This window comes from Methylobacterium sp. CM6241, from assembly GCF_054817845.1.
In genome coordinates this window covers 7,501-64,224 of sequence record NZ_CM139246.1, presented here as the reverse complement: position 1 = coordinate 64,224, position 56,724 = coordinate 7,501, and the positions used below count along the sequence as shown (strand labels likewise).

Annotated in this window: 47 protein-coding genes (2 of these 47 cut by a window edge); 22 read left to right on the top strand and 25 right to left on the bottom strand. The window is 68.0% G+C overall.

The window, feature by feature from the left end:
- The 3 genes from prfA to ACYQR9_RS00250 form a co-directional block, all read right to left on the bottom strand.
- Positions 1 to 501, bottom strand: the 5' end (the start) of a protein-coding gene (gene prfA / locus ACYQR9_RS00260; RefSeq protein WP_018042072.1) for a peptide chain release factor 1. Its footprint begins 585 nt before the window's first position; the window shows 501 of its 1,086 coding nt (coding positions 1–501); the start codon lies at positions 499 to 501; its stop codon lies off the left edge, out of view.
- A gap of 88 nt (positions 502 to 589) precedes the next feature.
- Positions 590 to 2,854, bottom strand: coding sequence for a phosphoenolpyruvate--protein phosphotransferase (gene ptsP, locus ACYQR9_RS00255; RefSeq protein WP_461228332.1), 2,265 nt, complete (start codon positions 2,852 to 2,854; stop codon positions 590 to 592).
- A gap of 72 nt (positions 2,855 to 2,926) precedes the next feature.
- Positions 2,927 to 4,162, bottom strand: a complete 1,236-nt coding sequence (locus ACYQR9_RS00250) for an aspartate kinase (protein ID WP_207413138.1) — start codon at positions 4,160 to 4,162, stop codon at positions 2,927 to 2,929.
- Between the two features lie 186 nt (positions 4,163 to 4,348).
- Between ACYQR9_RS00250 and ubiG the strand changes: the two genes are divergently transcribed.
- Both ubiG and ACYQR9_RS00240 read left to right on the top strand, forming a co-directional pair.
- Complete coding sequence (ubiG, locus tag ACYQR9_RS00245) at positions 4,349 to 5,095, top strand: bifunctional 2-polyprenyl-6-hydroxyphenol methylase/3-demethylubiquinol 3-O-methyltransferase UbiG (RefSeq protein WP_311276652.1); 747 nt, start codon at positions 4,349 to 4,351, stop codon at positions 5,093 to 5,095.
- 104 nt (positions 5,096 to 5,199) lie between these two features.
- Positions 5,200 to 6,174: an NADPH:quinone oxidoreductase family protein gene (locus ACYQR9_RS00240; RefSeq protein WP_461228331.1), complete on the top strand. Its 975-nt coding sequence runs from the start codon at positions 5,200 to 5,202 to the stop codon at positions 6,172 to 6,174.
- Between the two features lie 232 nt (positions 6,175 to 6,406).
- Here ACYQR9_RS00240 and ACYQR9_RS00235 read toward each other — a convergent pair whose 3' ends face one another.
- From ACYQR9_RS00235 to ACYQR9_RS00225, 3 genes are all read right to left on the bottom strand, one after another.
- Positions 6,407 to 9,757: an error-prone DNA polymerase gene (locus ACYQR9_RS00235; protein WP_461229695.1), complete on the bottom strand. Its 3,351-nt coding sequence runs from the start codon at positions 9,755 to 9,757 to the stop codon at positions 6,407 to 6,409.
- 244 nt (positions 9,758 to 10,001) lie between these two features.
- A complete protein-coding gene (locus ACYQR9_RS00230; RefSeq protein WP_461228330.1) occupies positions 10,002 to 11,585 on the bottom strand; it encodes a Y-family DNA polymerase in 1,584 nt (527 codons plus the stop codon).
- Positions 11,512 to 12,222: an ImuA family protein gene (locus tag ACYQR9_RS00225; RefSeq protein ID WP_461228329.1), complete on the bottom strand. Its 711-nt coding sequence runs from the start codon at positions 12,220 to 12,222 to the stop codon at positions 11,512 to 11,514. Before ACYQR9_RS00225 ends, ACYQR9_RS00230 begins: the two co-directional genes overlap by 74 nt.
- A gap of 321 nt (positions 12,223 to 12,543) precedes the next feature.
- Here ACYQR9_RS00225 and ACYQR9_RS00220 point away from each other — a divergent pair, with 321 nt between their 5' ends.
- Positions 12,544 to 13,557: a collagen-like protein gene (locus ACYQR9_RS00220; RefSeq protein WP_461228328.1), complete on the top strand. Its 1,014-nt coding sequence runs from the start codon at positions 12,544 to 12,546 to the stop codon at positions 13,555 to 13,557.
- Here the strand turns inward: ACYQR9_RS00220 and ACYQR9_RS00215 are convergent.
- The 3 genes from ACYQR9_RS00215 to ACYQR9_RS00205 form a co-directional block, all read right to left on the bottom strand.
- Positions 13,552 to 14,787: a TIGR03862 family flavoprotein gene (locus ACYQR9_RS00215; protein WP_461228327.1), complete on the bottom strand. Its 1,236-nt coding sequence runs from the start codon at positions 14,785 to 14,787 to the stop codon at positions 13,552 to 13,554. The genes ACYQR9_RS00220 and ACYQR9_RS00215 overlap by 6 nt on opposite strands.
- A 58-nt stretch (positions 14,788 to 14,845) precedes the next feature.
- Positions 14,846 to 15,610 carry a ComF family protein gene (locus tag ACYQR9_RS00210; protein ID WP_461228326.1) on the bottom strand — a complete coding sequence of 255 codons (765 nt, stop codon included), beginning with the start codon at positions 15,608 to 15,610 and terminating at the stop codon, positions 14,846 to 14,848.
- An 84-nt stretch (positions 15,611 to 15,694) separates the two neighbouring features.
- Positions 15,695 to 15,922 carry a hypothetical protein gene (locus tag ACYQR9_RS00205; RefSeq protein WP_461228325.1) on the bottom strand — a complete coding sequence of 76 codons (228 nt, stop codon included), beginning with the start codon at positions 15,920 to 15,922 and terminating at the stop codon, positions 15,695 to 15,697.
- A gap of 100 nt (positions 15,923 to 16,022) precedes the next feature.
- Between ACYQR9_RS00205 and ACYQR9_RS00200 the strand changes: the two genes are divergently transcribed.
- Positions 16,023 to 16,919, top strand: coding sequence for a methyltransferase domain-containing protein (locus ACYQR9_RS00200; protein WP_461228324.1), 897 nt, complete (start codon positions 16,023 to 16,025; stop codon positions 16,917 to 16,919).
- Positions 16,920 to 16,929: 10 nt separating this feature from the next.
- Positions 16,930 to 17,289 carry a DUF427 domain-containing protein gene (locus ACYQR9_RS00195; protein ID WP_461229694.1) on the top strand — a complete coding sequence of 120 codons (360 nt, stop codon included), beginning with the start codon at positions 16,930 to 16,932 and terminating at the stop codon, positions 17,287 to 17,289.
- Between the two features lie 6 nt (positions 17,290 to 17,295).
- Here ACYQR9_RS00195 and ACYQR9_RS00190 read toward each other — a convergent pair whose 3' ends face one another.
- Genes ACYQR9_RS00190 through argJ form a run of 4 tightly spaced genes read right to left on the bottom strand, consistent with a single transcriptional unit; the run spans position 17,296 to position 21,323 of the window.
- Positions 17,296 to 18,840 (bottom strand): DUF6880 family protein, encoded by a 1,545-nt coding sequence (locus ACYQR9_RS00190; protein ID WP_461228323.1) that lies wholly within the window; start codon positions 18,838 to 18,840, stop codon positions 17,296 to 17,298.
- Positions 18,841 to 18,892: 52 nt separating this feature from the next.
- Complete coding sequence (gene mutT / locus ACYQR9_RS00185) at positions 18,893 to 19,330, bottom strand: 8-oxo-dGTP diphosphatase MutT (protein WP_244478083.1); 438 nt, start codon at positions 19,328 to 19,330, stop codon at positions 18,893 to 18,895.
- Positions 19,327 to 20,076, bottom strand: coding sequence for an SIMPL domain-containing protein (locus tag ACYQR9_RS00180; RefSeq protein ID WP_461228322.1), 750 nt, complete (start codon positions 20,074 to 20,076; stop codon positions 19,327 to 19,329). The genes mutT and ACYQR9_RS00180 overlap by 4 nt, the downstream gene beginning before the upstream one ends.
- A complete protein-coding gene (gene argJ / locus ACYQR9_RS00175) occupies positions 20,073 to 21,323 on the bottom strand; it encodes a bifunctional glutamate N-acetyltransferase/amino-acid acetyltransferase ArgJ (RefSeq protein ID WP_461228321.1) in 1,251 nt (416 codons plus the stop codon). Before argJ ends, ACYQR9_RS00180 begins: the two co-directional genes overlap by 4 nt.
- A gap of 274 nt (positions 21,324 to 21,597) precedes the next feature.
- On the opposite strand from argJ, the gene ACYQR9_RS00170 reads away from it, so the two are divergent.
- The gene (locus tag ACYQR9_RS00170; protein WP_056429052.1) at positions 21,598 to 22,002 is read left to right on the top strand and encodes a response regulator; all 405 of its coding nucleotides are present in this window, start codon (positions 21,598 to 21,600) and stop codon (positions 22,000 to 22,002) included.
- A gap of 118 nt (positions 22,003 to 22,120) precedes the next feature.
- Here the strand turns inward: ACYQR9_RS00170 and ACYQR9_RS00165 are convergent, their stop codons facing one another.
- Positions 22,121 to 22,651, bottom strand: a complete 531-nt coding sequence (locus ACYQR9_RS00165) for a PRC-barrel domain-containing protein (RefSeq protein WP_056429055.1) — start codon at positions 22,649 to 22,651, stop codon at positions 22,121 to 22,123.
- Between the two features lie 181 nt (positions 22,652 to 22,832).
- Here ACYQR9_RS00165 and ACYQR9_RS00160 point away from each other — a divergent pair, with 181 nt between their 5' ends.
- Positions 22,833 to 23,390 carry a glutathione peroxidase gene (locus ACYQR9_RS00160; RefSeq protein WP_461228320.1) on the top strand — a complete coding sequence of 186 codons (558 nt, stop codon included), beginning with the start codon at positions 22,833 to 22,835 and terminating at the stop codon, positions 23,388 to 23,390.
- Between the two features lie 16 nt (positions 23,391 to 23,406).
- Here the strand turns inward: ACYQR9_RS00160 and ACYQR9_RS00155 are convergent, their stop codons facing one another.
- On the bottom strand, positions 23,407 to 23,661 hold the full coding sequence (locus ACYQR9_RS00155; protein WP_056453908.1) for a hypothetical protein: 255 nt from the start codon (positions 23,659 to 23,661) through the stop codon (positions 23,407 to 23,409).
- A gap of 107 nt (positions 23,662 to 23,768) precedes the next feature.
- Here ACYQR9_RS00155 and ACYQR9_RS00150 point away from each other — a divergent pair, with 107 nt between their 5' ends.
- Together ACYQR9_RS00150 and ACYQR9_RS00145 are read left to right on the top strand one after the other, a co-directional pair.
- On the top strand, positions 23,769 to 23,996 hold the full coding sequence (locus ACYQR9_RS00150; protein ID WP_056429065.1) for a hypothetical protein: 228 nt from the start codon (positions 23,769 to 23,771) through the stop codon (positions 23,994 to 23,996).
- 113 nt (positions 23,997 to 24,109) lie between these two features.
- The gene (locus tag ACYQR9_RS00145) at positions 24,110 to 24,349 is read left to right on the top strand and encodes a hypothetical protein (protein ID WP_018042095.1); all 240 of its coding nucleotides are present in this window, start codon (positions 24,110 to 24,112) and stop codon (positions 24,347 to 24,349) included.
- 111 nt (positions 24,350 to 24,460) lie between these two features.
- Here ACYQR9_RS00145 and ACYQR9_RS00140 read toward each other — a convergent pair whose 3' ends face one another.
- Complete coding sequence (locus ACYQR9_RS00140; RefSeq protein WP_461228319.1) at positions 24,461 to 25,729, bottom strand: GGDEF domain-containing protein; 1,269 nt, start codon at positions 25,727 to 25,729, stop codon at positions 24,461 to 24,463.
- A 408-nt stretch (positions 25,730 to 26,137) separates the two neighbouring features.
- Here ACYQR9_RS00140 and ACYQR9_RS00135 point away from each other — a divergent pair, with 408 nt between their 5' ends.
- Entirely contained in the window at positions 26,138 to 26,728 is a 591-nt protein-coding gene (locus ACYQR9_RS00135) for a nitroreductase family protein (RefSeq protein ID WP_210348604.1), read from the top strand.
- Between the two features lie 10 nt (positions 26,729 to 26,738).
- A complete protein-coding gene (locus tag ACYQR9_RS00130) occupies positions 26,739 to 28,358 on the top strand; it encodes an AMP-binding protein (protein WP_461228318.1) in 1,620 nt (539 codons plus the stop codon).
- Positions 28,359 to 28,361: 3 nt separating this feature from the next.
- Here ACYQR9_RS00130 and ACYQR9_RS00125 read toward each other — a convergent pair whose 3' ends face one another.
- Positions 28,362 to 28,862 (bottom strand): Rrf2 family transcriptional regulator, encoded by a 501-nt coding sequence (locus tag ACYQR9_RS00125; RefSeq protein ID WP_207413154.1) that lies wholly within the window; start codon positions 28,860 to 28,862, stop codon positions 28,362 to 28,364.
- Positions 28,863 to 28,960: 98 nt separating this feature from the next.
- Between ACYQR9_RS00125 and hmpA the strand changes: the two genes are divergently transcribed.
- The gene (gene hmpA / locus ACYQR9_RS00120; protein WP_461228317.1) at positions 28,961 to 30,202 is read left to right on the top strand and encodes an NO-inducible flavohemoprotein; all 1,242 of its coding nucleotides are present in this window, start codon (positions 28,961 to 28,963) and stop codon (positions 30,200 to 30,202) included.
- 23 nt (positions 30,203 to 30,225) lie between these two features.
- Here the strand turns inward: hmpA and ACYQR9_RS00115 are convergent, their stop codons facing one another.
- On the bottom strand, positions 30,226 to 30,900 hold the full coding sequence (locus tag ACYQR9_RS00115) for a hypothetical protein (RefSeq protein ID WP_461228316.1): 675 nt from the start codon (positions 30,898 to 30,900) through the stop codon (positions 30,226 to 30,228).
- A 149-nt stretch (positions 30,901 to 31,049) separates the two neighbouring features.
- Here ACYQR9_RS00115 and ahcY point away from each other — a divergent pair, with 149 nt between their 5' ends.
- The 5 genes from ahcY (at position 31,050) to addB (ending at position 41,174) form a co-directional block, all read left to right on the top strand.
- Positions 31,050 to 32,450 carry an adenosylhomocysteinase gene (gene ahcY, locus ACYQR9_RS00110; RefSeq protein ID WP_207413157.1) on the top strand — a complete coding sequence of 467 codons (1,401 nt, stop codon included), beginning with the start codon at positions 31,050 to 31,052 and terminating at the stop codon, positions 32,448 to 32,450.
- 314 nt (positions 32,451 to 32,764) lie between these two features.
- Positions 32,765 to 35,344 (top strand): ATP-binding protein, encoded by a 2,580-nt coding sequence (locus tag ACYQR9_RS00105; protein ID WP_461228315.1) that lies wholly within the window; start codon positions 32,765 to 32,767, stop codon positions 35,342 to 35,344.
- 173 nt (positions 35,345 to 35,517) lie between these two features.
- Positions 35,518 to 37,122 (top strand): tRNA (adenosine(37)-N6)-threonylcarbamoyltransferase complex ATPase subunit type 1 TsaE, encoded by a 1,605-nt coding sequence (gene tsaE / locus ACYQR9_RS00100; RefSeq protein ID WP_461228314.1) that lies wholly within the window; start codon positions 35,518 to 35,520, stop codon positions 37,120 to 37,122.
- A gap of 165 nt (positions 37,123 to 37,287) precedes the next feature.
- Positions 37,288 to 38,031 (top strand): nucleotidyltransferase family protein, encoded by a 744-nt coding sequence (locus ACYQR9_RS00095; protein WP_461228313.1) that lies wholly within the window; start codon positions 37,288 to 37,290, stop codon positions 38,029 to 38,031.
- Positions 38,032 to 38,054: 23 nt separating this feature from the next.
- A complete protein-coding gene (gene addB, locus ACYQR9_RS00090; RefSeq protein ID WP_461228312.1) occupies positions 38,055 to 41,174 on the top strand; it encodes a double-strand break repair protein AddB in 3,120 nt (1,039 codons plus the stop codon).
- 93 nt (positions 41,175 to 41,267) lie between these two features.
- On the opposite strand, the gene dmeF is transcribed toward addB, so the two are convergent.
- Positions 41,268 to 42,245 carry a CDF family Co(II)/Ni(II) efflux transporter DmeF gene (dmeF, locus tag ACYQR9_RS00085; protein ID WP_461228311.1) on the bottom strand — a complete coding sequence of 326 codons (978 nt, stop codon included), beginning with the start codon at positions 42,243 to 42,245 and terminating at the stop codon, positions 41,268 to 41,270.
- Between the two features lie 103 nt (positions 42,246 to 42,348).
- Between dmeF and addA the strand changes: the two genes are divergently transcribed.
- Positions 42,349 to 45,819 (top strand): double-strand break repair helicase AddA, encoded by a 3,471-nt coding sequence (gene addA / locus ACYQR9_RS00080; protein ID WP_461228310.1) that lies wholly within the window; start codon positions 42,349 to 42,351, stop codon positions 45,817 to 45,819.
- Here the strand turns inward: addA and ACYQR9_RS00075 are convergent.
- Positions 45,809 to 47,083, bottom strand: a complete 1,275-nt coding sequence (locus ACYQR9_RS00075; RefSeq protein ID WP_461228309.1) for a PQQ-dependent sugar dehydrogenase — start codon at positions 47,081 to 47,083, stop codon at positions 45,809 to 45,811. The two genes, addA and ACYQR9_RS00075, sit on opposite strands and share 11 nt — an antisense overlap.
- A 370-nt stretch (positions 47,084 to 47,453) precedes the next feature.
- Between ACYQR9_RS00075 and trxA the strand changes: the two genes are divergently transcribed.
- Entirely contained in the window at positions 47,454 to 47,774 is a 321-nt protein-coding gene (gene trxA / locus ACYQR9_RS00070; protein ID WP_056429100.1) for a thioredoxin, read from the top strand.
- A gap of 171 nt (positions 47,775 to 47,945) precedes the next feature.
- On the opposite strand, the gene ACYQR9_RS00065 is transcribed toward trxA, so the two are convergent.
- The 4 genes from ACYQR9_RS00065 to trpA form a co-directional block, all read right to left on the bottom strand.
- Complete coding sequence (locus ACYQR9_RS00065) at positions 47,946 to 48,767, bottom strand: outer membrane protein (protein ID WP_311276678.1); 822 nt, start codon at positions 48,765 to 48,767, stop codon at positions 47,946 to 47,948.
- 333 nt (positions 48,768 to 49,100) lie between these two features.
- Positions 49,101 to 50,426, bottom strand: a complete 1,326-nt coding sequence (locus ACYQR9_RS00060; protein ID WP_056429106.1) for a bifunctional folylpolyglutamate synthase/dihydrofolate synthase — start codon at positions 50,424 to 50,426, stop codon at positions 49,101 to 49,103.
- A gap of 28 nt (positions 50,427 to 50,454) precedes the next feature.
- Positions 50,455 to 51,357, bottom strand: coding sequence for an acetyl-CoA carboxylase, carboxyltransferase subunit beta (accD, locus tag ACYQR9_RS00055; protein ID WP_056429110.1), 903 nt, complete (start codon positions 51,355 to 51,357; stop codon positions 50,455 to 50,457).
- A gap of 80 nt (positions 51,358 to 51,437) precedes the next feature.
- Positions 51,438 to 52,253 carry a tryptophan synthase subunit alpha gene (gene trpA, locus ACYQR9_RS00050; RefSeq protein ID WP_207413164.1) on the bottom strand — a complete coding sequence of 272 codons (816 nt, stop codon included), beginning with the start codon at positions 52,251 to 52,253 and terminating at the stop codon, positions 51,438 to 51,440.
- A 385-nt stretch (positions 52,254 to 52,638) separates the two neighbouring features.
- Between trpA and ACYQR9_RS00045 the strand changes: the two genes are divergently transcribed.
- Genes ACYQR9_RS00045 through gluQRS form a run of 3 tightly spaced genes read left to right on the top strand, consistent with a single transcriptional unit; the run spans position 52,639 to position 55,895 of the window.
- Positions 52,639 to 54,693, top strand: a complete 2,055-nt coding sequence (locus ACYQR9_RS00045) for an ATP-binding protein (RefSeq protein ID WP_461228308.1) — start codon at positions 52,639 to 52,641, stop codon at positions 54,691 to 54,693.
- A gap of 48 nt (positions 54,694 to 54,741) precedes the next feature.
- Positions 54,742 to 55,032 carry a hypothetical protein gene (locus ACYQR9_RS00040; RefSeq protein WP_207413166.1) on the top strand — a complete coding sequence of 97 codons (291 nt, stop codon included), beginning with the start codon at positions 54,742 to 54,744 and terminating at the stop codon, positions 55,030 to 55,032.
- Positions 55,029 to 55,895, top strand: a complete 867-nt coding sequence (gluQRS, locus tag ACYQR9_RS00035) for a tRNA glutamyl-Q(34) synthetase GluQRS (protein ID WP_461228307.1) — start codon at positions 55,029 to 55,031, stop codon at positions 55,893 to 55,895. Before ACYQR9_RS00040 ends, gluQRS begins: the two co-directional genes overlap by 4 nt.
- 131 nt (positions 55,896 to 56,026) lie before the next feature.
- Here gluQRS and ACYQR9_RS00030 read toward each other — a convergent pair whose 3' ends face one another.
- On the bottom strand, positions 56,027 to 56,724 hold the 3' end of the coding sequence (locus ACYQR9_RS00030) for a peptidoglycan DD-metalloendopeptidase family protein (protein WP_461228306.1). It continues 1,381 nt past the right edge of the window; 698 of the gene's 2,079 nt are visible here — the last part of the coding sequence; the start codon falls outside the window, past its right edge; it ends in the stop codon at positions 56,027 to 56,029.

Sequence of the window (56,724 nt, the reverse complement as noted above, 5' to 3'; positions counted from 1 at the left end):
CTCGGCGATGACTTCGCGATAGCCGCCGACCGTGCCTTCGCTCTCGGAGATGACATCGACCTTCCAGCCCTTCAGATCCGCATATTTCGCGTACATCCGGAACAGATCGCCGGCGAAGAGCGCGGCTTCGTCGCCACCGGTCCCGGCACGGATTTCGAGAATGGCGCTCTTCTCGTCGGCGGCGTCCTTGGGCAGCAGGATGACCTGGAGCGCCTTGTGGGCGGCCTCGAGCCCCGCTTCCGCATCGGGCTTCTCGGCGGCGGCGAGCGCGCGCATCTCGGCATCCCCGCCCGGCTCGTCGATGAGGGCCTCGATCTCGGCGAGGTTCGTTGCGGCCGCGCGGTAGGCATGGATGGCCGCCACCACGCCGTCGAGTTCGGCGAGTTCCCGGGACAGCTGGACGAAGCTGTCGGAATCGGCCGAACCTGCGCTGAGCGTGGCGGTGACGATGTCATGCCGCGTCAGAATGGCGTCGAGACGGTCTGAAGGAATTGGGGTCATCGCCCGGAGGATACTCTCAACTGTGGAAAGGGAATGTCGAACGGACGTGCGAAAAGCTCAGCTGCCGGCGTAAGCGCCGTCACGCTCGCTAGATAGGCACGCCGTGGGCCTTGGCGAAGGCCGTCAGGACCGGCCGCAGGGAAGCGCTGTCGCTGGAACGCTCCATCTCGGCATCGATCACCGCCGCCACGGCGGACGTATCGATTCCGAGAACCATGGCCTTCACCGGGCCGATGGCGGCGGGCGACATCGACAGGTTGCGGAAGCCGAGGCCGATCAGGGCCATCGCCTCCAAGGGCTTGCCGCCGATCTCGCCGCAGATGGTGACGGGGCAGCCGGCGGCAGCCGCCCGCTCGGCGATGAGGCGGAACGCACGCAGGGCCGGCACGCTGAGCGTGTCGAACCGGTTGGCCACGCGGCGGTTTTCGCGGTCCACCGCGAAGAGGAACTGCATCAGGTCGTTCGAGCCCACCGACAGGAAGTCGGCGACCTTGGCGATCTCGTCGATCTGGAAGAGGAGTGAGGGCACCTCGACCATCACGCCGAGGCGGCAATCGCTCGGAAGGATATGGCCGTGGCGGCGCAGATGCGCCTTCTCCCGGTCGACGATGGCCTTGGCGCGGACGAACTCGTCCACCGTCGCCACCATCGGAAACATGATCTTGAGAGGCCGGCCGGACGCCGCCCGCAGCAGCGCGCGCAACTGCACCCGCAACAGGGCGGGGCGGTCGAGGCCGATGCGGATGGCGCGCCAGCCGAGAGCCGGGTTTTCCTCCTCGAGGGCCGGCATGTAGGGCAGGATCTTGTCGCCGCCGATATCCAGGGTACGGATCGTCACGGGCAGGTCGCCGGTGGCGGCGAACACCGCCTCGTAGAGCGATTGCTGCTCGGCGGCCGAGGGCATCCGCTGCGCCACCATGAACTGCAATTCCGTGCGGAACAGGCCGATGCCCTCCGCGCCGGTCTCATGGAGATGGGTGAGGTCGACCAGCAGTCCGGCATTCAGCTGCAGGCCGATGGCGACCCCGTCCCTGGTGACGGCGGGGAGGTCGCGGAGCGCCCGGTACTGTTCCTGACGGCGCGCGCGCAGGCGGACCTGCTCGGCATAAGCCGCCTCGATCTCAGGCCCGGGACGGACCTGGATCTCGCCGGTGACACCATCGACGATGATGGCGTCGCCCGCATCGCAGAGGGCCGTGGCATTGGCGATCTCACCCACCGCCGGGATGCCGAGCGCCCGTGCGACGATGGCGATGTGGCTCGTCGGGCCACCTTCCTCCAGCACCACGCCGCGCAGGGAGGCGCGATCGTAGTCGAGGAGGGCGGCCGGCCCCATGGAGCGGGCGACGAGAATCGCGTTTTCGGGAAGCTCGCGATGCGTGCCGTTGCTCTCCGTTCCGATCAGCGTGCGCAGAAGACGGTTGGCGAGATCGTCGAGGTCGTGCAGGCGGTCGCGCAGATACGGATCGCTCTGACGCATCATCCGGGCGCGGTTGTCCGACTGCACGCGCTCCACGGCGGCTTCCGCGGTGAGGCCGGAATGGACCGCCTCGCGCATCCGGCGCAGCCAGCCCTTGTCGTGCGCGAACATGCGCACCGTCTCCAGCACCTCACGCGATTCGCCGGTGCCGATGCTGTCGCCGCGTTCCACGAGGTCGTCGATGGCCGAGCGGACCTCGCCGATGGCCTCCTCCAGGCGCTCGACCTCGCGCTCCAGGTTTTCGGCGATGAGCTGCTTCACGATGATGCGCGGCTCATGCAGCACCACGTGGCCGAGTCCGATGCCATCGGCGAGCGCGACACCGCGCTGGCTCACGGCGCGGCGCGCGGCCGAGCCCGCACCTGGGGCCAGGGATTGCAATTCACCCGAAGCGATCATCTCGGACAGCACCATCGCCGTCGTCTGGAGCGCCTCGATCTCTTCTTCCGAATAGACCCGGTAAGTGAGGTTCTGCACCACGAGGACGCCGAGCGTGTTCCCGGCCCGCAGCAGCGGCACGCCGAGGAAGGCGTGATAGGCCTCTTCCCCGGTCTCTGGGCGATACGAGAAAGCGGGGTGGGACTGGGCGTCCGAGAGCGAGAGCGGCTCGGCGGTCTTGGCGATGAGGCCGACGAGGCCTTCATCGGCCCGCATCCGGGTCAGGTGGACGGCCGAACGGTTCAGTCCCTCGGTGGCAAACAGTTCGAGGGTGTTGTCATCGCTCAGGACATAGACCGAGCAGACCTCGGCGATGACGTTCGCCGCGATGAGGGTGACGATGCGGTCGAGGCGAGCTTGTGGACTGACCGGCTCCGCCATCGCTTCGCGGAGGCGGCGCAGCAGCAGGCGCGGTCCTCCGGGCGCAGCAGGCATGGTCTCCTCGATCCGAATTCAGTCCCCGGTTCCGCACGCGCAAGTTTCATGCGCGGCGGAGAGGGCAGGCGCTCAAGCCTGATCGAGGCCGTATAGCGAGTGGAGCGTACGCACGGCAAGCTCCGTATAGGCCGCGTCGATCAGGACCGAGAACTTGATCTCCGATGTGGTGATCGCGCGGATGTTGATTCCCTTCTGCGCCAGGGCCCTGAATGCCTTGGCGGCGACACCCGCATGGCTGCGCATGCCAACGCCGATGGCCGAAACCTTGACGACATCGGTGGCGCCCTCGATCTGGGCGAACTCGATGATACCGCTCTGGGCATCGAGAATCGTGCGGGCGCGATCGTAATCGGCCGAGGGCACCGTGAAGGTCATGTCGGTGGTCGACTGGTCGCCGGACACGGTCTGGATGATCATGTCGACGTTGATGTTGGCATCCGCCAGCGGTCCGAAGATCGCGGCCGCGATCCCGGGGCTGTCCTTGACCCGGCGAAGGGTGATCTGCGCCTCGTCCTTCGAGAAGGCGATCCCGGTGATGATCTGCTGTTCCACGATGTCGTCCTCGTCGCAGATGAGGGTGCCTGTGCGGGCGTTGTCGGGCGGGTCGAAGCTGGAGCGCACCGTGGTCGGCACGCGATGGACCATGGCGAGTTCGACGGAGCGGACCTGGAGCACCTTGGCCCCGAGAGAGGCCATCTCCAGCATCTCTTCGAAGGTCACGCGCTCCATGCGCTTGGCCTTCTGCACCACGCGCGGGTCGGTGGTGTAGACGCCGTCGACGTCGGTATAGATGTCGCAGCGCTCCGCGCCGATGGCGGCGGCGATGGCGACCGCGCTGGTATCCGAGCCGCCCCGGCCGAGCGTCGTCACGCGGCCGGTCTCGGTATGGATGCCCTGGAAGCCGGCGATCACGGCGACTTCGCCGCGTTGGAAGCCAGCCTCGAGATTCTTGGGATCGATGGCGGTGATACGGGCCGAGCCGTGGGCGTCCGAGGTCTCGATCGGGATCTGCCAGCCTTGCCAGGACCGGGCCTTGATCCCGTTCTTCTGAAGCGCCGCGGCGAGGAGACCTGCGGTGACGAGCTCGCCCGATGCGACGATGGCGTCGTATTCCGCCTCGTCGTAGAGCGGGTTGGCGTCCTTGACCCAGGCCACGAGTTCGTTGGTCTTGCCGGACATGGCCGAGACCACGACGGCGACGTCGTAGCCGGCCTCGATCTCGCGCGCCACGTGGAGCGCCACGTTGCGGATACGGTCCACGGTCGCCACCGATGTGCCGCCGAACTTCATCACCAAACGGGGCATGTCGGGTCCGCGTCGATCCATTCCAGGCTGGCCGCCCGCTGCGGGCACGACGCCGGCGGCAATCGCCGCAGTCGTGTCCCGCCGCTATACCGGCCGGTGCCTGGGCGGGTACAAGGGCCCTTCGGACGTGTCAACAATCGGGCATGCGGGCGGGATGGCTCGCATCCGAGTCGGAAGGTCAGGCGAATGAATCCAGCGGCACCCTCTTCCATCGACGCCGAGGAAGTCGCGCGCTTCGAAGGGATCGCCGCGACCTGGTGGGCCGAGGATGGGCCGATGAAGGTGCTTCACCGTTTCAACCCGGTGCGTCTCGCCTATATCCGCGACGCGATCTGCAGGACCTTCGGCCGAGACCCGCGCGCGCCCTATCCGCTGAAGGGGCTGACCATCGTCGATGTCGGCTGCGGCGGCGGCGTCCTGTCCGAGCCCCTGGCGCGGCTCGGCGCCAGCGTCACCGGGCTCGATCCGGCCCCCACCAACATCGCCGTGGCGCGATCCCATGCGGAGGCCGAGGGCGTGGCGGTGGATTACCGCTCGCAGACCATCGAAGAAGTGGTGGCGGCGGGCGAGCTTTTCGACGTCGTCCTGATCATGGAGGTGGTGGAGCACGTGGTCGACATGCCGGCCTTCGTCGCGAGTGCCTGCCAGGCGGTGAAACCGGGCGGTCTCCTGTTCGCCGCCACCCTCAACCGCACAATGCGCTCCTTCGCGCTGGCCATCGTCGGAGCGGAATACGTTCTCGGCTGGCTGCCCCGCGGAACCCATGACTGGAACAAGTTCGTGAAGCCGGAGGAATTGTCCCGCGCCATCGCGCGCGGCGGCCTCGCCGTCACCGATACGACCGGTGTCGTGTTCAATCCCCTCGACGGGAGTTGGCGACCGGCCCGCGACACGGCGGTGAACTACATGGTCGCGGCCTCGCGTCCGGCCTGAACCGGGCTCTACGAGCGCCGCTGACGACGAACGCTTGCGCTGCTGCCGCCAATCGGTGCAAGCGCGCTCAAGCAAAAGGCGCTGCGGCTCAAGGGAGGATCGGCATGAAGGCTTTGCTCTGCACCAGGCTCGGCGGCCCCGAGGATCTCGCGGTCGCCGAAGTGGCCGATCCGGTCGCCGGTCCCGGCGAGGCCGTGGTGCGGGTGACGCTGGCGGCACTGAACTTCTTCGATACGCTCATCATCGCAGGGCGCTACCAAGTGAAGCCCGATCTGCCGTTTTCACCCGGCGGTGAGGCCGTGGGAATCATCGAGGCCCTGGGGCATGGCGTCGAGGGGTTCGGGGTCGGGGATCGGGTCATCGTCCACCGTACCTGCGGCACCTGCGCCGAGCGCATCGCGGTGGGCACCCGGCATCTCACTGCCGTCCCCGATGCGGTGAGCGACGAGCAGGCCGCCGGCCTCACCATCACCTACGGCACCTCGCTCCACGCCCTGCGGGATCGCGCGCGGCTCCAGCCCGGCGAGACCTTGGCGGTCCTCGGTGCCTCGGGCGGCGTCGGTCTCGCTGCGGTGGAGCTCGGCGTGATCATGGGGGCCAAGGTAATCGCCTGCGCCTCCTCGCCTGAGAAACTCGCGGTGGCGCAGGCGCACGGCGCCGAGATGAGCCTCGATTACAGCGCGGACAATCTGCGCGAGGGGTTGAAGAAGCTCACCGAGGGACGGGGCGTCGACGTGATCTACGATCCGATCGGCGGCGAATACGCCGAGCCTGCGCTACGCTCGCTCGGCTGGAAGGGACGCTACCTCGTCGTCGGATTCGCGGCCGGCGATATCCCACGCATCCCCCTGAACCTCGCCCTCCTGAAGGGCATCGATATCCAGGGCGTGCATTGGGGCGTGTTCGTGGAGCGCGAGCCCGAGGCTCACCGGGCGAACCAGGAGCAATTGTTGGCCTGGGTGGCGGAAGGACGGCTTAAGGCCAAGATCCACGGCACCTATCCGATGAGCGAGTACGAGAACGCGCTCGGCATCCTCAAGCGCCGCGAGGCCGTGGGCAAGGTCCTGCTGCGGCCCTGAGGGGGCAAGCCCTCCTCCCCAGCGGATCTCGTGCCTGCTCAAGATCCGTCGAGCTTGTGGGGAGGAGTTGGAGGTGGGGGTGGTGGGGTGACCCTCAGCTTACGGAGGCTGGCGGAGCCACCCCCACTCCTGACCTCTTCCCACAGGGGGGAGAGGGACGCGCTCTGCCTGCAAAAGCAGATGGGTGAATCCGGTAGCCTCGTGGGCGGGGAGAGGGGATGCGCACCGCCCCTCAATGGAAATCCCGGCTGCGGTAGACGCGCCGGTCGGGCGGCGCCCCGAAATCCGTGGTTTCCGGTGGGAGGGGGAGGCCGCCCTCCCGCAGGGTCCGCAATTCCTCTGTCAGGTCGCGAAACTGCTCGGCCAGGAGATGAACCACCAGCCCTGAGCGCTGGATGCGGCCGCGCACGGCAAGGAAGCGCGCGCTCATGGCGATGCGCCGGTTGGCGTCGAACACCTTCTTCCAGACGATGACGTTGCAGATGCCGGTCTCGTCCTCCAGCGTCAGGAACACCACGCCCTTGGCGGTGCCGGGGCGCTGCCGGGTGAGGACGAGGCCCGCCACCGTGACGCGGGCATTCTGCGCCCATGAAGGGTCGTGGTGGGCCGCCGCAGGGATCGCGCCGATGCGGGCGAGGCGCGCCCGGAAAAACGCTACCGGATGGCCTTTGAGCGAGAGGCCGGTGGAGACGTAATCCTCCGCCACATGCTCGGAGAGCGCCATGGCGGGCAGCTCCACCGCGGGCTCGGCCCGGAACAGGCCATCATCGGCATGGAAGGCGAAAAGCGGCATCGGCGCATCGAGGAGATGGGTGCGCCGGTCGGTGGGGACGCCCCGCCCGGCGCTGGCCCGCATCGACGTTCCTTCCAGCGCCCGCACCGCCCAGAGCGCGGCGCGGCGGTCGAGGTCGAGGGAGCGGAAGGCATCCGCTTCCGCCAGGCGCTCGAGGGCGTTGCGGGGCAGCGTCAGGGCGGCCTGGAGGCCCTCGACGCTGGCATAGCCGTTGCCGCGCAGGGCCACGAGCCGGGCCATGGCGGCTTTCGGCAGGCCGCTCACCTGCCGCAGGCCGATGCGGACGGCGAAGCGGCGCTCCGGCCCACGCTGCTCCGAGGCCGGTTCCAGGGTGCAGTCCCATTCGCTGGCGTTGACGTCGGGCCCGCGCACCTCGACCCCATGGGCGCGGGCATCCCGCACCAGCTGGGCCGGCTGGTAGAATCCCATGGGCTGCGAGTTCAGGATCGCGGCCAGGAAAACGTCCGGGTGCCGGCATTTCATCCAGGCCGAGGCGTAGACCAGCAGGGCGAAGCTCGCCGCGTGGCTCTCGGGAAAGCCATAAGTTGAGAATCCCTCGATCTGCTTGAAGCAGCGCTCGGCGAAATCGCGCGGATAGCCGCGCCCGACCATGCCCTCGATGAACTTGGTCCTGAAATTCACGATCAGCCCGTTATGCCGGAAGGTCGCCATGGCCCGGCGCAAGCCGTCGGATTCAGACGGCGTGAATCCGGCCGCCGTGATCGCGATCTGCATGGCGTGTTCCTGGAACAGCGGCACGCCGAAGGTCCGCTTCAATACCTCTTCGAGTTCGTTCTTCGGCCCATGGTCGGGGGAGGGGGATGGGAAGACGACAGGTTCCTCGCCCGAGCGGCGCTTCAGGTAGGGATGGACCATGTCCCCCTGGATCGGGCCGGGGCGCACGATGGCGACCTGCACCACCAGATCGTAGAATTCCTTCGGCTTCAGGCGCGGCAGCATCGACATCTGCGCCCGGCTCTCGACCTGGAACACGCCGACGGAATCGGCCTTCGAGAGCATCGCGTAGACGTCCGGCTGCTCCGGCGGGATGTCGGCCAGGGTCTCGTAGGCGACGCCGAAATCCTCGCGCAGGAAGTCGAGGCCGCGCTTGAGACAGGTCAGCATGCCGAGCGCCAGCACGTCGACCTTGAGAAGGCCGATCGTGTCGATGTCGTCCTTGTCCCATTCGATGAAGGTGCGGTCCGGCATCGCCGCATTGCCGATCGGCACGGTCTCGTCGAGACGCCCCCGCGTCAGCACGAAGCCGCCCACATGCTGGGACAGGTGGCGCGGGAAGCCGATGAGCTGGATCGCGAGGTCCACCGCCTGCCGGATCGCCGGGTTGGCGGGGTCGAGCCCGGCTTGCGCGATATGCTGGTCGGGCAGACCGTCGCCCCATGAGCCCCACACCGTGTCGGCCATCATGCCGGTGATGTCGGGGGTGAGGCCCAGTACCTTGCCGACCTCGCGGATCGCGCTGCGGGGCCGGTAGTGGATCACCGTGGCGCAAATGGCCGCGCGCTCCCGCCCGTAGCGATCGTAGAGGTGCTGGATCACCTCCTCACGGCGCTCGTGCTCGAAATCGACGTCGATATCAGGCGGTTCGTCGCGGCTTTCGGAAATGAAGCGGGCGAAGAGCAGCCGGATCTTGGTCGGGTCCACCGAGGTGATGCCGAGGCAGTAGCAGACCACGGAATTGGCCGCCGAGCCGCGGCCCTGGCACAGGATTCCCCGGTTCCGGGCGAATTCGACGATGTCGTGGATGGTGAGGAAGTAGCGGGCGTAATCGAGCTGGCGGATCAGGTCGAATTCGTGGGCGAGGGCCGTCTCCACCATCTCGGGAATGCCATCCGGATAGCGCAGCCGGGCCCGTTGCCGCGTCATGTATTCGAGATGCCCCTGTGCCGTCCTGCCGGGGGGGACGGTCTCGTCGGGATACTCGTATTTCAGCTCCTCCAGCGAGAACTCGCAGGCTTGCGCGATCTCGACACTGCGCGCGATCGCCTCCGGGTGGTCCGCGAAGAGCCGGGCCATCTCCTCCGGCGGCTTCAGATGGCGCTCGGCATTGGCTTCCAGCCGGTAGCCGGCCTCGACCAGGGTGCAACCCTCGCGGATGCAGGTGGCGACATCCTGCAGGGGGCGCCGGTCGGGATGGTGGTAGAGCGCATCCGACACCGCCACCATCGGCGCGCCGAGGCGTTTCCCGAACCCGGCCAGCCGGCCGAGGCGGCGGCGCTCGTCGCCTCGGTAGCGGTGGCTGACACCGAGGAAGACGCGGCCCGGCGCCGCCTCCGCCAGATCGGCGAGGTGACGGGCGAAGGCCTCGTCCGCCATGTCCGGCGGCGAGCCGTCTTCCGAAGGCAGAAAATCCTCGGGAGGCAGAAAATCCTCCGGAGAAATGGCGATGAAGATCTGGCCCCTTGCCGCCGCGAGCACCTCCGCGATGCCGAAGCGGCATTCGCCCTTCTCCGAACGGCGGTTGCCATCCGTGAGCAACCGGCAGAGCCGGCCATAGGCATCCCGGTCCATCGGGTAGGCGACCGCCTCAAAACCTTCCTCGGTGACGAGACGAACGCCCGGCAGATACCGGACCGTCGCTTCACCCGCCTTCTTCCGGCGCTTGGCCTCGGCATGGCCGCGCACCACGCCCGACAGCGTGTTGCGGTCGGCGATGCCGATGGCGTGAAACCCGAATTCGGCACCCTGCGCCACCATTTCCTGCGGATGCGAGGCTCCGCGCAGGAACGAGAAATTCGTGGTCACCGCCAATTCGGCATAGGGCGGGGTCATGCGCAGAAAGATGGGCCGTTCGCGCAATCCCCTCTCCCCGCGAGCGGGGAGAGGGCCGCGACGACCCCGTTGTCGGCGCGGCGAGGCGGCAGCCGAGGGTGAGGGGGCGCGTCCGAAGGAGCCTCATCCGAAGAGACCCCCTCACCCTCGCTCCGGCTTCGCCTCCGCTCATCGCAGTCACGGCAAGGTGCCTGCGATCCTCTCCCCGCCCGGCGGGGAGAGGGGAGGGCGCTCATCTCGGCACTCACGCGAACAATCCCTGCACGAACCAGCGTGCGGCCTGCTGCGCCGTGTGGAAGCCTTCCCGGTAGACCCAGAGCCTCCGGCCGGATTCGTCCTCGACCACGTAATAGTCCCGGGCCGGTGCGGGGGCGTGCCACCAGGCGTCGGCAATGCGCTCCGGTCCTTCGGCATGGGCGATTCGGTGCAGACGTCGGCGCCAGCGGAAACGCTGGGGCGGCCCGTCGGGGGCCAGCGAGAACACCTCGTCGGCCATTTCGCTGCGAGGGAAGAGGACGAGGGGGCGGGACGGCACGGGGCCGCCCGGGCGCGCATTTCCCCGCCCGGCCCAGTCGAGGGCCACATGGTTCACCCGCCACGGTTCCAGGGCGTCGGCGCGTTCGGGGATATGGCTCGCTCGTGGGCTCACCCTTATCACCCTGGCCCTGATGCGCTGGCGCAGGGCATCGGCGAGGCGGGCGGTTCCGTTGCCTTCCGCGCGTCGATCGAGGCCCGTATCAGCGAGGGAGTCCTGGCGCGCTTCCAGCCGGCCGATGCCGGTCACGTCGAGCCGCACGGTCTCGAAGCCGAAGCCGGCATCGAGGGCCGGGCCGAGCCGGTCGAGGCGCAGGTCCAGCAGCCGACCGATCTGGATGGGGCACAGGGTCGGTTCCGACAGGCCGAGATCGAGGGTCTTCTCGATGCCGTCGACCCGATGCAGGCTCAAGCGCAGGGATTGCGCGCCCATGCCCGATGCGGCGAGACGGGGAGCGATCTCCCGCATCAGCCGGATGGCGGTGGCGACGATGCCGGCCTGATGTCCGATCGGGTCGAGGAAGCCCTGGCTCGCGCCGAAGGCGGCAGGCTCGGCCAAGGAGACCAGCGGTTCGGGCCTCCTCCCCAATGCCTGATCGAGGCGCAGGAGCAGGGTCTCGCCGAAGCGTCGGGCGAGGGGAGGGCGGGGCGCGTCGGCCAACGCTCCGATCCGGCGTAGGCCAAGGCGACGCAGCGAGTCCGAGATGGACGGCTCGATCCGCAATGCGGCGACGGAAAGCTCGCGCAGGGACGGTGCATTGTCTCCGGGCGGCACGATGACGGGCCTCGCCGAACCGCCGTGGCGGGCATGGGCGAAAGCGCAGGCGGGCGTGTCGGCCAGGGCCAGCCGGGCGGGAATCGCATTGGCCGACAGGCGACCGGAAAGGTCGGCCATCAGGCCTTCCTCTCCGCCGAACAGATGGCTCGCCCCCTCCACGTCGAGGAAGAAGCCGGCAGCCCCCTCTGCCGGTCCGAACGGCGCCACCACGGGCGTGTAGCGACGGGCCCAGAGGCAGAGCCGCGCGAGGGCGGCGGCATCGGCCTCCGGGTCGGCGGGGTGGACCGCGATGCCGGGGCCGATCCTCGCTCGGGCTCGCGCCAGGGGCTCTCCCGGGCGCAGGCCCAGGGCCCAAGCCTGTGCATCCACCGCCGTGATGCGCAGGCCCCCCGGGCCGATGGCGGCCACAACGGAGGGCGCGGCCGCTTCTGGCGCCGCGTGTTCAAGCCGTGTTCGAGCGCGCCTGAGGCGCGTCAGCGGCCACTGCTCCAGCCAGACCGAAACGATGCGCGGCATGATCCCACTCCAGAAGCCAATCCCCGGTCCGTCCGTTGCGGCAGCGGTCGAGCCGTGCCCGCCAGCAGGGCCGCTCGATGCAGCCGAAGCGGTCCCGCAGGGCCGCCCCCGACCCGATCCGCCAGCGGGTCGCGGCCATGTTCGGGTTTTCCGCCTGCGGTGGCCGCAGGACGAGGAGGAGGCGGGAGGCCGCCTCGCCCGCCAGATGCAGCCGCCGGCTCTGTTTCAGCGGCAGGCCGGCATCCACCAGCCCCGCCACTGCCCTCAGGCCCTGAGACCGCAGGGCTTCCTCCACGGCGCGGTAGGCATCCGCGTCGTTCTCCACCTCCAGGATCAGCAGGCGGCCCGGATCGAGGCCGAGCCCGGCGAGCCCATGGCCGTAGGGCGTCGGATGGCTCTTGCCGATGACGAGGAGCGCCTCTCCCTCCACCCGCGCGAGGTGACGCGCCACGAGGGCGAGGGTGAAGCCCAGGGCCGCCGCCTCGTCGCCTTCGGCTTCCGGCGCGATCTCGTGCGGTCGCCCGAGCGTGAGGCCGTTGCCGGGAAGCCCCGAATCGATATGGGCGATTCCCAGGGGCAACGACTCGACGCGGAGGGGGGCGGAATGTCCTCCCTCGTGATCGCGCAGGGCGGCCATCGCAACCCTCCGGCGCCGCGCGAACTCGTCCGTGTTCGTCTCGCCCTCATCGCGCATTGTCCGTTGAGCCAAAGCCATCCTGTCCGCACCGTCGCCAGACGATAAGAACAAAACAAGAACACACTCAACAGGTTTCAGGGGTCTGAAAAATTTCCCAACGCAAACAGTCGTTTCCCCTGTGGACGGCTGTGGATGAGTGTGGACGGGCGAGAATCGGAAGGGCGTTCGAGCCCTTCGTTGTGGACTTGACCCCATGGCCGGACCCGGCATTGTCCCTCCGCCGTGCCGGACCCCCGGCGCATCAGCCGGGAGAGAATGCCCATGCGCCTCGACCAAGCCGCCCAGTGCCAGGACCTTCATCGCCCGACCGGAAACAGCCAGAAGGCCGGTTCCCTGTTCGGTAAATCGCTGATCGGCCTGATGTTGCTCGTGGGCTCCTTCTCCGGGGCCGCCTTCGCGCAGGCGCCAGGCCAGGTCAGTCCCGGCCAGCCGGGCCGTGGGATGAGCGCCGCCCCGGCGACCGATGCCGCAGCGGCTCCGGGGCCCAGGGCCAGGACCAGGCGGGTCGTGACGCCGTCGCAGCCGATCCAGGTTTACGATGCGCGGATCGAGGGGGGAGACCTGCGGATCTCAGGCAGCGTGCGCAAGGCCGGCAGCGTCGTCATTCTCGACGAAGACATCTCGGTGATGGCCGATTCGCGCGGGCGTTTCCTGTTCCGCCTTCCCTACCGGCCGCCTACCTGCGTCGCGGCGCTGAAGGCCGGTGAGGACGAGAGGGAGGCGGTGGTGGCCAATTGCGCGCCCACGGGCGAGCCCGGCCCCAAGGGCGATGCGGGCCCCGCAGGTGAAACCGGGCCGCAGGGCATGGCAGGGCTTGTCGGACCGCAGGGGATTGCGGGCCCCGCGGGCGAGGCTGGGCCGAAAGGGGAGACGGGACCGAAGGGCGAGGCCGGGCTCAAGGGGGAGACTGGCCCCCAGGGACCGATCGGTCCCAAGGGCGATATGGGTCCCAAGGGCGATGTCGGTCCCAAGGGTGAGGTTGGGCCAAAAGGCGATGTCGGCCCCAAGGGGGAAACGGGTCCCAGGGGGCCTGCCGGTCCTCAGGGCGAGCCGGGAGCGGCCGGCATCACGGCCAGCGCCGCCAACTCTAGCTTGCGTCCCGTCCGCAACGAGACGTGCTCGACAAGCGGCTGCGAGTTGAGCTGTGCCAGTGGCGAGGCCTTCGTCTCGGCCTATTGCCTGCCCTCGGGTAGCCCGTCCTTCGCCAATGGCGGCGCCAGCGCGTCCTGCCCGTCCGATGCCAAGGGCATGGTCGGGTTCTGCACGCGTCTATAGTTCCGGATCGGCCTCATCGAGCCAGTCCATCATTCCGGCGGCCGCCGCACGGCCGCTGGAAAAGGCTCCCTGCAGCAGGTAGCCGCCGGTGGGGGCTTCCCAATCCAGCATCTCGCCGGCGACGAAGACCCCCGGCCGCGCTTTCAGCATGAAGCGGTGATCTACGGCCTCGAAGGCGACGCCCCCCGCCGTGGAGATCGCCCGGTCGATCGGACGGGGAGCGAGCAGGCGCAAGGGAGCCGCCTTGATCAAGGCGGCGAGATCGCCCGCCGAGGATGGAAGCGCGCGGCCGGCCGCCTCGCGCAAAATTCCTGCCGCCACGGAGTCGAGCCCCGCATCCTTGCGCAGACGCGTGGCGAGGGAGGCGCCCTGTTTGTGCGTCGCGAGGCGTCGCATCAGCGCATCCTCGCTGAGGTCCGGCCGCAGATCGAGCACGAGACGAGCTTCGCCGCGTTCCTCGATCGCGTCGCGGATGAGGCGTGAGAGGGCATAGACCGCCCCGCCCTCGATCCCGTCCGCAGTGATCATGGCCTCGCCGCGCACGGTCTCGCCGCCGAGCCTGAGCACGACGCGCTTCAGAGGGGTCCCGGCGAAGCGTTCGCGGAACACGTCCGACCACGGCACGCCGAAGCCGACATTGGCGGGTTTGAGCGGCGAGACGGCGATGCCTGCCCCGGTGAGAAGCGGGACCCAGGTCCCATCCGAGCCGAGCCGTGGCCAGCTCGCTCCGCCAAGCGCCATCAGGGTCGCCTGGGGGGCCACCGTGACGCGTCCGTCCGGGGTCTCGAAAGCCAGGCTTCCATCCGCCTCCCAACCCAGGAAGAAATGCCGTGTGAGGATGCGGACGCGGGACGCATCGAGCCGCCCCAGCCATGCCCGCAGGAGCGGGGAGGCCTTGAAGCTTTTCGGGAATACACGGCCGCTCGACCCGACGAAGGTCGGCTGGCCGAGCCCCTCGCACCAGTCCCGCAAGGCTTGCGGAGGAAACGCGTCGACCGCCTTCGCGAAAGACGGATTCGCTGGGTGGTAGCGGCGGTGGAACGCCTCCAGCGGCTCGCTATGCGTGAGGTTGAGGCCGCCCCGCCCGGCGATGAGGAACTTGCGCCCCACCGAGGGCATCCGCTCGTAGATCGTGACGCGGTGACCGGCCTCGGCCAGAATCTCGGCGGCAGCGAGCCCGGCCGGGCCTCCGCCGATCACCGCGATGTCTCGTGACGTCAATCCTGTCATGGACGTTGGGAGGCCGTGGCGGAGCCCGACTGTCAAGGGCGGAGGTCGGTTTGTTGGCTCAGCCTGCCTCGGCTGCGACCAGGGCGAAGGTGAGGACATCCACTGAAGCCGCTCCTCCCCGCAAGAGCACCCGCGATGCGGCATTGGCGGTGGAGCCGGTGGTCGTGACATCGTCGATGAGTAGGATTCTTCGCCCCTGGAGCCTGGGCTTCGCCGATGCGGGGACCCGGAACGCGCCCTGGAGATTCGTCGCCCGCGCCGCGCGGCTGAGCCCGACCTGCGAGCGCGTCGCCTTCACCCGGGCGAGAAGCGAGGTCTCGCAGGGCAGGGACGCAATGCGGCCGATACCGCGGCCGAGGAGGGCGGCCTGGTTGAAACGACGGCGCCACAGCCGGGTCCAGTGCAGCGGCACGGGAATGAGGCAATCGGCCTCCCGCAGCAATTCGGCGCCCGCCGATGCCATCATCCGCGCCATGGGGGCGGCGAGATCGAGCCGGTCCTCGTATTTCAGGCGGTGAACGAGATCGCGCGCCACATCGTCGTAAAGCGCGACGGCCCTGGCCCGCCCGAAGACGGGGGGATCGGCGATGGCGCGCGGGGACAAGAGAGGGCCGAGCCCCAGATCGACGGGAAACGGCGTGCCCAGGCGCGGGCAATAGGGCTGTTCGATGAGGCGCAGGCTCGACCAGCAGCGGGGGCACAAAGCATGCGGATCGGCGGTGGCGGCGCCGCAGCCGGCGCAGGTCGGCGGGTAGATCAGGCCGAGGGCGCCCGCCGAGATCGAACGGACACCTCGCCGAAGAAATTGGGCGGCGGACACCATAATGCGTGCTTAGGTCCAGTTCGTCGCTTCGCGAAGACCTTACGCAACATTGTCCCGGCGAAGCGACGTCCGGAAAGCGGCGCCTTACTGTGCCGCGGGCTGCTGGCCCTGATTCTGCTGCTTGTCCTTCTTGCTGGCCCTGTGGTGGCCGATGGCGCAGCCGGCTGCCGCCCCCATCTTGCCGTGTCCGGCCATATGGCCGGCGACGCCGCCCACGAGCGCGCCCTTGATGCAGCCCTTGGCTTCGGCGGCCCCACTCAGCGAGAGGGCCGTGAGGGTGGACAAGGCGATTCCCGTCAGAAGTCGAATCATGAATCCGGTCTCCGGTTTCCGTTATGATGCGCCAACCTCCCGCCGCTCTGCCCCGTTCCGGCTGGCAGGATCACGTTTTCGCGCCAGCTATAGGAGCGAGATGACCAGCCCACCGCCCCTCTTCGATACGGCCCTTGCCCGTCTCCGCCTCCTGCGCGCCACCCGTGCGGGCTATGCCGATTTCCTGCTGGCGCGACTCGCCGAGGATCTCGACGATCGTCTCGCCGCGGTGCTGCGCCCCTTTCCCGAGGCGCTCGACCTCGGGACGCCGAGTTCCGCCCCCGCCCGCCATCTTCTGCGCTCCGGCCGCGTCGGCGCCGTCACCCGTGTGGCGCCACTGGCCGAGGCCGGCGATGGTCTCGGCCTCGCCGTCGGCGATCCGGAAGCGCTGCCGCTGGCGGCTTCCCGTTTCGATCTCGCCCTGTCGCTACTGGCCCTGCAGCACGTCAACGATCTGCCGGGTGCGCTGGCCCAGCTGCGGCGGGTGTTGAAGCCCGACGGGCTGTTCGTCGGCTGTCTCCTCGGCGGGCGCACCCTCACCGAACTGCGCCAGTCCTTCGGACAGGCCGAGGCCGAGATCGAAGGCGGAATCAGTCCGCGCGTGGCGCCCTTCGCCGAGGTGCGCGAGATGGGCAGCCTGCTCCAGCGCGCCGGCTTCGCCCTGCCGGTGACGGATGTCGACGCGATAACCGTGCGCTACGCCGATCCCTTCGCCCTGATGCGCGACCTGCGCGCCATGGGCCTCACCAACGTGCTGACCGAGCGCCGCCGCACGCCTCTGCGCCGAGACACCCTGATGCGGATGGCCGCGATCTATGCCGAGCGGTTCGCCGATTCCGACGGGCGCCTGAGGGCGACGTTCGAGATCCTGTGGCTTTCCGGCTGGGCGCCGCATGAGAGCCAGCAGAAGCCGCTCAAGCCCGGCAGCGCCAAGTCCCGTCTCGCCGACGCCCTGGGCGTTCCCGAGATCACGCCCGGCACAACCAGCGATTCCTGAGGAGACGATGATGAAACAGCCCGGCCCGGACCATCCCATCACCATCGAGACGAGCCCTCTGCGCGTCCGCGTCATCCTAGACGGAACGGTGATCGCGGAATCGGGAGCTGCCCTCGTCCTCCACGAGGCGAGCTACGGGCCGGTCTATTACCTGCCCCGCGCCGATGCGCGCTGGGAGCATTTCACCCGCTCGGCGCGCAGGAGCCACTGCCCCTACAAGGGCGAGGCCAGCTACTACACGCTGACGGTCGGCGACACGGTTCGGGCCGACGCGGTCTGGAGCTACGAGACTCCGTTTCCCGCCGTCGCCGAAATCAAGGATCATCTCGCCTTCTATCCGGACAGGGTCGACGCCATCGAGGTGGGCTGAGTTCCGTCATACGCGGGATTGTCCGGCCTTCTCCCAGAAGGCCGATTTCCGCCCGTGCGCCTTGCGTAACGCGTCGCGATAGGCGGCGTGGTCCGGCGTGAGGTCGCCCGGTTCGAGGCGCTGCGCCAGGGTATCGAGGGTCAGGAGGTGGCGTGCGCCGTAACCGTAGGCGCTGGAGCGGCCCTTGCTCAGCATGTCGTCGATCATGCAGCGGTAGAGCAGGCTCGCCGCCTTCGGGCTCGCCTCTTCCAGAGCCTCGGCCGCGGGAGCGAGGATCTCATAGCGGTTGCCGTCCCATGTCGCGGCCTTGTCGATGACGAGGCGCGCGGCGCGATCGAGCTTGGGCCAATGCACGAGGAAATGCAGGGCGCGGTAGGGGTCGTCGTGAGACGCCGCATGGTCGAAGGCGCGCTCCAGCGCCTCTTCGTCCTCGAAATCGGGAAGCTTGGCGACGTAGTCGCGCAGCATCTCGCGGTCGAGACGGGCTTCGAAACAGGCCCAGCGCTTCGCCTGTGCCTCGTCCCTGCGGCCGAGAGCGTCGAGGATGCGGATTTCGAGGGAGGCCCGCTCACGCTGGGGCGCGTCCGGGTCGAAGCTTCCCGTCAGCATCTGCTCGCGGGTGACGACGACGATTCCGCGTTTCTGCGGCCGTCCGATCCAGTCGAGCGCCTCGGCGGCGCGGTTCGCCGAGAGCAGACGCTCCGCTACGGCCATCGTGTTGGGATGGTCGGGGGACATCGCCTGTTCCAGGGCGATGAAAGCCTCGACGTCGCCGCGCCGGTCGGCGAGGGCCTGGCGCATCCGCAGCAGGCGCATGCGCTCCATCTTCCGGTCCCAGCCCTGCGTGCTGAAGGCGGCCGAGCGGGTTGCCGGCTTGCCCGATCCCTTCGGTTCCGGCGGTGTCGCCGATGCGAGGGCCGCGTCGACCGGCTCCAAAGCGGTATCGGGCAGGCCCTCCACCACCGTGAGCAGCAGGGCATCGAGGATGCCGAACCCGTCCGTCTCGAGGAGCGGCACCAGTTTCACGGCCAATCGGGCGGTCTCGGCCGGAGGGAGCCGAAGCGCCAGATCGGCGGCGGCATGCGCCGCCCGTTCGTAGACGCCCACCACCTGACCGCTGGAATCGTCGACGCGCTCCAGCACGCCCTGCGCCCCGCCCAGGAAACGGATCAACCGATTCAGGGCGGAATCCACGTCGAGAGGAGCCAGTTCCGAGACGATGGTGGAGATCGTGGCGTCGAGATCGGCGGCGAAGCTGCGCCGTTTCTGCCAGTCGATGTAACCGTGGGCCCGTTCGAGGGCGGTCAACCGTCTGTCGATCAGGGCGGCGACGGCATCGGGTCCCTGCAATCCGGCGATCGCGGCGGTGACGAGCTTCTTGAAGGCGGGATTGCGCGCGGTCTCGTCGAGGACGAGGCCGATCAATCGGTCGAGCCCCAGCGGCGCCAAGGTCTCGGGCGACGGCGTGGTCTTGCGCGTGACGCGCTTCGGCTTCTCCGCCGCGACCGCGCTCGGCTTGGGGGCCGTCTTTACCGCTGCCTTGCGCGCCATGCTTTCCGTCTCCCGCCTCCGACGGACAACCTGTGGCGGCAGGGTGCAGCCATCAAGGTCCGAGGAGATCGACCAGGAACGGGATCAGCGGCGCATCGGCGGGCGGCATCGGCTGGTCCTTGAGTTCGCGCGGGCGCACCCATTTCAGCGCCTGCCCCTCCATGGAACGGGCCATGCCCTCCCAGCGGCGGCAGACATAGAGCGGCATCAGCAGGTGAAAGTCGGGATAGGCGTGGCTCGCGAAGGTCAGCGGAGCAAGACAGGCCTCCTTCACCTCGATCCCGATCTCCTCGCGCAATTCGCGGATCAGGGTCTCCTCCGGCCGCTCTCCCGGCTCGACCTTGCCGCCCGGGAACTCCCAGAGACCGGCGAGCTGCTTGCCCTCCGGGCGCTGGGCCAGGAGAACGCGGCCATCCGTATCCACCAGGGCGACCGCCACCACGAGGAGGATGCGGAACGGAGGCGGCGTCACGGCGGAGTCTTGTGTCACGGCAGGATCGCGAAGCTGGCCGAGACCTCGGCACTCGTCTCGATCGTGCCCGCCGCCAGCGGCACCGGCACGCCGGAGCGCTTGGACCGCATCGGGGCCGCCGCCATCGCCATCGGCATGCCGCCGCCCTGGGGCGTCGTCTGGATCGACAGGGGCGCTCCGAGCTTCACGCCGGCGGCCTCGGCGAGGCGTCCGGCCTGCGCCATCGCATCCTTCATGGCCGCCACCTGTACGGAGGCCTCCGCCGCATTCGGATCCTTCAGGCCGAACGCCACGCCCTCGATCCGGTTGGCGCCGGCATCAAGGGCTTTGCGCATCAGCTCGCCGAGCTTGCCCATATCCGAGAGGCGCACCCGCACGCTGTTGGCGGCGCGGTAGCCGTCCGGCTTCTCGGTAGTGCTGCCGTCGGGCTGGCGTACCTCCCGCGTCGCCTGGGTGAGGATGACCGCCGTCGTGCCGATATCGCTCTCGCCGACGCCAAACCCGGCCGACAGCGTGATGAGCGCGCGGGCGACGTTGCTCGCTCCGTCGAGGGCGGCAGCAGGCGTCGCGCCCTTGGCTTCGATCCCGATCTCAACCGAGGCGAAATCCGGTGGTGTCTCGGCGCGGGCGCGGCCGGTGACGACGATGCGGCTCTCACGCTTGTCGTGCTCGTCCGCCCATGCGGGAAGCGCCAGGGCGGCGAGCAGAACGGATGCGACGGCGATCCGGAATCGGCGCGGAGCGCGCTCGGACGAGCGGCTCATGAACGGTAATCCCCGTTGATCTCGATATAGCCCTTGGTCAGGTCACAGGTCCAAACCCGCGCCGTGCCATGGCCCAGGCCGAGATCGACCGTCACGGCGACGTCCGATTCGCGCATGACGGCGCTCGCTGCCGCCTCGCTGTAATCCGGGTCGCGGGCGCCCTCGCGGGCGACGCGGACGTCGCCGAACCAGATCGCGAGGCGATCGCGGTCGGCGGGCTCCCCGGCCTTGCCCACCGCCATGACGACGCGGCCCCAATTGGCATCCTCCCCGGCAATGGCCGTCTTCACCAGGGGCGAATTGGCGATGGACATGGCGATGCGGTGGGCCGAGGCATCGTTCGTCGCGCCCTTCACGTTGACGGTGACGAACTTGCGCGCGCCCTCGCCATCCTTGGCGACGAGCTGCGCCAGCTCGATGAGCAGATCGTCCAGCGCCGCGCGGAAGCCCGACAGGCGGGCGTCGCCCGGATCGGTCACGGGTGCGTTGCCGGCGGCTCCGGTGGCGAACAGCATCAGCGTGTCGGAGGTGGAGGTGTCGCCATCCACCGTCACGCAGTTGAAACTCGTCTGCGTGCCGGCGCTCAGAAGGGTCTGGAGCACGACCTGCGGCAGGGCCGCGTCGGTGAAGACGAAGCTCAGCATCGTCGCCATGTCGGGGGCGATCATGCCCGCGCCCTTGGCGATGCCGTTGATCGTCACCGTTGTCCCGTCGATCGTCGCTGTGCGCGTGCCGAGTTTGGGGAAAGTGTCGGTGGTCATGATCGCCTGCGCCGCCGCCGCCCAGGCCGCTGGGCCGGTCTCGGTCCGGGCCGCGCAATCGCTCAGCACACCTTCGAACTTGGTCGCGTCGAGGGGCTCGCCGATGACGCCGGTGGAGGCGATGAAGACCTCGTCGGGCCGGCATCCCGCCGCCTCGGCACCGATCTTCGCGGTGAGTTCCACGGCGTCCCGTCCACGCGCTCCGGTGAAGGCATTGGCATTGCCGGAATTGACGATGAGGGCGCGGGCGCCTTCCTTCGCCAGGGCTTCGCGGCACCAATCCACCGGTGCGGAGGGGCATTTCGAGCGGGTGAACACGCCCGCCGCCTGTGTCCCCGGCTGCAACGCCAGATAGAGCACGTCGGTGCGCCCGGAATAGCGGATGCCCGCCTGCGCGGTGGCGATGCCGACGCCGGCGATGGGCGGCAGGTCCGGCACGGATTTCGGTGCGAGGGGCGAGACGGGGGGAGTTTTGGCGGATGACATCAGTCGGTCGGGCTCCGGCAATCCGCCGCTATCGATTCTCTGGCGGCGCGGCGGTGTTGCATCGCCCACCGCCGCCACGTCAACACCGGCGGGCGCTTTCGAGGGAACAGTCAAGCTCCTCGGGGATTTCCTGTATCCGACGCGACGGACATCTGCGGACGCCTTGTCCTGCAGTGCAAACGTGTCCTACGATGACGCGTCGCACAGAAGATACGTGCTGGAACCGGCTTGAGCCGATCCAGGCGCGCCCAGGCGGAAACGAGGAGTTTCGACCATGGAACCGACGGCTTCCACCGGTGGAGCCTACGGCGTTCAGGTTCTGATCGCTGGACGACAGAAGCACTGGCGCGACGAGGTGGCATCGCAGATCCGGCGTGCCGGATACGCCGCCACGACCGTCGATTCCGGCGTCGATGCGATGACGGTTCTGGCCCTTGGCCTCCCGGTCGACGTGCTCGTCACCGATATCAGCCTCAAGGGCGAGTTGTGTTCGACCAAGCTTGTCCTCGAAGCGCGCGCCCTTCGGCCCGACCTGCGGATCGTCTTCGCCAACGAAGCGCCGCGCGACCCTCTGCCCGAGGTGATCGAGGACGGCCATGACGACGTCTACGTGACGAACGAGGTCAGAAACGACGCGGTCGCCAGCACCGTGCGCGAGGCTCTCGGAAACCGAGATTGATCTTCAAGGTTCTTCCGATCGGGTAACGAGAAGGGCGGCCGGGACATCACTGTCTCGGCCGCCCTTCTCGTTACATCGCCACGGCTCCAAGGCACGCTATGCCGGCGTGCCTTCGGCGTCAGGGAGCCGTCTTGGTTTCCGCCGGCTTGGCGTCGGGCGCCCTCGTCTCCGTCGACTTGGTGTCGCCGGAATTGGGCTTGGCCTGACCGAGATAGACATATTCCGGCGCGGCGCGGAGCTGATCCTTGTTGGTGTCGATCGTCGCCTTCATCGCCTTGTCGTCGACTCGGGCGAGCTTCAGGGCGCTCGGATCCACGGCCACGTATTTCGTGCCGATGCCGAGGAATCCGCCGACGCCGACGACCCAGGCTTTGATCGTGCTGCTCTCATCGAGAACGATGTCGGCGATCTCGCCGATCGTCTCGTTGGCGCCGTTCTGGATGGTCAGGCCGATCAGCTTGGAGGTGACCCGGTCGGACGGCGCCTGTGCGACGAAGGTCGGACGCAGGTCGTTGTTGAGAGTGGCGGGGGCCGCCGGAGCCGGAGCCGAGCCCGCATTCTGCGGATCCGCCGTCTGAGCACCGGCAATCGACGCTCCAGCGAAGACGAGGGGCGTTGCGAGGGTCGCTGCAAGCAACAGGATGCGCATAGGGGCGTGTCTTTCCGCTCTGGGTTCGGTGGTCGAACTCGGTCCTCGCTCAAGCTGAGCCCTTGCGAAAGGTTCCACCCGCGATGCACCCGATAGTGGACAGTCCGGATCGCCGGACTAGTTTTCGTCAGGGCGGAAGCGGGCCGATTCCAGCCTCTGTCCGCCCAGGGAGCGACCCCCGATGACCCTACTTCGCCGACAGGCCCTGTTTCTTCTCGGCAGCGTCATCGCAACCGGTGCGCGCGCCGCGACCAGCGAGGGCAATGCGAGGGCCTTCGCCTTCGAGAAACCGGAAGGCGGGCTGATCGCTCTCAAGGATTTCGCGGACAAGCCGATCCTCATCGTCAACACCGCCACCGCCTGCGGCTTTGCCGGGCAATTCTCGGGGCTTCAGGCTTTGTGGACGCGCTTCGGCGGGCGCGGCCTCACGGTGATCGCCGTGCCGTCGCCGGATTTCGGCAACCAGGAGCCTCTCGATGGAATCGCCGTCGCCGAGGCCGCCCGCCGGAATCACGGCGTCACGTTTCCGGTCGCCGCCAAGACCCATGTGCGCGGGCCGCAGGCCCACCCGTTCTATCGCTGGGCCGCCGCCGAGAAGCCCGGTTCGACACCGAACTGGAACTTCCACAAATACCTGATCGGCCGTGATGGCGGCCTCGTCGGCGCCTATCCCTCGTCGGTGGAACCCAACGATCCTCGCATCGTCACTGCCATCGCCGGTGAGCTGAGTCAGAGCTGATGCCCGAGGCCCGAGATCATTGCGGGATGTCGCGGGGCGGGCGAAGCGGCTCGACCCGCCGCGGGCGTGCGGCTTGTCGTCTCGTGCCTCCGCGCGACGAGCGTTCGTAGACCCCATCGGAACGTGAAGGAGCCGCGGACGGATAGTTCGACGCGAAGGGGTTGGCCGGTACGCGCTCGGGGCTTCCGAACAGGCTTCCGCCGGATTGCGCCCAGGCCGATGGGCCGGCCAAGATCGTCAGGAGGAAGGCTGCAGTCAGGTTCAGGCGCATCGCCGATTTCCTTTTCAGTCGGTCTTTGACGCCATAGCCCGGCTTCCCACATCCGGCGAGGCATCGTCCGATGCGCCGTCCTCCTGCGGCTCGAAAGGAAGAAACAGATGGACCCTCATGAATTCGAGCATGACGGCGCGCGTTTCGAGGTGCGCTTCGAGCGTGTCGCCGAGGGCTGGCTCGGCCATATCCATCGTGAGGGGGACGACGTCACGCATATCATGGCCTTCCCGGATGGTGCCGGCTACGATTCCGGCGATGTGCGCGGTTCGTTGATCGCCGGTTGCGAGGCGGCCGTTTCTCGCATGACGCAGGCTCCAGCCACCCGTCACTGAGCCGCGACGGAAGCTGGGGACGGAACTTGGGGACGGAACCTGGGACAGCCCCGCTCCGTTCGCCATGCCAAGCACTTGGCGCCAAAATGTCGGCGCCTCGAGGAGGAACCAGCATGTCCGAGATCACCTATCGCATCGTCGAGCACGATGGCGGCTTCGCCTACAAGGTCGGCGACGTTTTCTCCGAGACCTTCCCGAGCCACGACGAAGCGCTGCAGGCCGCCCAGGCCGCCGCTGCCGAACAGCAAGTGCCGGGCTCCACCGAGGGTATCCGCTACCAGGACGGCAAGGGCGACTGGCACGACGAAACAGCCCAGGGCAACGACCGTCCCACGGCGAAGGTCGTCGATTAACTCACGCTCAGTTCCCGCCGGTCTCGTCCTGTCGTGGGACGGGACCGGTACGGATTTCCGGTCGGCTCGCTCTGAGACCGCTGCCTCAGCCCCGACAGAGATGCTTGCCGCTCAGCCGGTTTTGGCGACCGGCTGTCTTTCGGTGGCGCTCCACTGCGCGGCCGCCACGTATCTCGTCGGGCCTCCTTCGCCGTTGCCGTTCTTACCGCTGTGGCAGGTTCGATTCCGGCCGGTGCCTTTTGCCTCGTAGAGAGCCATGTCGGCCGCTTCGACCAGCGCTACGGCCGTGGCGGCGTGGCCGCAGCTCGTCGCCACGCCGATGCTGACGCTGACGAAGCCGAGGTGATCGTTCCGGTTTCCGTGAATCAGGCCCTTCTCCGCGATGCTGCGGCGGAACCGTTCCGCGACCCCATAGGCCTCGTCGGGATCGCTGGTGTGCATCAGGACTGCGAATTCCTCGCCACCATAGCGGCTGACGAACGCACCCGACCCCGCAGCCGTCTTCGCCAGCAGGGCGGACACTTCACGCAGGCACGTATCGCCGGCGCCGTGGCCGTAATGGTCGTTGAACAGCTTGAAATAATCGACGTCGATCAGCATCACGGCGAAATGCCGGCCTCCGAGGCTCGCTTCCCAGAACTCGGAGAGCTCGCGCGCAAAAGCGCGCCGATTGGCGATGCCGGTGAGCGGATCGGTGGTGGAAAGATGAGCGAGGGTCGTGTTGTCCTCGGCCAGGCGCTTGGCGCGCAAGCTCTCGCGCAGGTTGACCAGGTAGTCACGCCGGTTCGCGGCTTCGATCTTGTAGGTGGCGACGAGGCTGAAGAGGATGCCCGTCATCATGTCGAGGCCGAGGACGCCGCCCACCGGCGCTGCGATGTCCGGCTTCAGATACAGTCCCGCCGCCACCGCGATGGCCGTGATACCCGACAGGAAGCAGGCCCAGAAGAACCGCAGCGGCAGGGTGATGTTGGCGAAGAGCACACTGAGCCAGATCGTCGCCGTGGTCAGCGAGACCAGCGGACCCGTTCCCATCCAGAAAATCAGGATGGGGATACCGGTGGCCGCGAGCATGCCGATTCCGCCAATGGCTTCGCGGACCGGACCACTGACCCACCCTACCGCCCAGATGATCAGCAGAGCCAGCGGCGTCATCGCCAGGACCCGCAACCCGACATTGAGGAGGGCGAGGTCCGGCGTCGTCACGAAACCCGCGACGTTGTAGACGTGGAAGACCACCATGCCGAGGACGATCGTGTAACGGATGTCCCGGACGCGCTTCTCGCGCGTGTCGTACTCGAAACGTGCTTCGAGCTCGGATTCGAAGGCGAGTTTGAGGGTCCTGGCACGCAACTGCCGATCGATGGCGCTAAGCAGGCGCATGTCTTTACCGGCACCGGGAAAATCGGGTGCCAGAGTTCCGTCTGCACTAAGCCGGCGTACCGGTCTTTCACTCACGCGATCCGCCCACGGCTCAAAGTCGTTCGCCCCGAATTCATTGTCGTCCAAGCCTCAGACAGCACCGTCTTCAACCTCGACATTGCCGTTCGGTCGCATCGTCACGTCGATAATAACGCCAATACGCATTATGATCCCTAACAGTGCTGAACCCCCTTGAAAAAGATCGTTCAAATTCGAACGATCTTGCATGCAATCCCGGGGAAATTTCCACATTGCCGGAAGCCGGATGCGCAAGGGGCATTTGCGCTTTGCACCCGACCTCGTGCATCTCGCTAGGAGTCCCCTGCCGGCCGATGGCGCCAGGTGGGGTCGTCACGTTCGGAGATAGCCTTGCCGCCTCGTCAGACCGACCATGAGATCGATCCGCTCTTCGTCGAGCGTCGCTCGCCCCGCGCCTTCACCGGCGAGGCCGTGCCGGAAGCGGAATTGCTGCGGATGTTCGAGGCCGCCCGATGGGCGCCGTCCGCGTATAACTCGCAGCCCTGGCGCTTCCTCTACGCCCTGCGCGACACGCCCGATTGGCAGGTTTTCTTCGACCTGATCGTGCCCGGCAACCAGAAATGGGTGAAGGATACCGGCGCCATCGTGATCCTGGTGTCGAATACGCAAATGAAGGTCGGCGACGAGCTCAAGCCGTCCTGGAGCCATTCCCTCGATGCCGGCGCGGCCTCGGCGAATTTCCAGCTCCAGGCGATCCGCCAGGGCTGGCACGCGCACGGAATGACCGGGTTCGACCGGGAGCGCACGATCACGGCCCTCAATGTGCCGGAGACCTATCGGGTCGAGGCCGCCTACGGCGTCGGCCGTATGATCGAAGCGGGCAATCTCACGGAGGAGCAGACGGCGAAGGAGAGCCCGACCGGCCGTCGTCCGATCACGGATTTCGTGTTCGCCGGCGGATTCAAACCCACTGCGGCGTGAGGTCTTCGCCGTGCTGAAACCGGCTTCCGATTACGATGCCCTGGTGTCGGGCTTCGCCTGGGACATCCCCGAGCGGTTCAATATCGGCGTCGATGTCTGCGACCGCTGGGCCGGGATCGAGCCGGGACGCGCGGCGATCCACGACGTCTCGTCGTCGGGGGCGGTGACGACGACGACATTCGGAGGCTTGCGCGAGGCGTCGAACCGCCTCGCGCAAGCCCTCGTTGGGCTCGGCCTGCGCCCCGGCGACCGCATCGGTGTGCTTCTGCCACAATCGGCCGCCGTCGTGGTCGCCCATGCCGCCGCCTACAAGCTCGGCGCCATCGCCCTGCCGCTGGCGGGCCTGTTCGGCCCGGAGGCGCTGGAATACCGCCTGTCGGATTCCGGCGCCGCCGCGCTCATCACCGATGCGGCCGGACTGGCGAAGATCGAGGGCATCCGCCATGCCCTCCCGGCTCTGGCCCATCTCATCTGCCTCGACGGTGCCGTCGGCGGAGCCCTCGCCTATGCCGATCTGATCGCCTCCGCTCAGGACCGCTTCACGGCCATCGACAGCCGGGCCGACGATCCGGCCCTGATGATCTACACCTCCGGCACCACCGGTCTCGCTAAGGGGGCCCTGCACGCCCATCGCGTGCTTCTCGGCCATCTGCCGGGCTTTGCCATGATGCACGACTTCCCCCCCAAACCCGGCGACCTGATGTGGACGCCGTCCGATTGGGCCTGGGCGGGTGGTCTCCTCAACGCGGTCCTGCCGAGCCTGCATTACGGCGTGCCGGTGGTGGCGCGGGCCACCGCGCGGTTCGCGCCGGAGACGGCCCTGGCGCTCATCGCCGAACTCGGCATCACCACGACCTTCCTGCCGCCTACCGCCCTGCGGATGCTGCGCGGCGTGCCCGACCCGCGCGGACGCTTCGATCTGTCCCGGCTCCGCAACATCGCCTCGGCCGGCGAGGCTCTCGGCCCCGAGACCTTCGAATGGGTCCGTGGCGAACTCGGCCTCACCATCGGCGAGGCCTATGGCCAGACCGAGTGCAACCTCGTCCTCGCCTCCTGCAAGACGGCCGGCATCGCGCGCGCCGGCTCCACCGGCAGGCCGGTGCCCGGCCACCGGGTGATGATCCAGCGCGCCGACGGCAGCGAGACGGCCATCGACGAGCCCGGCGAGATCTGCGTCGCCCGGCCCGACCCGGTGATGTTCCTCGGCTACTGGAACCAGCCGGAGGCGACCGCCGCGAAGTTTCGCGGGGAATGGATGCTCACCGGGGACACCGCCCGGCGGGATGCGGACGGCTACGTCCATTTCATCGGCCGCGAGGACGACCTCATCACCTCGGCGGCCTACCGCATCGGCCCGGTGGAGATCGAGGATTGCCTCCTGCGCCATCCGGCCGTCGCTTCCGCGGCGGCGGTGGGCAAGCCAGACCCGCTCCGCACCGAAATCGTCAAGGCCTTCGTGGTCCTGCGTGAAGGGATCGCCGCGAGCGACGCCCTGGCCGACGAGATCAGGGCCTTCGTCCGCTCGCGTCTCTCGGCCCACGAATATCCGCGCGAGATCGCGTTCCGCGACTCCCTGCCGATGACGACCTCGGGCAAGATCATCCGGCGGCAGTTGCGCGACGAGGGCTGAGGTTCATCGACCGCGCGCAGGAGGGACCGGCGCGGTCGCTTCGACCGTCGGCGGCGCGATCACGCCCGGCGCGGGCAGGCCGAGGAGGAAGGCGAGATCGGGCGCGGCGTCCTCCGCGAGAAGATCGGCCAGCGTGTACCGGTCCAGCACCTCGAGGAAGGCGGCGAGGGCCTCGCCCAGCGCCTTCCGGAGTCGACAGGACGGGGTGATCGCGCAGGCTCCGTTCGCGAAGCATTCGACGAGGGCCAGATCCTCTTCCGTCTGCCGCACCACGGCGCCGACCACGATCTCGGCTGCGGGACGGGCGAGCCGCAGGCCGCCGCCGCGACCGCGCGTGGTCTGGACGAGGCTGATCCGGCCGAGCTGATGCACCACCTTCGTCAGATGGCTTTCCGAGATCCCGTAGGCGCGTGCGATCTCGGCGATCGAACTCACCCGGCTCTCGTTCAGCCCGAGATAGATCAAGGTGCGCAGGGCGTAGTCGGTGTAGCGGGTGAGGCGCATTCCACCCTCCTACAGGGTTTTAAAGATACATTCCGCTTGCATCTTCTAAAACACATCGGCGATAAGGTTTATATGAAATGAACCTTTGGAGCCTGTCCTTGTCCCAGCCCCTGACGCCCGCCACCATCGCCCTCATCAAGGCCACCGTTCCGGCCCTCGAAGCCCATGGGCTCACCATCACGAAGCGGATGTACGAGCGCCTGTTCAGGGACGAGGCGATGCGCGACCTGTTCAACCAGTCGCATCACGGCGAGACCGGTTCGCAGCCGAAGGCGCTGGCCCTGGCGGTGCTCGCCTATGCGCGCCACATCGACGATCTCGGCGCGCTGAGTGGCGCGGTCGAGCGGATCGCCCAGAAGCATGTCGCCCTGAACATCCTGCCGGAACATTATCCCTTCGTCGCGGACGCGCTCCTCGGTGCGATCCAGGACGTGCTCGGTGATGCCGCCACGGCGGAGATCTGCGCCGCATGGGGGGAGGCCTACTGGTTCCTGGCGAATATCCTGATCGGCCGCGAGGCGGAGATCGCGCGCGACCTCGCACACAAGCCCGGCGGCTGGAACGGATGGCGCGACTTCGTCGTCGAATCGGTGACTGAGGAAAGCGAGACGATCCGGTCCTTCGTGCTGGTGCCGCGCGATGGCGGGCCGGTCCTGCGTCACGAGCCCGGCCAGTATCTCGGCATGCTCATCGACCTACCCGGGCAGGGCGTGCTCAAGCGCAACTACTCGATCTCCTGTGCGCCGAACGAGCGGGCCTACCGCATCACGGTCAAGCGTGAAGAGCGGCCGGGCGAACCGGCGGGGATCGTCTCCAACTGGCTGCATGCAGAGGCAAAGCCGGGCACTGCCCTGCGCCTGGCGCCCCCCGCCGGCGATTTCTTCCTCGACCGTTCAACGACCGCCCCCGTCGTCCTCGTCAGCGGCGGTGTCGGCCTCACGCCGATGCTGAGCATGCTGGAAACGCTGGTCGAGACAGGGGCAGACCGGCCGGTCTGGTACGTCCACGGCTCCATCAGCGGGCGTTTTCATGCGATGCGCGAGCATGTCCGTGGCTTGGCGGCCCGAGCGCCGAACATCGGGGTCCGGACGTTCTACGCCGTGCCGGAGGACGGAGACCGCCAGGGCATCGATTACGATGCCGACGGCCTGATCACGGCGGATTGGCTGGCACGGGAGACTCCGCTCACCGAGGCGACCTACTATCTCTGCGGCCCCAAGCCGTTCCTCGCCTCCCTCGTCCACGGTCTCGCCCGGAATGGCGTTCCGGCCGAGCGGGTGCGGTTCGAGTTCTTCGGCCCCGCCGACGAACTCGTGGAAGAGCCCCGTCAGGCGGCCTGAGATTAGGCAGGCCTCAGGGCGAATCAGGGGCTGGGCGGGGCGGACCCGTCCCTGGCTTCCTGCAATCGGCGAACCCATTGCGAGAACGGGTCGTCGCTCGCCTTGGCGAAACTGTCCTGCGGTGTCGGCACGATCTCCGAGACCGTTCTGGGTATCGTCACGCCGTAGGTCGTCGTCAGCCAATCCCGGAAGGGAGGATTGTCGGCCTCCATCTCGTAATCCGGTTCGTCCTCCGGCTCCGCCTCGGGATGCGCGAGCCCGGTCCCCAACTCGTTGTGCCCGATGGCCAGAAGCCGCAGGAAATCGAGCGGGGTCCGTCCGAGCACGCAGAGCCCATCTCCCTCGGAACCGAGATGGACGATGCGCTGATATCCGTCGTCATCGAGCCAGAAAGCCGCGTAGGAACCGTCCGCGCCGGTCCGTGCGAAGGGGATCAGGCGCGCGGCAGTGTCCGGGTTTCCGAACCAGCCCTCGGCATAGGAGCGGGCCTCGTCCTCACGCTCGACCCGGAACAGAACGACCGCGCCGCGGTAAGGCGCCTCCAGCGGCTGAAGCGTCCCGAACACATCTCCGGGCACACGCTGGCTTTCGTGCAGAAGGCCCCGCTCCTCGATCCAGTCGAACAGCGAGGCGATCTCCGGCTGCAGCGTGAAGCCGGCCGGCAGGCGCGCGCGCATCTCGTCGGTGAAGCGTCCCATCTGCTTTCTCCTTCCCGTCCCGCTATCCTGATTCCAAACCGACGCAGCCTGGAACACGTATAAAGACATCTTTATGTCTTGATTGCTTCGCGCCGGTTCGCCTGCTATAGGCCTCGCCATAACGAAGCGAGAGACGGAGAAGCGACCCCATGGCCCAGGATTACATCGTCAAGGACATCGGTCTGGCCGATTACGGCCGCAAGGAAATTTCCATCGCCGAGACCGAGATGCCGGGCCTGATGGCGACGCGCGAGGAATACGGTCCGTCGCAGCCGCTGAAGGGCGCCAAGATCGCCGGCTCGCTGCACATGACCATCCAGACGGCCGTGCTGATCGAGACCCTGAAGGCGCTCGGCGCCGACATCCGCTGGGTCTCGTGCAACATCTACTCGACGCAGGACCATGCCGCCGCCGCCATCGCGGCCGCCGGCATCCCGGTCTTCGCCATCAAGGGCGAGACGCTCACCGAGTACTGGGATTACACCTCCAAGCTGTTCGACTGGCATGACGGCTCGATGCCGAACATGATCCTCGACGATGGCGGCGACGCCACCATGTTCGTCCATCTGGGTCTCCGCGCCGAGAACGGCGACACCGCCTTCCTCGACAAGCCCGAGTCGGAAGAGGAAGAGATCTTCTTCGCGCTCCTGAAGAAGAAGCTCGCCGAAAAGCCCAAGGGCTGGTTCGCCGGCCTCGCCGATTCGATCAAGGGCGTCTCGGAAGAGACCACCACGGGCGTGCACCGCCTCTACAATCTCGCCAAGGAGGGCAAGCTGCTCTTCCCGGCGATCAACGTGAACGACGCCGTCACCAAGTCGAAGTTCGACAACCTCTATGGCTGCCGTGAATCGCTGGTCGACGGCATCCGCCGCGGCACCGACGTGATGATGGCCGGCAAGGTCGCCATGGTCGCGGGCTTCGGCGATGTCGGCAAGGGCTCGGCCTCTTCGCTGCGCCATGCCGGCTGCCGCGTGCTGGTCTCGGAAGTCGATCCGATCTGCGCCCTTCAGGCCGCCATGGAAGGCTACGAGGTCGTGACGATGGAAGATGCCGCGCCCCGCGCCGACATCTTCGTGACGGCGACCGGCAACAAGGACATCATCACCCTCGACCACATGCGGGCGATGAAGGACCGGGCCATCGTCTGCAACATCGGCCATTTCGACAACGAGATTCAGGTCGCCGGCCTGAAGAACATGCAATGGTCGAACATCAAGCCGCAGGTGGACGAGATCACCTTCCCCGATGGCCACCGCATCATCCTCCTGTCGGAGGGACGCCTGGTGAATCTCGGTAACGCCACGGGCCATCCGTCCTTCGTGATGTCCGCCTCGTTCACGAACCAGACGCTGGCCCAGATCGAGCTCTGGACCAACCCCGGCAAGTACGAGAAACAGGTCTACACCCTGCCGAAGGCCCTCGACGAGAAGGTCGCCATGCTCCACCTCGAGAAGATCGGCGTGAAGCTCTCGAAGCTCCGCCCCGACCAGGCCGCCTATATCGGCGTCTCCGAGAACGGCCCGTTCAAGCCCGACCATTACCGCTACTGACACCGCTTCCGGGAGCCGGCGCTGCGGGGCCCTTGTGAGCGACATCGAAGAAAGCCCGGCCTCGCGCCGGGCTTTTTTTTCGCTGCGGTGGCCATGGCGCACCCGTGGCACAAGTGTGTCCTTTCTGCGCCGATGGCCGGGCAACCGATCGGCGACATGGTGAAGATAAGCTTAACCCTCTTCCGGCAGGATTCCGGCTCGCGCTAGTGTGGGGTGATTCCTCATCTGGAGGTAACCCCGCAGCCGCCTTTCGGGCGTCTGGCGGGATGGGCGCAACTGCGCCTCAGCGACGGTTCGTAGGGGCGGTACGTGTCATGAGGGTCGATGAAACGGCACGCCTGAACGGGCGTGTCGGCGCTGCCGTCGTCTCTGTCGCTGCCGGTGTGGCGGCGGGCGTCATGGTGGCCGGTCACGCCATGGCGGCGTCCGGCGAGGGCACGGCCATGCCGACGCCTACCGCCGCGACGCTCGGAGCCGGCTATGTCGGCGACCAATCCTCGTGGGTGATCGGCCTACCCTTGCACATGCACAATGCCACCGGCCTCGCGATCCTCATCGGCCTGATCATCTTCGCGACCATCCTGTCCCTGCTGCACCTGCGCGAGCGCGGACGCTGGACCCGGCGTGAGCGCGAACTCATCGCCGATCTCGACACCCTGCGCAGCTCCGAAGACCGGGCCGAGATGCTGCTCGGTGCCGAGCGGCAGGTCATCGTGACCTGGTCGGGGCGTGGCGAGCCCGTCATCGAGGGCGACCTCACCCTCGCCTTCGACGGCAACCGCGTGAAACCGGGTCCCGCCGGGCTGATCCTGGCTTTCGGGACATGGCTTCTGCCGGCGGATGCGGGTGCCATCGAAGCGTCTCTCGACGCTCTGCGCGAACGCGGCGCCGGGTTCCGCATGACCGTCCGCGCCCAATCCGGGCGGATCGTCGACGCGCACGGGCAGGCCCTGGCCGGTCGCGCTCTGCTGCGCCTGCGCGAGACCACCGAGGAGCATCGCGAACTCGCCGAATTGCGCGAAACGCTCGACGAGACCAAGCGCGGTCTCTCCGCCCTCGCGAACCTGCTCGACGCGATTCCCCAGCCGGTCTGGCGGCGCAACCGAGACGGCGGCCTTGCCTGGGTCAACACCGCTTATGTCGCCGCCGTCGAAGCCGGCAGCCGCGAGGCGGCGGTCGCCGAGGGGATCGAACTGCTCGACCGTCAGGCGCGGGATCTCATCGCCCGCGGTGAGGGCGACCGCACCGCGTCCGGGGGCAGGGCGGCAAAGCGACTCTCGGCGGTGGTGGCCGGCGGGCGCCGCATCCTCGACGTCACCGAGGCGGCCATCGATTCAGGCCGCGTCGGAATCGCCGTGGATGTCTCAGAACTCGAGAGCGTCCGCGCCGACCTGCAGCGCCAGATGGATGCCAATGTCCGCACCCTCGACCAGCTCCCCACCGCCGTGGCGATGTTCGATGCGCGCCAGCGGCTGATCTTCCACAACGCCGCCTATCGCCAGCTCTGGAGCCTCGATCAGGCGTTCCTCGATTCCGGCCCCCTCGACGGCGAGATCCTCGACCATCTGCGCGCGGCCCGGAAACTGCCCGAACAGGCGGATTTCCGAGCCTGGAAGGCCGACGTGCTCGCCGCCTACCGCGCCGTCGAAGCCAGTGAGACCTGGTGGCATCCGCCGGACGGACGTTCGCTGCGCGTCGTCGCCGACCCGAACCCTCAGGGTGGCCTGACCTACCTGTTCGACGACGTCTCCGAGAACGTGAAGCTCGAATCCCGCTACAACGCCCTGATGCGGGTCCAGGCCGAGACGCTGGACACGCTCAAGGAACCGGTGGCGGTGTTCGGCGCCGACGGACGCCTGACTTTCGCCAATCGCGCCTTCTCGACATTGTGGCGCCTGGATCAGGAGACCCTGGGCGAGCGTCCGCGCGTGGATGCGGTGATCGAGGTCTGCCGGAGGCTCTCGCCGGACGAGGAGCCCTGGCTCGACATCCGTGGCGCCATCACTGGCCTCGAGAGCCGGGCGGGCCTCACCTGTCGTCTGGAGATCGTGGATGGCACGGTACTGGATTGCGCCGCACAGCCTCTGCCGGAGGGAGCGACGCTGCTCACGCTCATCGACGTCACGGCCAGCGTGAACGTGGAACGGGCACTGACCGACAAGAACGATGCCCTGGAACGGGCCTCGCAGCTCCGCGACACCTTCGTCCACCACGTCTCCTACGAGCTGCGTTCGCCGCTCACCAACATCATCGGCTTTACCCAGCTTCTCGGCGACGAGACCGTGGGCGCGCTCAACGAGCGCCAGCGCGAGTATTCCGACCACATCATGCGCTCGTCGGGTGCGTTGCTCGTGATGATCAACGACATTCTCGATCTCGCCTCCATCGATGCCGGCTCGCTCGAACTCGCCCGCGAAGTCATCGACGTCCGGGCGACCGTAGAGGCGGCCACTCGCGGCCTGGAGGATCGCCTCGCCGAATCCGCCATCAGCCTCGATCTCGACATGCCCGACGACATCGGCAGTTTCGTCGCCGACGGAAAGCGCGTGCGGCAGATTCTGTTCAACCTGCTCTCGAACGCCGTTGGTTTCTCCTCCCCCGGCCAACTGGTTCGGGTGACGGCCCGCCGGACTGAGTCGGAACTCACGCTCACCGTGCGCGACGAGGGCCGCGGGATGCCGGAAGACGTCGCCGCGCGGGTGTTCGACCGGTTCGAGAGCCGCACGCTGGGAACCCGTCATCGCGGAGTCGGCCTCGGCCTCTCCATCGTGCGCTCCTTCGTTGAGCTCCACGGCGGCCGGGTAGAGCTCGCCTCCAAGCCCGGTGGCGGCACCCGCGTGACCTGCACGTTTCCCGTGGACAATCCGGAGCCCAAGCGCGCGGCGGCGGAGTAGCCGCATCCGCGTCATCCCTCGTAAAAACGCGGCCGCGCGGATTGCGCCGCTGGCCCGGACGCGCGGCACCCCTTAGGGTGCGTGACGATTTTGTTTAAGGATGCCCGCGTTAGATGAGCAGCCTGCCTTGCGTCCCGGCCATTCCATGGTCCGGCGTCGAGGCGGTCTAGCGAATGGTGCGGACGGAGGATGTGGCGGTGAGTGAGGACGGTTCGGGCGAGCCCCGGCGCGAGACCAAACCCGCCTGGGCCTTTGTCCTCCCCGACGAGGGCGCGACGGAGGATCTCGGCCGCTTCCTCGCCGAATTCCTGCAGCCGGGCGACATCGTCGCGCTGTCCGGAGGGCTCGGTGGCGGCAAGACCACCCTGGCGCGGGCGTTGATCCGCGAACTCACGGGCGATCCGGAACTCGAAGTGCCGAGCCCGACCTTCACCCTGATCCAGCCTTACGAAGCGAAGAATGGCCGGCAGATCGTCCATGCGGACCTCTATCGCTTGCGCGGTCCGGACGAGTTGGTGGAGCTCGGCTTCGACGAGATGACCGATACGGCGATCACCCTGGTGGAATGGCCCGAGCGCCTCGGTCAGCGCGATGGCCCGATCCTGACCGTGGACCTGTCGCTGCGGCCGGAATTCGGCGAGGGCTCGCGTTTGGCCCGCATCGACGGCCAGGGCGAGATGCGCGCCCGCATGAAGCGCGCCCGCGCCCTGCGCGCTTTGCTCGACCGCAGCGGCTGGGACGAGGCGGAACGCATTCTCATGCAGGGTGATGCGTCCTCTCGGCTCTATGAGCGTCTGGTGAAGCCGGATGGGACCAAGGCCGTGCTGATGATTTCCCCGGCCCGGCCCGATGGCCCGCCGGTGCGCAACGGCAAGCCCTACAGCGCCATTGTCAAGCTCGCCGAGAGCGTCCACGCCTTCGTCGGCGTCGACCGTGGCCTTCGCGCCCTCGGCTTCTCGGCGCCCCGCATCTACGGCGAGGATCTCGACGAAGGCCTGCTCATCATCGAGGATCTCGGCTCGGAACCGGTGGTGGATGCCAACGGTCCGCGCCCCGAGCGTTACGCCGAGGCGGTGCGCCTCCTGGCCAAGCTCCATGCCACCGAGCTTCCCGGGGTTCTCCCCGTCGCCGACGGCATCGACCACGTCCTGCCTCCCTACGATCTCGAAGCCCTGCTGTTCGAGACCGAACTCCTGCCGGACTGGTACTGCCCGTCGGTGCGGGGTGCCTCGCTGCCCACGCCCGCCCGCTCCGAATTCGTGGCGCTCTGGGCCGAGGTCCTGCGCGGGGTCGAGCCGGAGCGTCCGACCTGGACCCTGCGCGACTATCATTCGCCGAACCTGATCTGGCTGCCCGACCGCGAGGGGCTGGAGCGCATCGGCGTCATCGACTTCCAGGATGCCGTCCTCGGCCACCCGGCCTACGATCTCGCCTCTCTGCTGCAGGATGCCCGCGTCGATGCCACGGCGGATTTCGAGCTGCGCCTGCTCGGCCTCTATGTGCGCGAGCGGCGCAACCGCGAGCCCGATTTCGACATGCAGGGCTTCGCGCGAGCCTATGCGGTGATGGCGGCGCAGCGCGCCACCAAGATCCTCGGCATCTTCGCCCGCCTCGACAAGCGGGACGGCAAGCCGGCCTATCTGGCGCATCTGCCGCGGATCGAGGGCTATCTCGCCCGTAATCTCGCCCATCCGGCGCTCACCCGCCTGCGCCTCTGGCACCAGGAGCACCTGCCGCATCTCGTGAGCGAGGCGGCTCCGGACGAAGGCGAGGCCTGACGTAGCTCCCGCCCGATAGCCGGGGGGGCGGGGCCGCGCTTTCGGGCTTGACCCGGGGAGCGAGTTCTCCACGATGCCGCCGCACCCGCTGGTGCTTCGCGATCATCGCCCCGGATGTCCCATCCGGGACGATGCCACAGCCCTCGCGCCCGAGACGCCGACGGAATGTCCGACAGCCCCGTGCCCGCCATCAATCAGGCCTTCGTCCTCGCCGCCGGCCTCGGCAAACGCATGCGTCCGATCACGGCGACGGTGCCCAAACCGCTGGTCGAAGTGGCCGGCCGCGCCCTGCTCGACCACGCGTTGGACAGGGCGGCGGAAGCCGGCATCATGGATGCGGTGGTCAACGTCCACTACCTCGCCGACCTGCTCGAAGGGCATCTGGCCCGCCGCCGCACCGCTCCGGCGATCCGGATCTCCGACGAGCGCGAGGCGCTGCTCGAGACCGGAGGCGGCGTGAAGAAGGCGCTGCCGCTACTCGGCGCCGCTCCCTTCGTCGTGCTCAATTCGGATTCGTTCTGGCTCGAAGGGCCCAAGCCCAATCTCGGCCGTCTCCTCGAAACCTGGGAGCCGGAACGGATGGACATCCTGCTCCTCGTCGCGCCGACGGCGACGAGCCTCGGCTACGAGGGCAAGGGTGATTTCGTGATGAATGCCGGTGGCGCGCTCCAGCGTCGCGGCGAGCGCGAGGTAGCGCCCTTCATCTATGCCGGTGTCGCCATCCTCAAGCCGGAGCTCTTCGCCGACACGCCGGAAGGTTCGTTCTCCCTCAACCTGCTGTTCGACCGCGCCATCGAGAGGGAGCGGCTGTTCGGCCTGCGCCTCGATGGCCAATGGCTCCATGTCGGAACCCCGGAGGCGATCGAGGCCGCCGAGGCGCGGGTGAAGGCGAGCGCGCAGGTACAGTGACGCGAACCGATCGGACTGACGGAATGACAGAGTCCCACGTCTTCACGATCCCGCCCAGCGCCCCTTTCCTGCCGACCCTCGCCGAGGCGCTGATCTCCGGTCAGCTCGTGGGGAATGTCTCCGGCGATCCGTTCGCGCTGGCCAGCGTCACCCTTTATCTCCCCACGCGACGCGCCACGCGGGCGCTCTCCGCGATCCTGGCGGAGCGGGTCGGCAGTGCGCTGCTGCCACGCCTGATCCCGTTGGGCGAGGCGGACGAGGCCGAACTCGACGTCGCCGCGAACCCCTTGCTGGAAGACGGCGCCGACCAGCTCGCCCCGGCGATGCCGCCCCTGGAGCGCCGGCTGATTCTCGCCCGCCTCGTCCAGGCCTGGGCCGAGACCATCGATCGCAAGCTTCTCCCCATGGGCGACGATGTCCCCTTCGTCGTCCCCTCCTCGCCGGCGGATGCGGTCTATCTCGCCTCCGATCTCGAGAAGCTCATGGACGCCCTCACCGTGGAGGGTGTGCCCTGGACCGAGATCGCCGGGGCGGTGGAGGCCGAGTATTCGCAGTATTTCGGCCTGACCCTGGATTTCGTGCGGATCGCCGCCGAGAACTGGCCGAAGATCCTGCATGACCGGGCCCTGAGCGATCCGGTGGCCCGCTCGCGCACCCTTATCCTCGCGGAGGCGACGCGGCTGCGGCGCGACAAGCCTGCGGATCCGGTCATCATCGCGGGCTCCACAGGGTCGGTGCCGGCGACCGCCAAGCTGATCGCCGCCGTCGCCGCCCTGCCGAGGGGGGCGGTGGTGCTGCCCGGGCTCGATCTCGATCTCGACGAGTCCGGCTGGGACGCCATCGAAACGGGGGAGGGGGCGGAGCGTGAGATCGCCCATGGCCATCCCCAGGCCATCCTGCATCGCCTCCTCGGCCCCGGCTGCCTCGATCTCGACCGGGGCGCGATCGCCTCTCTCGGACAAGCGACGCCACAAGGCCGAGCACGGACGGCCCTGCTGTCCCAGGCCCTGCGCCCGGCCGAGACCACCGACGCCTGGTCGGACCTGACCGCCGATGAGCGGCGCGAGACCGCCGAGACCGGTATGGCGGGTATCTCGGTGATCGAGGCGGCCGACGAGCGCGAAGAAGCCCTGGCCGCCGCCATCGCGCTGCGCGAGACGTTGGAGACGCCCGGCGCCACCGCCGCCCTCGTCACCCCCGACCGCAACCTCGCCATACGGGTGGCGGCCGAACTCGCGCGCTGGGGGATCGTCGCCGAGGATTCGGCCGGCGAGGCGCTCTCCGTCAGCCCGGCCGGGCGCCTGGCGCGCATGGCGGCCGAGATGGCGGCGGATTTGAAGCCGCATCGGGTGATCTCACTCCTGGCCCATCCGCTGGTCCACCTGTCCATGACGCGGGAGGAGGTCCGGCGCGGCGCGGCCGCCCTCGAGATCGGAGCCCTGCGAGGGCCGGCACCGGCTCCGGGATTCGACGGCTTGCGTCGTGTGCTCGCCGACCGGCGAAAGGCGACGGGACGCATCCCCCGCGCCCAGCGCCGCCTCACCGACATCGATTGGGACCTGGCGGCCCGGATCGTCGATGGCCTCGAACAGGCGTTCGACGGATTCCTTCGCTCCGAGGAGGAGGGGATCGCCGATCTGGTGGCCCTGGGGCGCAGCCATGCGGCGGTGTTCGAACGCTTGATCGCCCGGCCCGAGGGCGAGGACCCTGTGGAGGACAACTCGCTCTGTGTCCTCGATACCCTGTTCGACGACCTGTCCACCTCGGAGCCCGGCCTTCTGCCGGGAATGCCCCTCGACTATCCGGCTTTCTTCACGGCGCTGGCGCGCGAGCGGGTGGTGGCCTGTGGCGGAGAGCGCCCCCATCCGCGCCTGCGCATCCTCGGCCTCCTCGAAGCCCGGCTGCTCGATGCCGACCGCATCGTTCTCGGCGGGCTCGACGAAGGCGTCTGGCCGATGAAGACCGTCACCGATGCGTTCCTCAACCGGCCCATGCGCGAGCGCATCGGCCTCAATCCGCCCGAGCGGCGGATCGGGCAGACCGCCCATGATTTCGTGCAGGCGCTCGGCTGCCACGATGCCGTCATCACCCGCTCGGCCAAGCGGGAAGGAGCGCCGACGGTGCCGTCGCGCTTCATCCAACGGCTTCAGGCCTTCGCCGGCGAGGCCTGCTGGGACCGTGCCCGCGAGAACGGCCGGCGCTTCCTCGGCTATGCCGGAGCGCTCGACCGTGGGGAGGGGCCGGTCCCCCCGCGCCTGACCCAGCCGAAGCCGAAGCCCGACCCGGCCCTGTTCCCCCGGAGCCTCAGCGTCACCGAGGTCGAGACGCTGGTGCGCGACCCCTACATCATCTTCGCCCGGCACGTGCTCGGGCTCGATCCGCTGGAACCCGTTGCCGGCCGCCCCGGCGCCAGCGAGCGCGGAACGCTGATCCACGCGGTGCTCGGCGATTTCGCGCAGACCTATCCCGACATCCTGCCGGAGGACGCGGCCGAGCGTCTGCACGCCCTCGCCGATGACGAATTCGCCGAGATTCGGCAGGACTTCCCGGAACTCTACGCCGAATGGTGGCCGCGCTACGAGCGCCTCGCCGCCGAGTTTCTGGACTGGGAAACCGAGCGCCGTCCGGCCCTGGACCGGGTGCGGGCCGAAATGTTCGGCCGTTGGGCGCTCCCCATGGGCAAAGACACGTTCACGCTTCGCGGGCGGGCAGACCGGATCGAGCAGCGTCGCGACGGAACCGCCTGCATCGTCGATTTCAAGACCGGACAGCCGCCGAGCAACAAAGAGGTCTTCGCCGGTTTCTCACCCCAGCTTACCCTGGAAGCGGCGATGCTGAAGGCCGGCGCGTTCGACGGCGTGACGCGGACCCGGGAGACGCCGGACCTGCTCTACGTCCATGCCACCGGCGGCCGGAAGCCGTTCGAGCCGCTCGCCGTCAAGCCGCCGCGCGGCGACCCGCGCACCCTGGACGCCATCGTCGAGGAGCATGAGCGGCGGTTTCGCGGTCTGGTCGCCCGCTTCATGGCGGGGGAGGCGGCTTATGTCTCACGGCCCTACCCGAAATACGCCAGATCCTACGGCGATTACGACCACCTCGCCCGCGTGCTGGAATGGTCGCTGGCCGGGGAAGGCGAGGGGTGAGGACGTCCTTCCTTCCCGAGAATGCGGACCCGAGACGATGGAGGGTGCTTTGATGTCCCGCTCGAGGAAATCCGCGAATCGCGGGGAGTGCGCCTAAGCGGGAATCTGTTCCACCCCATGGTTCGGGCAGAGATTCGCCTCCACGGTGATGTGCGAGAGGCCTTCCAGATCGGCGAGCTTCGCCTTGTACGCCGCCGGTTCCTGCGGGTGGTCGGACACCAGCGAGACGATCAGGCCGGTATGGCCGGGGCCGAGGCGCCAGAGGTGGAGGTCGGTGATCGTGTCGCCATTCGTCTCCAGCCGTGTCCGCACGGAGTGGGCGAGATTCCGGTCCGGCACCGCATCGAGCAATGTCGCGCCGGTGGAGCGGATCAAGCTCCAGGACCATGCCACGATCACCGCCGCGCCGACCAAGCCCATGGCCGGATCGAGCCAGGCGATGCCGAGATAGCGGCCCGCCAGCAGGGCGGCAATGGCCAGCACCGATGTCAGCGCATCGGCCAGGACATGGACATAGGCCGCGCGTAAGTTTGTGTCCCCGTGATCGGCATGGCCGCGCCCTTCGTGATGGGCGTGGCCATGATCGTGATCGTGGTGATGTCCGTGGTCGTGCCCGTCGCCGTGAAGCAGCGAGGCGCTGGCGAGGTTCACGAGGAGGCCGAGGATCGCGATCGGCAGGGCTTCGCCGAAGGCGATGGCCTGGGGGCTGTTGAGGCGCAGCACGCTCTCATAGCCGATGGCGAGCGCGATCATGGCGAGGATGATGGCACTGGCGAAGGCGGACAAATCCCCGAGCTTGGCGGTGCCGAAGGCGAAGCGCGGGTCGTCGGCATGAAGACGGGCGAAGCGATAGGCCAGGGCTGCGATACCGAGCGCCGCCGCGTGGGTGGACATGTGCCAGCCGTCGGCGGTGAGGGCCATCGAGCCGAAGATCGTCCCGCCCAGGATCTCTGCCACCATCATCGCCAGGGTGAGGCCGACCACGAGGACGGTCCGGCGCTCGTTGCGCGCATGCGATGTCCCGAGGAAATCGTGGCGGTGCCGCCAGGTCTCGATGCTGTGGCTGTGCATGAACGGGGTGCCCTGAAAGAATCGTCCCGCCGAACATAGGGTGCTTTGGCGGGGCGATCATCCTTCTCTATGGAGAGAGGGAGCCAAGCCCGGAGCAGACAGGTTGCCCTTCGTCGTCGACGATCTCACCAAGGCGAGCCAGCGCCGCGCCGCCGATCCCCTGGCCTCGGCCTGGGTCTCCGCCAATGCGGGGGCGGGCAAGACCAAGGTTCTCACCGACCGCGTCGTGAGACTCCTGCTGAACGGCGCGCCGCCGGCACGCATCCTGTGTCTCACCTTCACCAAGGCCGCCGCCGCGAACATGTCGATCCGGGTGTTCCGCACCCTCGGGCGCTGGGTCACCCTCGACGATGCCGCGCTGACGGCCGAACTCACCGAACTGACCGGCAAACCGCCCGCCCGCCGCCTGCTGAAAGTGGCGCGGCGCCTGTTCGCCCGTGCCGTCGAAACGCCGGGCGGCCTCAAGATCGAGACCCTGCACGCCCTGTGCGAGCGTCTGCTGCACATGTTCCCGTTCGAGGCCAACGTCCCCGCCCGTTTCCAGGTGCTGGACGAGAACCAGGCCTCCGACATGTTCGCCGCCGAGACCGACAGGGTGCTCGCCCTGGCGATGACGGCGAGGAACCCCGAACTCCGTGCGGCCTGGGACCGCGTCGGGCCGGAGGCCACGGGCGACACCCTCCGCTCGGTCCTGCGCGCGGCGATGCGGGCGCGGTCCCTGTTCGACGGATCCGACGGGCTCGCCGCGCCGGTCGCGGCCTTGTCCGAGGCCCTGGGCCTCCGCGCCGCCGACACCGCGGAAGCGATCCTGGAACGGATGCTCACCGGGGGGCTCGACCAGTGGAGCGAGCTGGCGCAGCGCCTGCGCACGGGAAAATCCACCGATGAGGGGCTGGCCGACAAGCTCGTGGCCGCCGAGGCGGCGAAGGACCCCACTGAGAAGCTCGATCTCTACCGTTCGGTCTTCTTCACCGAGAAGGGGACGCCCAAAGCCGACAAGAGCCTGGGCACCAAGGATGTCCCCGCCGAGGTCAAGGAGGCCCTTCTCGCCGAGCGGGACAGGCTCGACCCGCTCTTCGATACGCTGCGCGCGGCGCGGGCGCTGGAGCGGACACAGGCCCTGTTCGTCCTGGCCTCGGAGATCCACCGCCGGGTGGAGAGCCAGAAGGCGCGGCTCGGCGCCCTCGATTTCGACGACCTCATCCACAAGGCCCTCGATCTGCTCTCGCGGGTCGATGCGACCTGGGTCCTGTACAAGCTCGATCGCGGCATCGACCACGTCCTGGTGGACGAGGCGCAGGACACCAACCCGCGCCAATGGGATATCCTGCGCCGCATCACCGCCGATTTCGCCAGCGGCGAGGGCGCCCGCGAGGTTCTTCGCACCCGTTTCGCGGTGGGTGACCCCAAGCAATCGATCTACAGTTTCCAGGGCGCCGAACCGCGCGAATTCTCGACCGTGCATCGCGAATGGCGCACGGCCTCCGAGCAGGCCGGTCTGCCCTTCGAGGACGTGACGCTGAACCTGTCGTTCCGCTCGACGAAGGGCATCCTCCGCGCGGTGGACGCCACCTTCGCCGTGCCCGAGCATTACCAGGGCCTGTCCTTCGACGATGCCGCCGTGGGCACCACCCATGAGACGGCCCGGCGGGAGGCGCCGGGGGTGGTGGAGATCTGGCCCGTCGAAGTGCCCGCCGAGGAAGAGGAGCCCGATGCCTGGGCGGCACCGGTGGACGCGCCAGAGGCCAACGCGCCGTCCATCGTCACCGCCCGCCGGGTGGCGCGGGCGGTGAAGGCCTGGACCACGACCGGGGACGAGGGCGGCCGCGTCTGGCGTCCCGGGGACGTGCTCATCCTGGTGCGCAAGCGCTCGGCGGCATTCGAGGAGGTGATCCGCGCCCTGAAGCTCTGCGGTGTGCCCGTGGCGGGCCAGGACCGCCTGGACATCACCGCCCATATCGCGGTGAACGACCTCGTCTCCATCGGCCGGGCGGGGCTGCTGCCGGCCGACGATCTCACCCTGGCCGGCGCCCTGAAGACGCCGCTGGTCGGGCTCGACGACGACGACCTCGTTCGCATCGCCGCCGGCCGCGAGGAGGCGGAGACGCTCGAGGATGCCCTGGCCCGCCACGCCGAAGCGGGCGATCCGGCCGCGAGACGCGGGCATGCGGCCCTCACATTGTGGATCGACCTGGCGGCCCGGCACGGGCCGTTCGGGTTCTACGCGAGCCTGCTCGGGCCGCATGAAGGACGGATGCGGCTGGTATCCCGCCTCGGTGGCGAGGCAGGGGATGCCATCGACGTGTTCCTGATGAAGGCGGCCGAGGCCGAGCAGGCCTCCGAGGCTCCGTCCCTCGATTGCTTCCTCACCCGTTACGACATCACTCCGGGGCGCGGCGTCAACGGCCTCACCGTCAAGCGCGACCTCGAATCCGGCCGCAACGAGGTCCGGGTGATGACGATCCACGGCGCCAAGGGGCTCGAAGCACCCGTCGTGGTGATGATCGACGGATGCGAGCCGCTCGGGCGCAACGATCCGCAACTCCTCTCCATGCCGGGCGTGCGCGGCCAAGCCCTGCCGCCGGTCTGGGCCGGGTCGAAGTCGCAGGATACGCAGGCCGTCGCCGCCGCAAGGGCGGAGCATCAGGCCCGTGCCCGCGAGGAGCACAACCGTCTCCTCTATGTGGCCCTGACCCGCGCCGCGGACCGCCTCACTATCGCGCCCTATCGCGGCCATGAGGAGCAGGGCGAGAATGCCTGGTGCGAGATGGTGCGGAAGGGGTTGGAACAGATCCTGGGGGCAGGCGAATCCATCGAGACAAGCTACGGCCCCGCGCTCCTTTGGCGCGAGGGCACAGCGGAACCCGTCGCCGCCCGGTCCTCTGCGGGTGATGAGGCGATCTCGTCGATTCCCCCCTGGTTGCGGCAAGTGGCGCGCAGCGAGGTCGAGGTCGCGCCGCCGCTCAATCCCTCCGGGGCACTCGGAGCGGCGGATGGGCAGCGCACGCTGCCGCGTCGGCAAGCGAACCCGCATGCCCGCCGCCGTGGTATCCTCATTCACTCGCTGATCGAACACCTTCCCCGCCTCGAGCGGCATCAGCGAGCGAGCGCTGCTTCCGCCTTCGTCAAAGCACGGGCGCCGTCTCTCTCGGTGCCGGAGCAGGAAAGGTTGGTGACGGATGTCCTGCGACTGGTGGAGGATCCTGCCCTGGAGGCACTCTTCGCCAGCGATGCGAGGGCTGAAGTCGCGGTCTCGGGACGCGTCAGCGTCGGCGGCGAAGAGCGGGCGGTCTTCGGACGGATCGACCGCCTGAGCATCCGCCCCGACAGGATCGTGCTCGCGGATTTCAAGACGAGCCGGCCACCGCCTGATCGCGCCCCGGTTCCGGGCGACGAGGCGGCGCAGGTCGCGCTCTATGTGGCACTCCTACGGGACATCTATCCGGGACGTCCCGTCGAGGCGCTGCTGGTCTGGACCTCGGGGCCGGTCATCCGCCATCTCGGCGAGCCCACCATTTCGGCGGCGCTCGCCTCGCTGTCGAATCGTCCGGCTCAGCCCGGCATCAGGGCGTGAGCTTGAGGATCTGTCCGTCCGGGCCGTCCGTCACGGCATAGACCGACCCATCGCTGGCGACCTTCACGTCGCGGATGCGGTGATCGAGGGGGATGCGCTCCTCGGTCACCACCTTGTCGCCGTCGAGCTTCAAGGCAACGATGCCGCCGCTCACCAAGCCGCCGACGAGGAAGGCGTCCTTCCAGGCCGGGAACAGGGTGCCGTTATAGAGTGCCATCCCGGACGGGCCGATGACCGGGTCCCAGTAATAGACCGGCTGGACGGTGCCGCCCGCCTGGGTCTTTCCTTCGCCGATCTTCTCGCCGCTATACTCGATGCCGTAGGTCACCTCCGGCCAGCCGTAATTCAATCCGGGCCGGGGACGATTGAGCTCGTCGCCGCCGCGCGGCCCGTGTTCGACGGTCCAGAGGCGTCCCTGCCCATCCAGGGCCGCGGACTGCACGTTACGGTGCCCGTAGGACCAGATTTCGGGCTTGGCCTTCTCACCACCCGTGAACGGGTTGTCCTTCGGCGCATTGCCGTCGGTGTCGATGCGGAAGACCTTGCCGAGGCCGCTGGTGAGGTCCTGGGCCTGGACGCGCGGTCCCTTGTCCGAGCGCTCGCCGACGGTGACGAACAGCTTGCCGTCCGGCGCGAAGACGAGGCGGGAGCCGAAATGCTTGTCGCCCTCATAGGACGGCGTCTGGCGGAAGATGACCTTCATCTCATCGAGACGGCCGCCATCTTTCTCCTCGATCAGCTTGGCGCGGGCCACCGTCGTTCCGTTGCCCTTATCGCGCGGCTCGGAATAGCTGAAATAGATGAGACGGTCGGAGACGAAGCTCGGGCTCAGCGCCACGTCGAGGAGACCGCCCTGGCCTCGCGCGTCCACCTTCGGAACGCCGGCGATGGGCTGGCCGAGCGTGCCGTCCTTGGCGACGATGCGCAGCTTGCCGGCTTTCTCCGTGACCAGCATGCGGCCATCCGGCAGGAACTCCATGGCCCAGGCGCTGTCGAGGCCTTTGGCGACGACGGCGCTCTGCACCTTGGTGGCCTCGAGGGGCTTCGGCGCACGAGTCTGGTTGGGAAGCAGGGGCTTGTAGGTGGTGTTGGCGGGTTCCGTTTCGGCGGGCTCTCCCCCCTTGGCCTCGTGCTGGGGCGCCGCGAAGGACTCGCCTCCGATCCTCGGCTGAGGCGTTCCGGAATTGCCATCCTGGGCGAACGCACCGGTACCGAGGCTCAGGGCGGCGAAGGAGGCAAGCAAGGTCGGAGAGATGCGCGTCACGTGGTGATATCCTCCATGGCCGGCTTTCAGGAAACCAGCTCTTGGCCTGTTGCGAAGCTCGATCGCCGGACGGCGGCCGAACTCATCTCGCACCGGCTTCATAGGGGCGTGCGTGATGGAACGCTCGCCTCAAGGATCGCCGATCACAGGGGGAGATGGGGCGAGGCGATGGCTTTGGCGAGGGGCAACGTGATTCATGCGCTCCACATCCCGCCGGGTCGAACATCGGTGGATGATGCATGCGGGAATCGGACGGCTGTCCCGCCTTGGGCATCTTACGCCTTGACCGTCCCGGTTCACGTCGCCAACTCTCGTTCTCAAGCTGGCGCAGGCAAGGTCGCGCCGCCCGTGGAATGTGAAAGGGATCGTGATGGCGACGGTAAAAGTGACCGACGCGAGCTTCGAGCAGGACGTTCTCAAGTCCGTCGAGCCCGTGGTCGTGGATTTCTGGGCGGAATGGTGCGGCCCCTGCCGTCAGATCGGCCCGGCTCTCGAAGAAATCTCCGCTGACATGCAAGGCCGGGTGAAGATCGCCAAGGTCAATGTCGACGAGAATCCCGGCATTGCCGCCAAATATGGCATCCGCTCGATTCCCACCCTCCTCATCTTCAAGGGCGGTGAGCTCGCGAGCCAGAAGGTCGGTGCGGCTCCAAAGGGCGATCTGTCCCGTTGGATCCAGGCCAGCGCCTGAGCGCACTCGCTAAGCTTTCGAGGACAAAGCCCGGCCGTTCATGGCCGGGCTTTTTTATGTCCGGTGGAGCGCACCGGCCGGTACTTGCCATGGTTCGAAAACGAAAAAACCCGGCCATAAAGGCCGGGCTTCTCCGTTTCGAGACCTGTGTCGACGTTGCGACGTATCGGCTTAGTACGAGCCGAACTTGTAGTTCAGACCGGCGCGGACGACAGCGAACTCGGTCTCACGAGCCGAGGGGCTGAGCGTGAGCACGTCCGTGGCAGGGTTGTAGACGGAGCGGGCGCCGCGGCCATCCTGCTCGAGGTTCACGTAGAGGCCTTCGACCTTCAGCGTCACGGCCGAAGAGCGGAAGAAGTTCAGGAACGAGTCGGTGGGGAGAGCGTACTCGATACCACCACCAGCGGTGTAGCCGGTGCGGAAGTCGTCGCCGCCAGCGCCGCCGTCGCCGTAGGCGAAGCCGCCGGTGCCGTAGAACAGGACGCGGTCGAAGGCGTAACCGACGCGGCCGCGAACGGTACCGAAGAAGTTCATCTCGCTACCGGGGGTCCGGACAGCGGAGCCACCAGCAACACCCGGGGTGCCGGTGAAGCTTACAGCCGTACCGGGGAACAGACGCGAACGGTTGCTGAAATCGGTGTACTGAGCGTCAGCTTCGAGACCGACGACCAGGCCCGAGCCCGGGGTGAACTGGTAGTTGTAGCCGACCTGACCACCGCCAACGAAACCTTCGCTGTTGTTGCCGTTGCCGACCGACAGAACACCATTGGTGGTGCCCGAGTTCAGCACGGAGCCGGCCGGGAGGTTGTAGCGGTTGCTGTCGCTACCGGCGTCGAAGCCGTAACCGGCGTTGATACCGAAGTAGAAGCCGGTCCAGGTGAACACCGGCACCGGCACGAAGACCGGCGGTGCAGCGCGACGCGGAAGGTCGGCGGCGGTGGCCGCAGCCGTGAGGGCCGTGAAGGCCGCGAAAGAGGTAAGAAGCTTTTTCATCGTTGATCCCCAGCGAGTTGCCCGATCCACAATCAAACTAGTCGATTTTGGGCAGCTGAGATGTAGCGCAGGAGCCACACCCAATGCCCGATGCCACAAGTGTGGCTGCTTCGGTGAAAAGCGGGGATCGTTTCGGGGCTTCGGCGCCGGACAATAAGGACAGACGTTGTCTCCGTCACGCCGTATCGGCGCCCGAGACTCTCGATCGCGGCGGTTGTCCAAGAAAAACGATGTTTTAACCCTGTCGGAAGCTGGCGACGATCCCGCCGGAGGGTTCGGCAGACTTCGCAATCGCAATGAACGCCCGAGCCGACGACGAATCCGCCGGCGCGATCAGGTCGGGGGCGTACCGTTGGCGGTCAGGACGTTGCCCGCGAGATAAAGCGAGCCGCAGATGAGGATGCGCGGCGGCTGCTCGAAGGCGAAGTCGGCGAGGCTTTCCAGGGCGGCCTCGACGCTGGAGGCCACATAGGCGGTGAGGCCGACATCGGCGGCGATCTGCGCCACCTCCTCGGCGGGGCGTGCCGCCATCTGACCTCCGATGGGGACCGCGATCAGACCGCGTGCCAGCCCGACGAAGTTACGCAGAAATCCCTCCGCGTCTTTCGTGCCGAGCAGGCCCGCCACCAGGACCAGCGGCACGTCGCTGCGCTCGCCGAGATCCGCCATCGCGGTCGCGAGAATGCGGCCGCCATCGATATTGTGGCCGCCGTCGAGCCAGAGTTCCGCGCCGGCCGGTGCCATGTCGGCGAGGCGGCCGCGGTTGAGGCGCTGCAAGCGTCCTGGCCACTCGACTTTGTTCAGACCGGTCTCGATGGCCTCGACGCCGATATCGCCGAATCCCGCGGCGCGCAGGGCGGCGATCGCCGTGGCGGCGTTGGTGAATTGGTGACGTCCGTTGAGCCGGGGCTGCGGCAGGTCGAACAGGTCGAGCTCGTCCTGATAGACGATCCGCCCACGCTCGGCATGGACGGAGAAATCCTGGTTGCCGACCCGGATCGGCGTGGCGCCGATTTCTTCGGCGAAGCGGCAGAGGACCGAATCCGCTTCCTTGTAATCCTGGGCGGCGATGATCGCCGGGCAGCCGCGTTTGAAGATGCCCGCCTTCTCCGTCGCCACCGCCTCGACGGTATCGCCGAGATATTCCGCATGGTCGCGGCCGATCGGTGTGACGACGGCCGCCGCCGGACGATCGATCACGTTGGTGGCGTCGACACGCCCGCCGAGGCCCACTTCGAGCAGGAGCACGTCCGCCGGAGCTTCCGAGAACAGGAGGAGGGCCGCGGCCGTGGTGATCTCGAACACGGTGATCGGTTCGCCGGCATTCGCGGCCTCGCAGCGTGCCAGGGCGTCGGCCAGCTGGTCCTCGGGCACGTAGCTGCCGCCGCCCACCGCGCCGATGCGGATACGCTCGTGGAATCGCACGAGATGCGGTGAGGTATAGACATGCGCGGCGAGACCGCCGGCTTCGAGGATCGCCCGCATGAAAGCGATGGTCGATCCCTTGCCGTTGGTGCCGGCCACATGAATGACCGGAGGCAGCTTGCGCTCAGGGTGTCCGAGCCGTTCGAGCAGGCGCTCGATCCGCCCGAGGGACAGATCGATCGTACGCGGATGAAGGGCCAGGAAGCGCGCCATCAGCGCGTCGGAAGAATCCATGGATCGGCTCGCCGTATCGCGCGTGGGCTCAAGCCGGTTCGGCAACGGCGCCCGCGCGCGCCGGTGTCGCCGCGGGCTGGTTCATCAGCAAACCGCAGAGCCGTGAGATCGTATCCTTCAGGGCATGCCGATGCACGACCTGATCGACCATTCCGTGTTCCTGCAAATACTCGGCACGCTGGAAACCGTCGGGCAGTTTCTCTCGAATCGTCTGTTCGATGACGCGAGGCCCGGCAAAGCAGATCAGGGCGCCGGGTTCGGCGAGATGGACATCGCCGAGCATGGCATAGGAGGCGGTGACGCCCCCCGTGGTCGGGTTGGTGAGTACGACGATATAGGGAAGCTTTGCCGCCTTCAGCCGACGGACCGCCACCGTGGTGCGGGGCATCTGCATCAGCGAAAGGATGCCTTCCTGCATGCGCGCGCCGCCGGAGGCCGAAAACAGAATGTAGGGCGTGCGCTTGTCGAGGGCCGTCTCGGCGCCCCGCACGAAGGCTTCGCCCGCCGCCATGCCGAGGGAGCCGGCCATGAAGGCGAAGTCCTGCACGGCCAATGTCATCGGCAGCCCCGAGACCCGGCCGAAGCCGATCTTGAAGGCGTCCGGCATCCCGGTCTTCGCGCGGGCGTCCTTCAGGCGGTCGGCGTAGCGCTTCTCGTCGCGGAACTTCAGCGGGTCCGTCGCCACTTCCGGCAGAGGCACGTCGATCCAGGTGCCCTCGTCGAACATCATCTTGAGGCGCGCTTGCGCGCTCATCTTCAGATGGTGCTCGGAGCCCGGGATGACCCAATGGTTCCCCTCGACTTCCTTATGGAACACCATCTGCCCGCTATCGGGGCATTTGACCCACAGGTTCTCTGGGGTCTCGCGCTTGAACAGGGTCTTGATCTTGGGGCGCACGACCTCCGAGATCCAGTTCATGGGTTCAACCATCGTCGACTGACCATTCTTGAGGGAAGGGGTCTCGGATGAGCCGGAGACCGGCTCGCGGAATTATCGGTCCGGGGCAGCGCTCAGGCGGAACGCCCGCGCACGCCCTCGGCCAGTTCGCGCACGAGGGCGCTCACCGCTCCGGCGGCGTCCCGGCCATCCACGACGGCCCGGTGGACCACGTCGACCAGAGCCGACCCGACCACTACCCCGTCCGCGCCCTTGGCGATCTCGGCCGCTTGCACGCCCGTCCGAACACCGAAGCCGACCACGACGGGCAGCTCCGTATGATTGCGGATACGGCCCACCGCCTCGGCCACCCGGCCGAAATCCGGTGTCGCCGTGCCGGTGATTCCGTTGATCGACACATAATAGACGAAGCCGGCCGTGTTCGCGAGGACGGCGGGAAGGCGGCGCTCATCCGTGGTGGGCGTCGCCAGCCGGATGAAGGCCAGGCCCTTCGCCAGAGCCGGCAGGCAGAGCTCGTCATCCTCTTCGGGCGGAAGGTCGACGACGATCAGCCCGTCGAGGCCCGCAGCGACCGCATCGTCGAGAAAGCGGTCGACGCCGTAGGCGTGGATCGGGTTGTAGTATCCCATCAGGATGACCGGCGTGGCGGTGTTGCCTTCGCGGAAACGACGGACGAGGCCGAGGGTCTTGACCAGGTCCTGTCCACCCTTCAGGGCGCGTAATGCCGCCGCCTGGATGGCCGGCCCATCGGCCATCGGGTCGGTGAAGGGGAGCCCGAACTCGACGATATCGGCGCCGGCTTCCGGCAGCGCCTGAAGCACCTTCAAGGAGGTCTCGGCATCGGGATCGCCCGCCATCACGTAGGTCACCAAGGCGGCGCGCTTCTCCGCGCGGCAGCGGGCGAAGGTGGCCTCGATGCGGGTCGGCATGGAGCCGGAGGCGTCCGGGTGCGAAGAAGTCTCTGACAGCGAAAGGGTCATGGTGCCTGCGTCTCGCGGGCTACCCTCGGGGGAGGGGCGGCCCAGGAACAAGCCGTCGCGCCTACACCATCGCGGCCTGCCCGTGAAGCGCGACGCGTCGAGCCGGCCGGCATCCGATGCGTCCACGACGTCGCCGATGCGGATCGGGCGATGCTCCGTTTCGCGGCAAGAAAGCCTTAAGCTCCTTTCGAAAGCCGTCCTTCAATCTCACATGCGATCAAGGGGGTATGCGAGGGACCGGAATGGAGCGAGAGCGGGACTGTGGGCGACGATGCCTCGCTGCGCCATGTCCGGGCCGGCGGCGATCCGCCCACGCTTCCGGACGGAGAGGTCGATGATCGCACCGGAGGTCGTTCTCGTCCTGATCCCGTTGGCGGCCATCGCTGCGATTTACGCGGCTGCCCGCGCGCGGCGGCAACCGGACGCGGACACGACCGAGATCGAGCGGCTTCAGGACAGCATCTGGCGGATCTCGGAAAGCGAGGAGCGCTACCGCACCCTCGTTGAGGCGACCACCGACGTCATCGTCCAGCGGGACGCGCAGGGGCGCATCACATTCGCCAATGATGGATTCGGGCGTCTCTTCGGCGTGGAGCCCCTGACGTTGCTCGGCTCGACGGCCGAACTCGAGATCCTGGAGCAGGGAGTCCGCCAGCAGCATCCCGACGGCGTCACCCGCGTGGAGATGCAGGTCCGCCCCGTCGACGGCATTCCACGCTGGTTCTCCTTCATCGAGACGCGCGTCACCGGTGTCGGCGGTCGCACGCAATGGCTGCGGGCAGGCTCCGACATCACCGAGCGAATCGAATCCGCCCGCTCCCTCGATGAGGCGCTCCATCGCGCCGAGGCGGCCAATGTCGCCAAGTCGCGCTTCCTCGCCACCGTGAGCCACGAAATCCGCACGCCGCTCAACGGGATCCTCGGTATGGCCGATCTCGTCCTCGATACCGGCCTCGATGCCGAGCAGCGGACCTATGTGGAGGCAGTGCGGACGTCGGGCCGGGCCCTGCTGACGCTCATCGACGGCATCCTGGATTTCTCGCGGATCGAGGCAGGACGCCTCGACCTGTCGGCGGAGCCGTTCGATCTCCGCGCCGTGGTGGAGGGCGTGGTGGAGCTCCTCGCCCCCCGCGCGCAGGACAAGGGTATCGAGATCGCCATCGACGTGGCGGACGACGTCCCTGTCGAATTCATCGGGGATGCGGACCGCATCCGGCAGATCGTGGTCAATCTCGCCGGCAACGCGATCAAGTTCACCAATCAGGGCGGGGTCGGCGTCACGATACGGTGGGCCGCCCCCGACATCGTCCTGGCGGTCTCGGATACGGGATCGGGCATTCCCGAGGCTCGCATCCCCGCTCTGTTCGAGGAATTCGAGCAGGGCGACAACAGCGCCAGCACCCGCCATGAAGGAACCGGCCTCGGCCTCGCCATCACCCGCCGCCTCGTCACGCGGATGGGTGGGGGCATCGATGCGCATTCCGTCATCGGCCGTGGCAGCACCTTCACCGTGCACCTGCCCCTTCCCGTCGGCGCCGTGGCGGATGGTGAACCATCCCCGGTGTCGCTGCAGGGCCGCAAGATCCTGATCGTCGCCGATTCGCCCTATCAGGCTCCGTTCCTCGCAAGGCGGCTGTCCCGGTCCGGCGCGTCGGCGGTGGTGGTGGCGAATGTCGAGGCTGGGCTCGATACGCTGTCCGGCGTGCCCTTCGACGCGGTGATCGCCGACCGTGCGCTGGGCGACGAGAACGTGCGCAGGCTCGCGGCGGAGGCGAAGCGACGGGGCGTGCGCTGCAGCCTCATCCTGCTTTCCCCCTTCGACCGGCGCGAGTTCGGTGCGCCGGGGGCGGCCGGCTTCGACAGCTATCTGATCAAGCCGGTGCGGGCGCGTTCCCTGTTCGACAGACTTCTCGTGCCGACCTCGTCCATCGAGCATCCAGGCTCGTCCATTTCGGGTCCCAGCGCTGAGGCGGAGCCGACAGAAAACCCGCGCGCGGCCCCGCATATCCACGTGCTCCTCGCCGAGGACAATCCGATCAACGCACTCCTGGCCACGAGGGCGTTGGAGCGTCTCGGTGCCACGGTCGTTCTGGCGCGGGACGGGTCCGAGGCGTTGGCCCGGCTCGATCATCCCGCATCCCGGTTCGACCTCGCTCTCATCGACATCCGCATGCCGGGGATCGACGGTCTGGAAACGGCGCGGCGCCTGCGCGCCAGCGAGGCCGAGCATGGTCGCGCTCCGCTTCGATTGGTGGCCCTCACGGCCAATACCGGCCGCGAGGACGAGCGGGCGGCGCGCGAGGCGGGGTTCGACGAATTCCTGGCAAAACCCCTCGACCTCAAGGCCTTGCCCGCTCTCCTCGAACGCCGTTCCGCCGCGGCGGCCTGAGCGGCAATTCGCGTTGACAGCGTGCGGCGAGCAAGCGAACACGGGGCCATGCACGCACCCAACTCGCCTCCTCCCGATGCTTCGGCACCGTCGAACCGGGATGGTCTCGTGGCCTGGGCCGTGGCGGCAACGGTGGTGGTCACAATCCTGATCGGCACGTTCGCGCCTGCTTCGCACGGACGTTCCGGGCATGGTGCGGCTGCCATCGACGCATCCTGCGCCGAATGGAGCGACGGCTGCACAATCTGCCAGCGTTACGGCGAGGAGACGGCCTGCTCCCTTCCCGGCATCGCCTGCGTTCCGCAAGCAAAGCAGTGCCTGCGCCATTCCGGGGGATGAGCGAAGCGTCCGCTGCAATCCGCCTTCGGTTCGCACCGAGTCCCAACGGGCGGCTCCATCTCGGACACGCTTACTCCGCCCTGGTGAACGAGACATTCGCCGCGCGGCTCGGCGGTGAACTTTGCCTGCGGATCGAGGACATCGATCCGGTGCGCTCGCGCCCGGAACTGATCGCCGCCATCGAGGAGGATCTCGCCTGGCTCGGGATCGGGTTCAGCGGTGCCGTCCGGCGCCAGTCGGAGCATCTCCCGGCCTATCGGCATGCTCTGGAGGGGCTGCGTTCGCGCGGCCTCGTCTATCCCTGCTTCTGCTCCCGCGCCGCCGTGATCGAAGCCGCCGGATCTATACCGTCCCGCGATCCGGACGGGGCGCCCCTGTATCCCGGCACCTGCCGCGTCCTGTCTCACGAGGAACGGGCGGCCCGCCTCGCCGCTGGCCTGCCGCATGGCTGGCGGCTCGACATGGCGCAGGCTCTCACGCGGAGTCCCGGCCCGCATCGCTTTCGCTGTCTCGATGCCGCTCATGCCGAAACGAGCCATGTCGCCGATCCCGCCCGCTGGGGCGATGTGCTGATCGCACGCCGTGACGTCCCGACGAGCTATCACCTTTCGGTGGTGATCGATGACGCCGTCCAGGGGATCAGCCACGTGGTGCGCGGCGCGGACCTGTTCGCCTCCACCGATCTGCATGTCCTGCTGCAGGCTCTGCTCGGCTATGACGGCCCGGCCTATCACCACCACGCCCTCGTCCTCGGGCCGGACGGGATGAAGCTCGCCAAATCGCGCGGCTCGGAATCCCTCGGCGATCTGAGAGGGCAGGGCGTCACGCCGGCGGAGATACGCCGACGACTCGGTTTCGCGTGAGGCGAGGGCGCCTCATACCAAGTCTCACTGAACCCGACCCTTAAGTCAGGTTCAGTGAGGTCCGGCGGATGAAAGCCGCCGCGCCGTCGCGCGGGTAGACCTCGATGAGCCAGGCTCAGCGAGCTCTGGTATCAGCGCGTGGTCGTGCTCTGGGCCATGGCGGCGCCGGTGCGGGATTTCTGCATCGTGCCGTCGATCTGCTCGCGCTGGCGCGTGAACTCGGTGAGCATCCGCCCATCGAGCTCGCGTCCGCGCGGTACGCGGATCTTCATCGGGTCCACGAAATGGCCGTTGATGATGACCTCGTAATGCAGATGCGCACCGGTGGAGAGGCCGGTGGAGCCGACATAGCCGATCACCTGACCTTGACGCACCTTGGCCCCCGACGTCACGCCCCGGGCGAAGCGGGACATGTGGTTGTAGGTGGTGACGTAGCCGTTGATGTGCTGGAGCTCGACCCGTCGTCCGTAGCCGGAATCCCATTCCGCCTTGATGACGGTGCCGTTTCCGGCGGCGACGATAGGCGTGCCGATCGGATTGGCCCAGTCGACGCCGGTATGCAGCTTGGCATAGCCGAGGATCGGATGGCGGCGGTAGCCGAAGCCCGACCGCATGATGCCGTCGGCGATGGGTTTGCGGATGAGGAACTTCTTCAGCGAGCGTCCCTGCTCGTCGAGATAATCGATGGAGCCGTCATCGGGCGATTGGAAACGATAGACCGTGCGGACCTCTCCGCCGAGGTTGAGCGAAGCATAGAGCAGTTCCGGCCGGTCCAATGCGGCCTGACCGCCTTCCTCGTCATAGGTATAGAAGACGTCGAGACTGTCCC

Bases quoted from the DNA above. Each gene is read 5' to 3' on its own strand.
- ptsP (WP_461228332.1), bottom strand. From the start codon at position 2,854: ATGCCTGCTGCGCCCGGAGGACCGCGCCTGCTGCTGCGCCGCCTCCGC.
- ACYQR9_RS00250 (WP_207413138.1), bottom strand. From the start codon at position 4,162: ATGCCCCGTTTGGTGATGAAGTTCGGCGGCACATCGGTGGCGACCGTG.
- ubiG (WP_311276652.1), top strand. From the start codon at position 4,349: ATGAATCCAGCGGCACCCTCTTCCATCGACGCCGAGGAAGTCGCGCGC.
- ACYQR9_RS00240 (WP_461228331.1), top strand. From the start codon at position 5,200: ATGAAGGCTTTGCTCTGCACCAGGCTCGGCGGCCCCGAGGATCTCGCG.
- ACYQR9_RS00235 (WP_461229695.1), bottom strand. From the start codon at position 9,757: ATGACCCCGCCCTATGCCGAATTGGCGGTGACCACGAATTTCTCGTTC.
- ACYQR9_RS00230 (WP_461228330.1), bottom strand. From the start codon at position 11,585: ATGCCGCGCATCGTTTCGGTCTGGCTGGAGCAGTGGCCGCTGACGCGC.
- ACYQR9_RS00225 (WP_461228329.1), bottom strand. From the start codon at position 12,222: ATGGCCGCCCTGCGCGATCACGAGGGAGGACATTCCGCCCCCCTCCGC.
- ACYQR9_RS00220 (WP_461228328.1), top strand. From the start codon at position 12,544: ATGCGCCTCGACCAAGCCGCCCAGTGCCAGGACCTTCATCGCCCGACC.
- ACYQR9_RS00215 (WP_461228327.1), bottom strand. From the start codon at position 14,787: ATGACAGGATTGACGTCACGAGACATCGCGGTGATCGGCGGAGGCCCG.
- ACYQR9_RS00210 (WP_461228326.1), bottom strand. From the start codon at position 15,610: ATGGTGTCCGCCGCCCAATTTCTTCGGCGAGGTGTCCGTTCGATCTCG.
- ACYQR9_RS00205 (WP_461228325.1), bottom strand. From the start codon at position 15,922: ATGATTCGACTTCTGACGGGAATCGCCTTGTCCACCCTCACGGCCCTC.
- ACYQR9_RS00200 (WP_461228324.1), top strand. From the start codon at position 16,023: ATGACCAGCCCACCGCCCCTCTTCGATACGGCCCTTGCCCGTCTCCGC.
- ACYQR9_RS00195 (WP_461229694.1), top strand. From the start codon at position 16,930: ATGAAACAGCCCGGCCCGGACCATCCCATCACCATCGAGACGAGCCCT.
- ACYQR9_RS00190 (WP_461228323.1), bottom strand. From the start codon at position 18,840: ATGGCGCGCAAGGCAGCGGTAAAGACGGCCCCCAAGCCGAGCGCGGTC.
- ACYQR9_RS00180 (WP_461228322.1), bottom strand. From the start codon at position 20,076: ATGAGCCGCTCGTCCGAGCGCGCTCCGCGCCGATTCCGGATCGCCGTC.
- argJ (WP_461228321.1), bottom strand. From the start codon at position 21,323: ATGTCATCCGCCAAAACTCCCCCCGTCTCGCCCCTCGCACCGAAATCC.
- ACYQR9_RS00170 (WP_056429052.1), top strand. From the start codon at position 21,598: ATGGAACCGACGGCTTCCACCGGTGGAGCCTACGGCGTTCAGGTTCTG.
- ACYQR9_RS00165 (WP_056429055.1), bottom strand. From the start codon at position 22,651: ATGCGCATCCTGTTGCTTGCAGCGACCCTCGCAACGCCCCTCGTCTTC.
- ACYQR9_RS00160 (WP_461228320.1), top strand. From the start codon at position 22,833: ATGACCCTACTTCGCCGACAGGCCCTGTTTCTTCTCGGCAGCGTCATC.
- ACYQR9_RS00155 (WP_056453908.1), bottom strand. From the start codon at position 23,661: ATGCGCCTGAACCTGACTGCAGCCTTCCTCCTGACGATCTTGGCCGGC.
- ACYQR9_RS00150 (WP_056429065.1), top strand. From the start codon at position 23,769: ATGGACCCTCATGAATTCGAGCATGACGGCGCGCGTTTCGAGGTGCGC.
- ACYQR9_RS00145 (WP_018042095.1), top strand. From the start codon at position 24,110: ATGTCCGAGATCACCTATCGCATCGTCGAGCACGATGGCGGCTTCGCC.
- ACYQR9_RS00140 (WP_461228319.1), bottom strand. From the start codon at position 25,729: ATGCGCCTGCTTAGCGCCATCGATCGGCAGTTGCGTGCCAGGACCCTC.
- ACYQR9_RS00125 (WP_207413154.1), bottom strand. From the start codon at position 28,862: ATGCGCCTCACCCGCTACACCGACTACGCCCTGCGCACCTTGATCTAT.
- ACYQR9_RS00115 (WP_461228316.1), bottom strand. From the start codon at position 30,900: ATGGGACGCTTCACCGACGAGATGCGCGCGCGCCTGCCGGCCGGCTTC.
- ahcY (WP_207413157.1), top strand. From the start codon at position 31,050: ATGGCCCAGGATTACATCGTCAAGGACATCGGTCTGGCCGATTACGGC.
- ACYQR9_RS00105 (WP_461228315.1), top strand. From the start codon at position 32,765: ATGAGGGTCGATGAAACGGCACGCCTGAACGGGCGTGTCGGCGCTGCC.
- tsaE (WP_461228314.1), top strand. From the start codon at position 35,518: ATGGTGCGGACGGAGGATGTGGCGGTGAGTGAGGACGGTTCGGGCGAG.
- ACYQR9_RS00095 (WP_461228313.1), top strand. From the start codon at position 37,288: ATGTCCGACAGCCCCGTGCCCGCCATCAATCAGGCCTTCGTCCTCGCC.
- addB (WP_461228312.1), top strand. From the start codon at position 38,055: ATGACAGAGTCCCACGTCTTCACGATCCCGCCCAGCGCCCCTTTCCTG.
- dmeF (WP_461228311.1), bottom strand. From the start codon at position 42,245: ATGCACAGCCACAGCATCGAGACCTGGCGGCACCGCCACGATTTCCTC.
- trxA (WP_056429100.1), top strand. From the start codon at position 47,454: ATGGCGACGGTAAAAGTGACCGACGCGAGCTTCGAGCAGGACGTTCTC.
- ACYQR9_RS00065 (WP_311276678.1), bottom strand. From the start codon at position 48,767: ATGAAAAAGCTTCTTACCTCTTTCGCGGCCTTCACGGCCCTCACGGCT.
- ACYQR9_RS00060 (WP_056429106.1), bottom strand. From the start codon at position 50,426: ATGGATTCTTCCGACGCGCTGATGGCGCGCTTCCTGGCCCTTCATCCG.
- accD (WP_056429110.1), bottom strand. From the start codon at position 51,357: ATGGTTGAACCCATGAACTGGATCTCGGAGGTCGTGCGCCCCAAGATC.
- trpA (WP_207413164.1), bottom strand. From the start codon at position 52,253: ATGCCGACCCGCATCGAGGCCACCTTCGCCCGCTGCCGCGCGGAGAAG.
- ACYQR9_RS00045 (WP_461228308.1), top strand. From the start codon at position 52,639: ATGATCGCACCGGAGGTCGTTCTCGTCCTGATCCCGTTGGCGGCCATC.
- ACYQR9_RS00040 (WP_207413166.1), top strand. From the start codon at position 54,742: ATGCACGCACCCAACTCGCCTCCTCCCGATGCTTCGGCACCGTCGAAC.
- gluQRS (WP_461228307.1), top strand. From the start codon at position 55,029: ATGAGCGAAGCGTCCGCTGCAATCCGCCTTCGGTTCGCACCGAGTCCC.